This window comes from Mesorhizobium sp. P2_E9, assembly GCF_056403815.1.
This window is the reverse complement of sequence record NZ_JBFUET010000008.1, coordinates 1-57671: the sequence shown is the minus strand read 5'-3', so window position 1 is coordinate 57671 and position 57671 is coordinate 1. Positions and strand designations below refer to the sequence as shown.

Below are 57671 nucleotides of genomic sequence, written 5' to 3'. Positions count from 1 at the left end.
TTGGTGTAGAGCAGCTCCATGAACTTGGCGGCGTCCGGCCCGACCACTTCGATCTTGCCGAGCGTCGAGGCGTCGAACAGGCCGGCATTGGTGCGCACCGCGACACATTCGCGGTCGACAGCCCTATGCATGTCCTCGCCGGCCTTGGGGAAATACCAGGCGCGTTTCCATTGGCCGACATCCTCGAACACGGCGCCTTGCGCTTCGGCCCAGGGATGGATCGCGGTTCTGCGCGTCGGGTCGAACAGCGGCCCGCGCGCATGGCTGACGATCGCGCCGAAGGTGACCGGCGTGTAGGGCGCGCGGAATGTGGTCAGCCCGACTTCCGGGATCGGCTTGCCCAGCGTCTCCGCCGCGATCGCCAGGCCATGCATATTGGAGGTCTTGCCCTGGTCGGTCGCCATGCCGTTGGTGGTGAAGCGCTTGACGTGCTCGATCGAGCGCATGCCTTCATGCACCGCCTGGCGGATATCCTTGGCGGTGACGTCGTTCTGGAAATCGACGAAGGCTTTCACCGTCGTGTCCGGGCCGGCGCCAGGCGCCGCGCCCAGCATGCCGCGCGACCAGCTTTCCGAGGCGTCGACCTTCGGCTTCGTGTCCTTGCCCGCCTTAACGCTGGAATCCTTGGCGCCGGCATCCTTGGCAGCCTTGGCGCCAGCCGCATAGGCCTCGTCCACCGTCGCCGACAGCCCGTCGGTGCCATTGCAGGCGCCTACCGAGACACAGTCCTGCGCATAGGTGCCCGGCACGAAGCGCTTGGTCTCGTCGTTGAAGGCAACCTTGCCGCGCGACTGCGAGAACAGGTGCACCGACGGCGTCCAGCCCGCCGACATCAGGATCGCATCGACAGCAATAGTGCGCTCGCCACCGCCATTCTTCGGCTGCACGGTCATCGAGGATACCCGCAATTTGCCGCCGGCGCGGATCACCGCGCGGCCGAAATTGATCTCGATGCCGAGCGCCCGCGCCTCGTCGATCACCGGCCCGGTCGGGTTGTCGCGCAGATCGACGATCGCCGCGACATTGACGCCGGCCTTCTTCAGGTCGATCGCCGCCGCGTAGGCGGAATCATTGGCGGTGTAGACGCCGACATTTCTGCCGACCGCCACGCCATACTGGTTGAGGAAGGTGCGCGCCGCACCGGCCAGCATGATGCCCGGCCGGTCATTGTTGGCGAACACCATGTGGCGCTCAATGGCGCCCGAGGCCAGCACAACGCGCTTGGCACGCACCTGCCACAGCCGCTCGCGCGGCAAATCATGGCCGGGAGCCTTCAAATGATCGCTGACGCGCTCCACCAGGCCGACGAAATTCTGCGCGTAGTAGCCGAAGGCCGTCGTGCGCGAGAGCACGCGGACATTGCCCATCGCCCGCAGCCTGGCGATTGCCGCTTGCGCCCAGGCGAAACCGTCCTGGCCGTCGATTTTCGCACCGGTCTCGAAACGCAGGCTGCCGCCGAATTCGGCCTGCTCGTCAGCGAGGATGACGCGCACGCCGGTCTCGGCCGCCGCCAATGCCGCCGCGAGGCCGGCGGCACCGCCGCCCAGCACCAGCACGTCGCAATGCGCATAGCGCGAGGAATAGTGGTCGGGATCGGGCTTGTCGGGCGAAACGCCGAGGCCGGCGGCTTCACGGATCTTGGGCTCGTACAGGCTCTTCCAGGCCGCCTTCGGCCACATGAAGGTCTTGTAGTAGAAGCCGGCCGAAAACATCGGTGACGCCAGGTCGTTGACCGCACCGACGTCGAAGGACAGCGACGGCCAGCGGTTCTGCGAGTTGGCGGCGAGCCCGTCATAGAGCTCCTGTACGGTCGCGCGCACATTCGGCGTCTTGCGCGCATCGTCGCGCACGATCTGCACCAGCGCGTTGGGCTCTTCCGCGCCGGCGGACAGGAAGCCGCGCGGCCGGTGATACTTGAACGAGCGGCCGACCAGATGGACGCCATTGGCGAGCAGTGCGGACGCCAGCGTATCACCCTCGATGCCGGTATAGGACTGGCCGTCGAAGCTGAAGCGCGCGGTCTTGGCCTGGCTGAGGCGACCGGCTCTCGGGATGCGGAACGCGCCGCTCATTTGGCAACTCCCGGCAGCTTGGCGGGTTTGGGTTCGCCGGCCTTGTAGGTCATGACGAACTTGTCGGTGACGGTGTCGCGCACCGCGTTGAAAAAGCGCGCGCAGCCATGCATGTGCCGCCAGCGCTCATAGATGATTCCCTTGGGATTCGAGCGGATGAAGAAGAACTTTTCGAAGTCGTCGTCGCTCTCGCCCGCAATGTTGGCCGAACGCGCAATGTGCGCCTCGCCAGCGTTGCGGAATTCGAGCTCCGGGCGCTCTTCCTCGCAATAGGGGCAGCGGATGAGAAGCATCGTCTTCGTTCCTACAATTCGCCGTGGCCGACGTGGGCGCCGGCCGGTTGGTCGCAAAGCCTCTGGCCCATAGCCGCAAATGGCGCGACGAGCCGGATGCGCTCCTCCACGCTTGCAGCCGGGCGAAACAGGTCGCGATACGCCATATTGCCGATGGTGAGTTGCACCGGATCAGTTGTGACGATGACGCGACGTGGCTCGAATGTGTCGTCCTCGCTGAGATCGGAAGGCCTGTTCTCCACGAACATGACCACCTTCTGGCCACCGCTCCACACGCAGGCCAGTACGCCGTCATCAACAGAAAACGGCCAGTTGGCCTCGTTTCCGGCGCGGCTGATCGGCTGTGTGCGCACCTCTTCCGGCGACGGCAGATGGAACATGCCCTGTTCCCCCGCCAGCACCAGCGGCACCGCAACAGCGATCTCGGCCATCATCATCAGTGCGCCACCGCCGCCGCCGCCGCCTCGTCGATGAGGCGGCCGGTGCGGAAGCGTTCGATGGTGAAGGGCGCGTTGATCGGGTGCGGATCGTCCTTGGCGATGGTATGGGCAAAGACATGGCCCGAACCAGGCGTCGCCTTGAAGCCGCCCGTGCCCCAGCCGCAATTGACATAGAGGCCGGGCACCGGCGTCTTGGCCAGGATCGGCGAGCGGTCCGGCGTCACGTCGACGATGCCGCCCCATGAACGCAGCATCTTCATGCGCGTGAAGATCGGGAACATCTCACAGATGGCGTCCAGCGTGTGCTGAAGAATGTGCAAGCCGCCGGTCTGCGAATAGGAGACATACTGGTCGGTGCCGGCGCCGATCACCAATTCGCCCTTGTCGGACTGCGAGATATAGGCGTGCACCGTGTTCGACATCACCACGCAAGGCACGACCGGCTTGATCGGCTCCGACACCAGTGCCTGCAGCGGATAACTTTCCAGCGGCATGCGCACGCCGGCCATGTTCATGATGACCGAGGAATGGCCGGCGGCAACGACGCCGACCTTCTTGGCGCCGATGAAGCCGCGCGTCGTGTCGACACCCGTGACGGCGCCATTGGCAGCCCGCTTGACGCCGGTGACCTCGCAATTCTGGATGATGTGGACGCCGCGCGCCGAAGCGCCGCGTGCATAGCCCCAGGCCACCGCATCATGCCGCGCCGTGCCGCCACGGCGCTGCAGCGCGGCACCGACGACCGGATAGCGCGCATCTTTGGAGATGTTCAGCGGCGGGCAGAATTCCTTGGCCTGCTCCGGCGACAGCCATTCATTGTCGATGCCGTTCAGCCGGTTGGCGTGGACATGGCGCTTCAGCACCTGGATGTCGTGCACATTGTGGGCCAGCATCATGACGCCGCGCGCCGAATACATGACGTTGTAGTTGAGCTCCTGGGAAAGCCCATCCCACAGCTTCAGCGCATGATCATAGATGCCGGCGCTCTCGTCATAGAGATAGTTGGAACGGATGATGGTGGTGTTGCGGCCGGTGTTGCCGCCGCCCAGCCAGCCCTTTTCCAGCACCGCGACATTGGTGATGCCATGCACCGTGGCAAGATAATAGGCGGTGGCCAGGCCATGACCGCCGGCGCCGACGATGATGACGTCGTATTCCTTCTTGGGCTCAGGCGAGGACCATTGTTCCTCCCAGCCCTTGTGGCCGCGCATGGCCTCGCGGGCGATGGCGAATACCGAATATTTTTTCAACGTCCTGGCCTCGCAAATGGCGGCAGGGCGTTCACTCAGCCCCGGCGCGCGAGGTGTATCACTAGCGAAACCGCGCTTCCACCCTTGCGCTGTTTGCGACGGCGCTTGCCGTTTTGCGCCGCGACGAAAAAGACGCATGTGGGCTGGCTCTCATGCGGGCCTTCGGTCACATTGTCCGCCGCGAAACTCCAGAGGACGATTATGGGTAACGCCTGGTGGAATCTGACGTTGCGTTTCCTGCTGGAACTTGCCGCCCTGCTCGGCCTCGGCATAGCGGGCTGGAGCTTCTCCGAGGGATGGTGGCGCTGGGTCCTGGCTGTGGCCCTGCCGCTCATTGCGGCCGTGCTGTGGGGGACTTTCGCGGTGCTCAATGACCCAAGCCGTTCGGGCCGCGCACCGGTGCCTGTGCCCGGCACGGTGCGGCTGGCGCTCGAACTGGTCATCCTGTTCGGCGGCGCTGCCGGATTCTATGCCGCCGGCTACACCACCACGGGCATCATCGTCGCGCTGCTCATCGCCATCAGCTACGCATTTTCGCTCGACCGGCTCGGTTGGCTGCTGAAGCAATAGAGCGGGACGACGCGCCTGTGCAGGTATCGGGTGGCTCCGACCTGCTCCATCTGCGACCAAGCATCTCGATTGCCGGCGAGACCGGCGCGAAAAACAGGGATGCCAAAAATGTTCGCACTCGCCGACAAGATCGCCATCGTCACCGGCGCCAGTTCCGGCATCGGCCGCGCCACGGCAAAACTCTTCGCCGAGGAAGGTGCAAGGGTCGTCGTCTCCGCCCGCCGTCAGGCCGAACTCGACACGCTTGTCGAGGAAATCCTCGAAGCCGGCGGCACGGCCGTCGCCCTTGCCGGTGATGTCAGAGACGAAGCCTATGCGAAGGCGCTTGTCGATCTGGCTGTCGAACATTTCGGCGGCCTCGACATCGCCTTCAACAATGCCGGCGCCGTCGGCTTGATGGCGCCGCTGCCCAACATGATGCCTGCGACATGGCACGAGACGATGGACATCAACCTGACCAGCGCCTTTCTCGGTGCGAAGTACCAGATACCGGCGATGCTGGAACGCGGCAGCGGCTCGCTGATCTTCACGTCGAGCTTTGTCGGCTACACTGCCGGCATGCCGGGCATGGCCGCCTATGCCGCCGCCAAGGCCGGCCTGATCGGCCTGACGCAGGTGCTGGCCGCCGAATACGGGCCGAAAGGCCTGCGCGTCAACGCGTTGCTGCCCGGCGGGACCGATACGCCCGGCGCGACGACAACGACGCCCGAAGCCCGCGCTTTCGTCGAAGGCATCCATGCGCTGAAGCGGATGGCGCAGCCTGAGGAGATCGCCCGGTCGGCGCTTTATCTCGCCTCCGACGCCTCGAGTTTCACCACGGGAACCGCGCTGTTTGCCGATGGCGGCGTCTCGATCAACCGGACGTGAAGGTTTTTTGCGGCGAACAGGCCGGTTCGCCGCTTTGACGCAGGCAGGCGGTCTTGCTTTTTCCGCGTGATTTGGCGATTCCGTTTCTTGTCGAAACGGGCCCCGAAACCATGATGCTGATCCGAACCTATGTGGCCGCGAGCGCAATCGAGGGCGTCGGCATGTTCGCCGCCGAACCGATCCGGAAAGGCGCCTCGATCTGGCGCCTCGACCCGGATTTCGACCGGCTGATCCCGATGGACAAATACGAGGCGGCGCCGCAGCCTCTGAAGGAATTGCTCGACCGCTATGCCTATCCGAGCCCGGATCGGCCGGGTTTCATGGTCTATGAGGTCGACAATGGCCGCTTCATGAACCATTCGGCGACGCCGAACACCGATTTTTCGCAATATGGCGGCGCCACCGCGACCCGCGACATTGCCGCGGGCGAGGAGATCACCTGCGACTACGGCGAATTCTTCGAGGATTTCGAACGGTTGCATCTGGCCACGGCATAGCTGGCGCCCTATCTCGAGCCTACCGTGGCAATTTGGCTGTCGTCCTGCATTTCGACTGTGGACAGCGCAGCCTGATTCTGCTATCAGCCGCCACAATTCGTGGTGTCGACCGCCGCGGAGGCTAGTGGCTATGGCTGCTTGCCTGATGATATCAAACCCGAAAGACAGGATTGCCCGTGCAGGTACTCGTCCGCGACAATAACGTTGATCAGGCGCTTCGCGCGCTCAAGAAGAAGATGCAGCGCGAAGGCATTTTCCGCGAAATGAAGATGCGCGGCCACTACGAGAAGCCTTCCGAGAAGCGCGCCCGTGAAAAGGCTGAAGCCGTTCGCCGCGCCCGCAAGCTGGCCCGCAAGCGCGCCCAGCGCGAGGGTCTGTTGCCGATGACGCCGCGCCCGGTTGCTGCTGGCGCCGCCGGTGGTGCAGGTGGTGCGCCGCGTCCGCCGCGGTTCTAACGCCTATTTTTCGTCCTTTTCGAAGGATACTAGAGGTGGCGCGATGCGGAATCGCCGCCACCTTTTTGTTTTGATGTGACCCGGCCCGGAGGGGGGATCCGGACCCGAATGACGGCGCAAGTGAGGACAGGGCAGACATGAACGCAACGAGCGTGGAGCGCGGGACCGCATTGCGTGGTTTCGCCCTGACAGCGGCCCTGCTTTCCGGACTGGTGCTGGCGGGCTGCCAGACATCGGGCCCGACCGGCGAGTTCAACAACATCGACAAGGCGCAAGGGTCGAGCGAGAATATCTCCTCGCTGTCGGCGGTGATCCAGCGCAATCCCCAGGATCCCGAAGGCTACAATGTGCGCGGCTCGGCCTATGGCCGCGGCGGCCAGTACCAGGCGGCGCTCAAGGACTTCAACCAGGCCATCCAGCTCAATCCGAATTTCTACCAGGCCTATTCGAACCGGGCGCTCATCCAGCGCTTCCTTGGCAATCAGACGGCCGCGCTCGACGACTACAACAAGTCGATCCAGATCAACGGCAATTATGACGCCGCCTATATCGGCCGCGGCAATCTCTACCGCAAGGCGGGCCGCACCCAGGATGCCTTCAGCGACTTCCAGAAGGCGATCCAGCTCGACACGACCGACGCCCGCGCCTACCACAATCGCGGCCTGATCTATCAGAGCCAGGGCCAGCACAAATTCGCCATCGAGGATTTCTCGACCGCCATCTCGCTGGCGCCGGATGCCGCCGAGCCCTACAACGGCCGTGGCCTCTCCTATCTGGCGACGGGCGACGAGGACAATGCGTTCTCCGACTTCAACATGGCCATCAAGCTCGACGGCCAGAACGCCGAGGCCTGGGCCAACCAGGCGCTGATCTACGAGCGCCGCGGCGACAAGGCCAAGGCCGCGAAGTCCTATAAGGAAGCCGTCCGCCTCAACCCCAGCTACCAGCCGGCCAAGGACGGCTTGTCGCGCGTCGGTGGCAGCGCCAGCTGAGGTCGGCTTCGGCTTAACCGGCTAAGCAGTACGGGCTGTTTGCGTGTCCAAAAGGACACGCAGCGCTGGCTATCGTCGCCAATCCGGCAACCGCGCGTTAACCCCCGGAGCATTGCATTAACCCTTGCCTTGTTCACGCCAAGTTTTCGACGGAACGGTCTGGCCACTCTAGCCGTTATTTCCAAGCGATTTGCGAAAGGACCCTCCCATGATCAAGAAACTCGTCTGCGCCGCTGCCCTTGCCACGACCGTATTCGCTGCCGCCCCGGCCAGCGCCGGAAAGCTGCAGCTTGGCACGCTCGACTGCACCATCGATGGCGGCACCGCCTACATCGTCGCTTCCAACAAGGGCGTGTCCTGCGTCTTCCGTCCCTATCACCATGGACCGTCGGAGATTTACACCGGCGTCATCTCCAAGATCGGCGTCGATCTCGGCCAGACGCATCAGGGCCAGCTCGTCTGGGCGGTTTTTGCCGCGACCCGCGACCGCGATGCGGGTGACCTTGCCGGCAGCTATTACGGCGTCAACGCCGAGGCCAGCGTCGTCACCGGTGGCGGCGCCAATCTGCTGGTCGGCGGCTTCGACAGCGCCTTCATGCTGGAGCCGCTCAGCGTCCAGGCGCAGACCGGCGTCAATCTCGCCGTGGCCGTGACCTCGCTTGAGCTGATCCACTCGCTCAAGTGATTGCATGGAGCCAAGCGCTCCTCTCTACCCTGCGGCGCGGAACCGGATAGGATGGTTCCGCGCCGTTTTATTTTGAGGGGACCGCCATGCCGAAGACAGCCATCGCTGCTGCCGTGATCGCAACCGTGCTTACCGGCGCGCCACAGGCGCAAGCACAGGACCGCGGCATCGAACTCGGCACGCTTGAATGCGCCATATCGGGCGGTACCGGCTTCATCTTCGGCTCGAGCAAGGATCTGAGCTGCACCTTCACCCCGACCGACAAGAGCTTCGCGCCGGAAGCCTATTTCGGCGCCGTCAACAAATACGGCCTCGATATCGGCACGACAAAGCAGGCGGTGATGCGATGGCTGGTGCTGACGCCGCTGAAGAACATCTACGCGCCCGGCGCGCTGGCGGGCGACTATATCGGCGCCAGCGCCGAGGTGACGGCGGCCGTCGGTGCCGGCGCCAATCTTTTGGTCGGCGGCTCGTCACAATCCTTCACCCTCCAGCCGCTCAGCCTGCAGACGCAGACCGGCATCAATCTCGCCATCGGCGTCAGCCAGTTCCAACTGCGCAGCACCGAGAACTGATCTCTTGAAAAGACCGCTTGAACTCAACCGCGGTTGAGGTCCTACAAGCCCACCCCGACCGGACTGGCACCTTGATGGCACGCTATCCGGCGCTATTGCTGCGCATGGTCCTGCCGGAAACCCTTGCTGGCTTCTGGTGCCATGCGCCGGCATCGAGATATGCAGGACTGGGGTGGACATGACTGAAATCAGCACAAACAGGGTCGACTGGCGCGCATTGTGGGCGAGCGGCGATCTGGCGCGCTTCTGCTTCATCAGCCTCGGCATCCTGCTGCACGCCACCAATGAGACGATGGTGGCGACCGTCATGCCGGCCATGGTCGGTGAAATGGCCGGCGTGCAGCTCGTCGGCTGGTCGCTGGCGGTCTATGAGCTCGGCGCCATTGTCGCCGGTGCCGCGGCCGGACGGCTGGTGAGCTATGTGGCGCTGCGCACCAACATGGTGGTCGCCGCCCTGCTCTACGCCGCCGGGGCGCTGATCTGCGCCACCTCGCCTTCCATGCAATTGTTTCTGACCGGCCGCCTGATCGAGGGGCTGGGCGGCGGCGCGCTGGTGTCGCTGGCTTTCGTCTCGGTCGAGCGGCTGTTTTCGCGCGCCATCTGGCCGCAGCTTTTCGGCATCATGTCGGCGATCTGGGGCGTCGCGGCGTTCAGTGGCCCGTTGCTGGGCGCGATCATGACGGAATTGCTGTCATGGCGTTGGGCCTTCGGCGTCTTCACCCTCGGCGGCACCGCCATGGCGCTGGCCAGCTTCTTGGTGCTCAACACGCCGGAGGCGACGCGACCCGTGCTGAGCGCCGGCAAGGTGCCGCCCTTCCCGTTCGCCGCCCTTGCCTGCCTTGCCGTCGCCGTGGTGCTGATCGCCTCGGCCGGCGTCGACATAGCCGTGTTGCGCTCCTCGCTGCTGATCGTCCTTGGCCTCGCCGGCCTGGCGCTGTTCTTCACCATCGACGCGCTGAAGCCGCGCTCGCGGCTTTTCCCGTCGCGGCTGTTCTCGTGGCGCACGCCGGTCGGCGCCGGCATGACCATGGTCGCCGCCTTTTCCGTCGCCACCTGTTCCTTCGGCGTCTATGGACCGCTGCTTTTGACCAGCCTGCATGACATTCCGCTGCTGACCACCGGCTACATCATCGCCGCCGAATCGATCGCCTGGTCTGTTCTGTCGATCCTCGTCGCCAACGCGCCCCCGCAGCGCGAGCGGCTGATCATTGTCACCGGCGCGCTGATGATCGCGGCAGGCATCGCCGGCTTTGCCTACACGATACCGCTGGGCTCCATCCCGCTGATCCTGGTCTGCGCCCTGTTGCAGGGCGGCGGCTTCGGCATTGCCTGGCCGTTCCTGACCCGCGTCATCGTCGCCTCCGCCCCGGACGACGAACAGACCATCGCCTCGGCCGCGGTGCCCACCATGCAGCGCATCGGCTATGCCGTGGGTGCTGCCCTTGCCGGCATCGTCGCCAATGCCAGCGGCTTTTCGCAAGGGCTGAACCATGACGCGGCAGCCAATGTCGCGAGCTGGCTGTTCCTCGCCTTCGTGCCGCTCGGTATTCTCGGCTGCATCGCGGCGTTGCGGGCATCCGCGACGACCCGGCCATTGGAAGCCATTGGCTGACGCGAGTTCAGTCGAAGGGTTGTCTCACTCGACCACACGCAGTCGATAGCCGACGCCGGTCTCGGTGGTGATGTGGTGCGGCTGGTCGGGGGTCTTTTCGATCTTCTGTCTGAGCTGCCTGACGTAGACCCTGAGATATTGCACGTCGGTCGTGTCACCCCAGATCTGTTTCAGGATGAAATGGTGGGTCAGCACCTTGCCGGCATGCTGCACCAGGATGCGCAATATGTCGTATTCCTTCGGCGAAAGTTTTATCTCCTTGCCCTCGACCTTGACGATGCGCTTGACCAGGTCGACGCTGAGGTCGCCGCTCTGGAATACAGGCTTTTCGCCCTGCTGCTGGAACTTGTGCCGCAGCGCCACGCGGATGCGCGCCACCAGTTCGTTCATGCCGAACGGCTTAGTGACATAGTCGTCGGCACCGAGTTCCAGAGCCTGGACGATGCCGGCCTCGTCGGTGCGGCTGGAGAGAATGACGACGGGAATGTCGAGGCCGTCGTCGCGCCATTTACGCAGCAGCTCATGGCCGCTCATGCCGGGCAGGCCGAGGTCGAGCAGTACGAGGTCCGGCTTTTCCTGGTCCATCAATTCGATCGCCGCCTTGGCGTTCGGCGCCTCGCTGACCGCATAGCCCTGGCTGCCGAGGCCGACCCGAAGCAGTTTGCGGATCGGCGGCTCGTCATCGACAACCAATATCCTGACATTCGCGTTCGTCATGCCAAATCATCCACATCATTGTCGTCCATAGTGGCGGCGCTGAGATCGGGCGGGTTCGTCGGCTTCGGCATCTTGATGGTGAAGACCGCGCCCGAACGATCGGTTCGGTTTGCCGCCGTGATCGTGCCTCCCATCGCCTCGATAAAGCCGCGGCAGATAGACAGGCCGAGCCCGGTGCCGGCGCGAACCTGGTCGCGCTTGCGCACGCGGTAGAACGTGTCGAAAATCCGCTCCAGGTCGCCAGGCGGAATGCCCGGCCCCTCATCCATGATCTGCAGGATGACGGAGCCATTGTCGGTCCAACCCTGCACGCGGATCGTCGAATCGGCCGGCGCGTATTTCGCCGCATTGTCGAGGAGATTGAACAGCGCCTGCTCGAACAGGACGGGATCGACTTTCAACATCGGCAAATCCGGGGGGATATCCACCTCGCTCTTGTGCTCGCCGATGATTTTCCTCGCCCTCTGCAGGGCGGAGCCGACGATGTCGCCGACATAGTGGAAAGCGAAGTTCGGCTCCATTGCGCCGGACTCGATCTTGGTCATGTCGAGCAAATTGGCGATGAAGCGGTTCAGCCGCTCGGATTCGTCGAGCACGGTCGTCAGCAGTTCCGCCCGGTCCTCTTCGGGAAGTGCCGGCGCGAATTCCCGCAGCGTGCCGGCCGCGCCCATGATGGCGGCGAGCGGCGTCTTCAGATCATGCGAAATGGAGGTCAGCAGCGCCGAGCGCAACCGATCGGCCTCGGCCAGGAGCTTGGCCCGGTCGACATCGGCGACCAGCTGGATGCGCTCGATGGCGACCGCTGCCTGGTCGGCGAGCGCGTCGAGCAGGCGCTGCTGTTCCGGCGTCAGCAGCGGGCCCTGCTTGTCATTGTCCAGGCCGACGACACCGATTGCCGTGCGCCCCGTGCGCAAGGGAAGATAGAGGCGCTTGGCGCCAGGCAGCGTGTCGGCGCCGCGCCCGGCAGCGCGGTTGTGCTCCCAGGCCCAGCGGGCGGCCGCGATGTCGGCCTCGGCCAGCGTGTCGTCGGGCGGATAGCCGGCCTTGACGGTGATGGTGCCGTCCTCGGGCAGGAGCAGCACCACCCGCAGCTTCAGCATCGAGGCGATCTGGAAGGCGGTGGCCCACAGCACGTCGTCCAGCGTGCCGGCACCGGCGAGCTTCTTTGAAAAGAGGTAGATGTCTTCCGTGGCCCGCGCCCGCGAGCGGGCGGCGATTGCCTGGCGCTGCACGCGCACCGTCAGATTGCTGGCAATGACGGCGACGACCAGGAACACGCCGAGCGCGACAATGCTCTCCGGATCCCGGATCGTCAGCGTGTAGCGAGGCTCCAGGAAGAAATAGTTGAAGGCAAGGGCGCTGGCGAGACAGGCGTACAGAGCAGGCCAGAGACCGCCGGTCACCGCCGACGCCAGCACCCCGATGAGGAAGATGATCGCGAGGTTGCGAACGTCGAGAAACTGGTCGAGCAGGACGGCAAAGGCGAGCGAGCCGGCGACATAGGCCGTGGCCAGGAGATAGGGCCGGATCTGGAATGGCGTCTGCTCGTCCGCGGTCCTTACGTTCCTCGATGTCGCCTCGGTGTTGCGTTCGGTTCCCGAAATGACATGGACGCTGATGTCGCCAGCATTGCGAATGAGATCATAGGTCAGCGAGCCTTCGATCAATTCGCGCCAGCGCGAGCGGGTCGGCCGGCCGACCACGATATGGGTAAAATTGTTCGCCGTCGCATAGCGCACGATGTCTTGCGCCACATTCTGACCCGGAATGGTCGTCACCTCGGCACCAAGCTGTTGGGCGAGGCGCAAATTGTTTGCGAGCCGGTCCTTGTCCTCCTCGGGCATGCTGGCCGAGCGGGGACTGTCGACATGCAGTGCCGTCCACGGGGCACGGAGCCGGTCGGCCAGCCGGCGCGCATAGCGGATGCGGGCGGCTCCCCCCGGGCGCGCGTCGAGGCAGACGAGGACCCGTTCCCCCGCAGCCCAGGGGCCTTGAATAGCATGGGACTGCATGTGATTGAGCAACTGCTCGTCGACACGTTGCGCGGTGCGGCGCAGCGCCAGTTCCCTCAGCGCCGTCAGATTGCCGGGCGAAAAATAGTTCTCGATGGCGCGCTGCGCGGTGTTGGGGAAGTAGACCTTGCCTTCCTCCAGCCGCTTGATCAGGTCGTCGGGGGTAAGATCGATGATCTCGACATCGTCGGCCTGGTCGATGATGGAATCTGGAACCGTCTCACGGACCCTGACCTTGGTGATCTGGGCGACGACATCGTTCAGGCTTTCGACATGCTGGACGTTGAGCGTCGTGTAGACATCGATGCCTTGCGTCAGGATTTCCTGGACGTCGAGATAGCGCTTGGGGTGGCGGCTGCCGGGCGCGTTGGTGTGGGCGAGTTCATCGACGAGAACCAGCGCCGGGCGCCGGGCAAGGATGGCGTCGATATCCATCTCGTCGAGCATGCGGCCCTTGTAGTCGACCTTGCGGCGGGGAATGATTTCATAACCCTCGACCAGGGTCTGGGTTTCCTTGCGGCCATGCGTCTCGACGACGCCGATCACCACATCGATGCCGTCGGCCAGCCTGGCACGGCCCGACATCAGCATTTCGTAGGTCTTGCCGACACCTGGTGCCGCGCCAAGGAATATCCGCAGACGGCCGCGTCCCTCCCGCTCGGCATGCTCGAGCAGCGCGTCGGGGGAAGGCCTGTTTTCGTTGCTTCGGTCGTCCGGCATCAGGATCGATCATGGAGAGGTCCGGGGATGCTGTCGATCCCCGGCCCTCGCCATCAACTACTTAGCGGCGTCCAGCGCCAGGTTGAGCGCCAGAACATTGACCACCGGCTCTCCCATGAAGCCGAGTTCCCTGCTCTCGACCTGGCCGTCGACAAGCGCCTTGACCTTGGCTTCGTCGAGGCCCCTGGCCTTGGCCACGCGGGGGACTTGGAAATAGGCGGCCTCGGGGCTGATATGGGGATCGAGGCCGCTGCCCGATGACGTCACCATATCCATCGGCACAGGCTGGCTCGGATTCTCCGCCTTCAGCTTCTCGGCGTCGCCCTTGATGCGCTCGATCAGCTTGGGATTGGTCGGGCCGAGATTGGTTCCGCCGGAAGCGGTGGCGTCGTAGCCGTTGCTGCCGGCCGCCGAAATCCGGCCATGGAAATACTTGTCGCTGGCAAAGCCCTGGCCGATCAGTTCGGAGCCGATGACCTTGCCGTCCTTCTCGATCAGGCTGCCATTGGCCTGGCGCGGAAACAGCGCCTGGGCAATGCCGGTCATGCCGATCGGATAGATCAGGCCGGTCAGGACCGTGAAGAAGACGATCATGATGATCGCGGGTCTTATCTGGGTGAGCATGGATCTGTTCCTCAGAGCAATTCCAGGAAAAGTGTGAACGGTTTTCCGTCCGGAATTGCGTTAAAACAAAGAGTTAAGCGAGGCCGAGGGCGGTGACGATCATGTCGATCGCCTTGATGCCGACGAAGGGGACGATGATGCCGCCGAGGCCGTAGACCAGAAGGTTGCGGCTGAGCAGCGCGCCGGCGCCGATGGCACGATACTTGACGCCTTTCAGCGACAGCGGGATCAGCGCGATGATGATCAGCGCGTTGAAGATGATCGCCGACAAGATGGCGCTCTGCGGCGTCGCCAGATGCATGATGTTGAGCGCCTGCAGCGGGCCGGTGGTCTGCCCCGGCGCGACGTAGAAGACGGCGAACATGGCCGGGATGATGGCAAAGTACTTGGCCACGTCGTTGGCGATCGAGAATGTCGTCAGCGAGCCGCGCGTCATCAAGAGAGCCTTTCCGATCTCGACGATCTCGATGAGCTTGGTCGGATCGCTGTCGAGATCGATCATGTTGCCGGCTTCGCGCGCGGCAACCGTGCCGGTGTTCATGGCGACGCCGACATCGGCCTGGGCAAGGGCCGGCGCGTCGTTGGTGCCGTCGCCGCACATGGCGACCAGCTTGCCCTTGGCCTGTTCATCGCGGATCAGCTTCAGCTTGTCCTCGGGCGTCGCCTGGGCAAGGAAGTCGTCGACGCCGGCTTCCGCCGCGATCGCGGCCGCGGTCAACGGATTGTCGCCGGTGATCATCACCGTGCGGATGCCCATGCGGCGCAGTTCGGTGAAGCGTTCGCTGATGCCGCCCTTGACGATGTCCTTGAGATGGACGACGCCGAGCAGGCGCCCGTCACGCTCGACCGCCAGCGGCGTGCCGCCGGACTTCGCGACCTCGTCGGCGATCGCCTGGAGATCCTTGACGGACTCGCTGCTGGGACGCGTGCCGTGGGCGGCGACCGTCGACTGGTTGACATGGGCAAGCACGGAATCGACCGCGCCCTTGCGCACCGACGAGCCATCGACGTCGACACCGCTCATGCGGGTCTGCGCGGTGAAGGGAACGAAGGTTGCGTGCAGCGTTGCCATGTCACGGGCGCGGATGCCGTATTTCTCCTTGGCCAGGACGACGATCGAGCGGCCTTCCGGCGTTTCGTCGGCAAGCGAGGCGAGTTGCGCCGCGTCGGCCAGTTCCTGTTCGGTGACGCCCTTGACCGAACGGAATTCCGTCGCCTGGCGGTTGCCGAGTGTGATCGTGCCGGTCTTGTCGAGCAGCAGCGTGTCGACGTCGCCGGCCGCCTCGACGGCACGGCCGGACATGGCCAGCACATTGAAGCGCACCAGGCGGTCCATGCCGGCGATGCCGATCGCCGACAGCAGCGCGCCGATCGTGGTCGGGATCAGGGTGACGAACAGGGCGACGAGCACGGTCACCGAGATATAGCCACCCGAATAGGAGGCAAAGCTCGGGATGGTTGCGGTGGCCAGCACGAAGATCAGCGTCATGCCGACCAAAAGGATGTTGAGCGCGATCTCGTTCGGCGTCTTCTGGCGTTCGGCGCCTTCGACCAGCGAGATCATGCGGTCGAGAAAGGTGTGACCGGAGGCGGCCGTGATGCGCAGGCGGATCCAGTCGGACAGCACCTGCGTACCGCCGGTAACCGCCGAACGATCGCCACCGGATTCGCGGATGACGGGGGCCGACTCACCGGTGATCGCGGCTTCGTTGACCGAGGCGACGCCTTCGATCACCTCGCCGTCCGACGGGATGATGTCGCCGGCTTCGACCAGAACGATGTCACCGACCTTCAAGCTGGTGCCGGGCACCAGCTTGAACTTGGTCCTGTCCTCGCCGGCCAGAAGCTTGGCCTGGGTCTCGGTGCGCGCCTTGCGCAGCGAATCGGCCTGCGCCTTGCCGCGCCCCTCGGCGACCGCTTCGGCGAAATTGGCGAACAGCACGGTGAACCACAGCCAGATGATGATCTGCAGCGTGAACTTGAAATCGCCGCCGCCGGTGATGAGATCCCTGACAAACAGCACGGTGGTCAGCGCCGAGACGACGGCGACGACGAACATCACCGGGTTCTTGATCAGGGTGCGCGGGTTCAATTTCTTGAAGGCTCCGCCGATGGCGGGCCACAGGATGCTGGCATCCATGATGCTAGCGGATTTGGACTGGCTCATTTGTTGGCTCCAGTATCTGAAATGTTGGCAGGCACCGATCGATCGGATGCCGAAGGAAGATGCGGCGGCCCATAGACCAGCAGCCAGATGACGATCATGGCTGCCGCAATGCCGAGGAATGTGGACACGGTCGGGAAAGGAGGGGGGATTTGCTCCCCCTCCCTGTCGGTCCGACGTTCAACCTTGCGACGCATGTTTTTGAACCAGGACATGATTTTGACCCAAGACGGGGCGCTCTCAGAAGGTCTGACCATGGATCATGGCCAGGTGTTCGACGATCGGTCCGATCGCCAGCGCCGGGAAGAAGGTAAGGCCGACGACGATCAGGATGACGCCGACCAGCAGGCCGACGAACAGCGGACCGTCGGTCGGGAAGGTACCGGCGGAAGCCGGAACCGTCTTCTTCGTCGCCAGCGAGCCGGCGATGGCCAACGCCGGGATGATGACGAAGAAGCGACCCATCCACATGGTGATGCCGAGCGTGATGTTGTACCAGGGCGTGTTGCCGGAAAGGCCGCCAAAGGCCGAGCCGTTGTTCGCCGCCGCCGAGGTGTAGGCATAGAGAACTTCGGAGAAGCCGTGCGGACCGCCATTGGCCATCGAGGCCACGGCGCTTGGCAGCACGACCGCGATGGCTGTGAAGGTCAGCATCGCCAGAGGCAGGCAGAGGATGGCGAGCATCGCCATCTTGACCTCCTTGGCCTCGATCTTCTTGCCGAGATATTCGGGCGTGCGGCCGACCATCAGGCCGGCAACGAAGACGGCGACGACGATGAACATCAGGATGCCGTAGAAACCGGCGCCGACGCCGCCGACGATGACTTCGCCGAGCTGCATGTTGATCATCGGGATGAAGCCGCCGAGCGCGGTGAACGAGTCATGCATGGCGTTGACCGCGCCGCAGGAGGCGGCCGTGGTGATGACAGCGAACAGTGCCGACAGGGCGATGCCGAAGCGGGTCTCCTTGCCTTCCATGTTGCCGCCATCGATGCCCAGCGCGTGCACCAGCGGATTGCCAGCAGCTTCCGCCCAGTAGCAGATGGTGACGCCGGCGATGAACAGGACACCCATCGTGGCCAGGATCGCCCAGCCCTGGCGCTGGTTGCCGACCATGCGGCCGAAGACGTTGGTCAGCGCCGCACCGAGCGCGAAGATCGTGACCATCTGGATGAAGTTCGAGATCGCGTCGGGGTTTTCGAAAGGATGCGCCGCATTGGCGTTGAAGAAGCCGCCGCCATTGGTGCCAAGCATCTTGATGGCGACCTGCGAAGCGACGGGACCAAGGGCGATGGTCTGCTTGGCACCTTCGAGCGTGGTTGCGTCGACATAAGGGCCGAGCGTCTGCGGCATGCCAAGCCAGACATAGACAAGGGTGAGCACGATGCAGGCCGGCAGGAGGATGTAGAGCGTGCAGCGTGTGATATCGACCCAGAAATTGCCGATCGACTTGACCGAGGCGCGGGCGAAGCCGCGGATCAGCGCGACCGCGATGGCGATGCCGACCGCCGCTGACATGAAGTTCTGCACCGTCAGGCCGGCCATCTGCACGAGGTAGGACATCGTGCTTTCGCCGCCATAGTTCTGCCAGTTGGTGTTGGTCACGAAGCTGACGGCGGTGTTGAAGGAAAGGGTCTGCTCAACGGCAGGCATCCCGGCCGGATTGTAGGGCAGGACGCCCTGCAGCCGCTGCAGGAAATAAAGCACGAGGAAACTGGCCAGGCTGAAGAGCATGATGCCTGCCGCGTAAACCGTCCAGTGCTGCTCCTCGCGCTCGCTGGTTCCTGCAATGCGATAAAGGACCCGTTCGACGGGCCCGAGGATCGGCGAGAGAAATGTGCGGTCGCCGTTGAAAACGCGGTACATATAGCCGCCGAGCGGCTTCACCAGCAGAACGACGACCACGCAGTAGGCGAGGATCTGTATCCATCCGTTGAATGTCATGGCTGTAGCTTTCCGTGCCTTGCTGTTGCCGTCAGAAGCGTTCTGGGCGAACGAGGGCGTATGTCAGGTAGGCGAGCAGGAACAAGGTCACACCGCCGCCGAGGATATAGTCAAGAAGCATGTTGCGATCCTCCAGCTTAAAGAATGTCGCAGACTTTGATGTAGGCGATAGAGAGGGCGAAAAACAAAATCTCCAACCCGACGACGACGATATCCATCGTGCATGTTCCTTATCTTCGTTTTATTTGCGCTTTGCATTGCCTGCCTGCAGTCCGCAGGCCGAAATCCATATGGAACCACTCCGTCACGATAGATCATCGTGACGGAGCTGCGTGTTCCCTGGAGAATATGCACCCGATCGCCATAAAGGTTCGAGACGGCGCGGGATGGAAAGAAATAGGAATTTTATAAAGATTTTCGGGATGCAGGTCAGGCGGAACAAATCCCCCAATGCGAGATTGTCGACCCGAGGGACCACCTGAAGGAGATGACAATGGCAAAGCCGAAAATGCTCGACGACCTGTTTCACGACACGCTGAAGGACATCTATTTCGCCGAGAAGAAGATATTGGCGACGCTGCCGAAAATGGCGAAGGCCGCGCAAAGCGCCGAGCTGAAGGCCGCCTTCGAAAAGCACCGCACCGAAACCGAAGGCCATGTCGCGAGGCTGGAGAAAGTCTTCGGCGTCATCGGCAAGAAGCCTGTCGGCAAGACTTGTGCGGCCATCATGGGCATCACCGAGGAAGGTGCCGAGATCATGGAGGAGTACAAGGGCTCACCCGCGCTCGATGCCGGCCTGCTGGCCGCCGCGCAGGCGGTCGAACATTATGAGATCTCGCGCTATGGCACGCTCAGGACATGGGCCGGTGAACTTGGCCTGAACGAAGCCGTGACGCTTCTCGAAGCGACGCTGAAGGAAGAGAAGGCGACGGACCAGGCGCTGACCACGATCGCGGAGTCGGCGGTCAACGTCGCGGCTGAAGCGGCATAAACTCCCAAATGATCGTCGAGCCGCGTTCGGATGCTATCTAACGCGGCTCGCGCATCATACTCAGATACGTGGGATCGAACTCGGCGATTTCCTGCAGCCGGTGCCAGTCCAAAATGGTCACCGTGTGGTTTGCCCAGCTGACGACGCCGACCTTGCGCAGCGCGCCGATAACCCGGTTCATGTGCACCACCGAGAGGCCGAGCACGTCGGCCATCTCTGCTTGCGAGAGCGGCAGGTGAAAGCTCATGCCGTTGGTCCGCTGCACCACCTGCAACCGCACGAAAAGCTCACAGACCAGATGCGCCAGATGCGAGGTCTTGGAGCGCCGTCCCATGGCGACGATCCATTCGCGGTGAATGGCGCCGTCCACCAGCGTATCGAGCCACAACAGCCGTGTCAGATGCGGCGCCTGCTCGGTGATGGTGCGCAGCCGGCCATGATCGGCGAACATGACATGGCAGGGCGACAGAGCGACGATGCCGTGATCCATGGTCTTCAAGAGGAAGGCATGGAGATCGACGAAGTCGCCAGGCACCTGCAATGAGGTGAACTGCCGGCCGCCATTCTCCAGCACCTTGTAGCGCGCCGCCAACCCGTCGAGGATCAGCGTCGAATAGGTCGGCCGCGATCCCGATGCGACAATATCCTGGCCGATGGCGAAATGCCGCTCGAAGGTCATTGCGCCGGCCAGCAGAGCCTTCTCGGCGTCCGACAGCGCATCGTGCTGGCCGAGGTTCAGGTAAAGGGATTCAAGCACCGCAATCTCCGGCGAAAGGGCTTCAGGGGCCGACCCCCAAGTGTTTCTGTCGGAAGCAAGGCGGCTTTGCATGAACTAGGCCCTTGGCTGCTGATGGGCATTAACATTTGTTGGACCCGCTTGTTCCACGGCAAATGCCACCGTTGGTGGAACAACTGCCGGGCCCGCGAATTGTCGGTTGAATATCTCGCCATTTCATCAGCCTGAGGTCCAGCCCACCATGCCTCGATACTATCTTGACCTCTACAATGGCGACGGTCTGACGATCGATGATGACGGCCAGGTCTTCGAAACGCGCGAACGCATGCGGCGCGAAGCGATCCGCATCCTTCCCGACATCGTCCGCGACGAGATGATCGAAAGCGACCACACCGCGATCACCGTCAAGGTACGCGACGAGGACGGGCGCCAGATCTTCGAGGCGTCGCTCGTCGTCTCGTCAGGCTGGTGCGACTGACGGCCCTCCCCGGCATCGACGACAAAAGTTTCCCGACCATCATTTGTAATCGCCGCCCCCGCCACGACGCTGCACCATGCGGGGCCGGAAGAGGCGGCGTTCCGAACCGCCGCCCCCTGTGGAATGGAGGTAGCAGCACATGAACCGTGCAAAAGTCGACACCCAGCGTGACGAGCGCGCCAAACGTGAATCGCAGATCGTGATCGACGCCGAGCGGGCGGCCCGCGAGGCAAAGACCGCCAGATTGAGAGAGCTGCGCCTTGCCGCGCAGTCAGCACAGGCGCCTGATCCGGCGAGGCCCAAGCCGGCACGCCGGGGCGCGGCCTCGAAAGGTTGATTGCCCCAAAAGCGCCGGGCAAACATCATCGGTGGATAAACGCGAATCTTCCTGCAACAAAGTGAAAGCCCGGCCAAGCCGGGCTTTCTGCGGTGGTCAGAGCGGAATGGCCACCACGACGGGAGGTGGCCTCAAAACTCAGGCGGCGTAGCCGCCATAGCCGCGCGCGACGGCCCGCGCCACGATGACCGGCTCGATCTCTGGCCAGAGAATGCCGGTGGCTCTCGCGAAGTCGACGAGCGCATGGCGCGCGTCATCCCTGGTGATGCAACCTTCCAGCGCAAGGCCGCACGCCTCGACGGCATGGCGATGGAGCGGACCACGGCGCGAAGTCGTCCAGTTGGTCAGGAAATCGTGCATTTCGGCCAGCGAGGCAATCTCGCGCTTGAAACCAAGCCCGACGGTCAGCGCCACCGGCGAATGAAACAGCTTATCGTACATGAAACGGCTCCTGATTATCGCAGCGCCAGGAGAAATATCCGGGCTGGTCCACGGACGGGACGCCGTGAAACGCACGGAGAGGCAGGAGGTTCCAGATGGATGCTTTTATTCCCTTCGCGACGATGGCCCGTGGGACTACATCAGATGCCCGGTCCACCGGCCATGGCTGCTGCTGACACGGATCAGCAGCAGCCTATACCGGAGACCATCGCCGCCCAGTAGAGCGGCGTGCCATTTCGGCCATGGCTCAACAAGCATGAAGGCCTTTCACGGAGCATCGCCTCACAGCGCATGGCGCTGGCTACAGGCGGGGGCCAAGGCCCGCAGGACGCTTCATCTGTGCAGGAGAGCGACCGGCAAGGAAACGCTCGCTCACACAGCGCGCGCAGGCCGGTCCGGGGCCGCGCATATAGTGGAGCTCTGGCCGGTAGCGCGGTGCAATGAATTCACGAAAGGCTGATGCCAACCGAGTGACCATAGCCCGGCGTCCTGTGACCCATTCTCTGCAAGATGACGCTGCATGAGGCTGTTCAATTCCGATCCACAATCTCGTCGCCATCGTAGCTGGTTCCCTATGATCTTGTCATGGCGGACAGGATCGCAAAGTCCGCGACACTGAAGCCGCCGTCTCGGTTGGTGGAGCGCTTGAGCAAAAGACAGAATTGTTTTGAGCCGCAATCAGAAACCCCCACGAGGGCACTGACGGCAAAGGCGCTCCACCCAGGGCGATGGCCAAGAACACTGCCAGAAGCCCGAACAGAAGCTTACGCGACATCATTGTCCCAACCTCACACGCCGGTGTCGATATGAAACAGCGTCTTTGCGCCCGGCATTGCCTGAAGATGTGGCAGCAAGAACCGTGCCACGCTTGCCGCGCATGCTTCATGAAGAGATAGATGTGTGAGCTGTCTTTGAAGAAAACAGGTCAGGCCTTGGCTCTTGAACCGTCGCAACGGTTTCGGGCTATAGAGGCTGTGCCGAAACTGTTCCGAAAACGTCCGAAACGTCTAGTATGCCCACATGCAGGGCACTCGCATCGCTTTTGGTCCGTTCGTACTCGATCCCGACATCGGGACGCTCCTTAAAGAGCAGATCCCGATCGCTCTTGGGCATCGTGGGCTGACGCTGCTTGCGGCGCTTACGGCGCGGCCCGGTGAAATTCTGACCAAGGCCGAGCTGATGGACGCTGCCTGGCCGGGCACCGCCGTTGAGGAAGGCAACCTTACCGTCCAAATCGCGACACTAAGAAAGGCACTCGGTCCGGCTGAGAACGGCGGCGAGTGGATCGCCACAGTGCCTCGCGTCGGCTACCGCTTCACCGGGGCTGTCGAGCCGGTGCCGAGCGCATCCCCCAGACCGCCGACGTCACAGTCGGGCAAGCCGTCGATTGCAGTGCTGCCTTTTGCCAACCTGAGCGGCGATCAGGACCAGCAGTATCTCAGCGACGGCATAACCGAGGACATAATTACGGAGCTGGCCAGGTTCCGCTCCCTCCTCGTCATAGCGCGCAATTCATCTTTTCAGTTTCGCCATTCGGCATCGGACCTTGCCGAAGTCCATCGCAAACTCGGAGTTCGTTATCTCGTCGAAGGCAGCGTACGAAAGCTCGGTGATCGCATTCGAATCACCACACAGTTGATTGACGCCGCCACCGGCACCCACCTGTGGGCTCAACGGTACGACCGCGCCCTCGACGACATCTTCGCATTGCAAGACGAGGTCGCGGCTCTAATCGCCTCGATAGTCGAAGGCCAAGCAGAGGCCGATTCGGCTAGCCGGACCAGCCGCAAGCCGCCGGCCGACTGGGATGCATACGACTACTACCTGCAGGGGCGCGCGCACTTCTACCGGTATGAACTGGACAAGTCCGAGCCCTTATTCGTCCGGTGTGTCGAACTCGATCCGACGTTCGCTCAAGGCCACGCCTTCCTCGCACAGGCCCTCGTCGGCAGATTCTGGTACGACAACGATCAGCGGACGCTACAGAAGGCCTGGGACTCGGCACGAACGGCCCTCGCTCTCGATAGGAGCGATGGCGTCTGTCACCAGAGCATGGGGCTGGTACTTACGCATATGCGCCAGCACGGCGATGCGGGTGTGCATTTCGAGCGAGCGCGCTCGTTGAACCCGCTCGACGTGAACATAGCGGGGGATTACGCAAGCTGGCTCAATTACGGCGGACGGGCCGAGACGGCGCTGAACGTGCTCGAAACCGCGCTCCTGCGCGACCCGTTACCTCCGATATGGTTCTGGGAGGTGAAAGGCAGCTCCCTCTTCCTGCTTGGAAGGTACTCGGAAGCCGTCGGTTCGTATCAGAAGGCCGGCGACCAATTCTTCATTCATGCCTTCCTCGCAGCCGCGTACGCACATTTGGGCGAGATGCATAAGGCGCGCGCTGAAGTCGAGGAAGCACTGACGAGGAAACACGACTTGACTGTCCGGCTGATTTCAGGTCTCCCGTTCGCCGACCAGGTCGCCCTGGAGCTTTTCACGTCAGGCTTCAGCAAGGCCGGTTTTCCCGCGTGAGACTGTCCGCGACAATATGGAAGCCGAAGAAAACGGCTATACCGTCTAGAGTAGCCTGGGCCGCTTTGGACGACGATCAGAACGGCTCGATGCCAAAATCATCTTGTTGCCGATCCGCCGGCAAGCGCTCGTAATCCAACGGTGCCCGCAAGTCGACACGAGCCTGTGCGCGACCAACTTCTTCGCCAAATTTATAGGCGACAAACAGGGCACCAATCCGAACCAGCCAACGAAGCATGAGCGTCTCCTTCGACGAGAGAAACCCCGTGGCCCGAAGGTTTGTTCCGCGTGCTATATCTGTGGGGCTGAGGAGATCGGAGCAGGAGGCCGACATGAAGATCAGAACGACAACTCACAACCACCCAGGGGAAGCTGGCGTCATTCTGCTGGACCAGCCTATACAGCATCTGATCGTGGCCACCGATATTCGCGACGGTACGACAACGCTGTTCGGGACTGCCAGCCTGCAGGTCGCTTATTCCGGCCAGTACGACATCAGGGTCGAACTAACGCCAGCAGAATTGACGCAGGTTTATGTATTGCTGGTCAAGAACCTGCTTGAGGAAATTCAGGAACTTAAGAACACTCGGAATCCCTGACGAACGGAAACGAGCCACCTTTTCACAGGCCATGACGATTGCATCCCGGCGCGCCGGATATCCCGCGGCACACCGTTATATCGACGACTATGTTCAGACTAAAACGCAAATTTATCTAGCTATTTCAATGATAACTGGCGGAGAGAGCGACAGCCATACTGCTGTCTCATGCCGTCTCAATCAATGGAAATCATAAAGCAATATCAATGCCTTAATCTAAAATGACTGTCTCGTGCCGTTGCAATCCGCGTCATCCAATGCCACTATTTTTGGCGGGTAAGATGATGGGATTGAGAAATGCCGAAGATCGCGAAGGAACTTTCAGCACTAGCCGTCAAGAACTTGAAACACCCCGGATCGACCACAGCGCGCAACGCTGTGTTTGCTGTTGGCGGTGTTGCCGGGCTCATGCTCCAAATCACGCCGGGCAGCGGCCGGTCATGGCTATTGCGCACAACAAACGTCAATGGCCGGCGTTGCGAAATGGGTCTTGGCGGGCATGACGTATCATTGGGCGAAGCCCGCGAGCGGGCGAGGGCGACCAAAGACAAAATCCGCAACGGCATAAATCCGCTTCAAGAGAAGCGCGAGCGTCGCAAAGCCGCGATCGAGGCCGCAAAACGCCATCTTACATTCCGCGATGCCGTTGACAAATTCCTTACCGACACGCTGGCGGAATTCAGGAACGAAAAGCATCGGAAGCAATGGCAATCCACGCTGGACACGTATGCAATGCCCGTCATCGGCAATCTTGCCGTTTCCGAAGTCACCAAACATCACATGGTCGAAATCCTTAAGCCGATCTGGACGACCAAGACTGAGACGGCCACGCGTTTGCGGCAACGTTGCGAACGCGTGCTTGATTGGGCAAAGGCACACGGACACCGCGAGGGCGACAATCCGGCGCAGTGGAAGGGCAATCTCAATGCCATGTTGTCCAAGCCAAGCAAGGTTGCGACAGTCGATAATCAGCCCGCCGTTCAGTTGAAAGACGCGCCCACGTGGTTCGCAGCATTGCGCAAACGCGAAGGCACGGGTGCACGGGCATTGGAATTCGCGACGTTGACCGCTGCGCGGTCAGGCGAAGTGCGCGGCATGGAATGGCCTGAGATCGATTGGCACGCCAAATTGTGGACGGTGCCGGCATCGCGAATGAAAATGAGGCGGCCGCACGTTGTGGCGCTATCCGATGCGGCAATGACAATCCTAACTGCGATGAGAGAGGCCGCGGCCGCCGACACAGAATATGTGTTTCCAGCGATCCGGGGCGGCATGCTATCCGACATGACGTTGAGCGCTACCATGAGACGGATGCACGAAAGCGCGATCGAGGCGGGCCGCACGGGCTGGCTCGACAAGAACTCGAAGCGTCCAGCCGTGCCCCATGGGCTGCGGTCAACGTTTTCTGATTGGGCAGGGGAGTTGTCCGACTATCCCCGAGACATGCGGGAATTTGCGCTCGCCCACGCCATCAACAGCGACGTTGAGGCCGCATACCGGCGCGAAACCATGATTGAGAAGCGCCGCGCCATGATGAGCGATTGGGCTGCGTTTTTGCGGGGCGGGAACTGACCAAAGCTCTAAGACATGAGCCTCGGCAACGCTGGCCGAAGGCGATAAGCTTCGCGAGCAAAACGGAACGCTAAGCTTTTCAGCAATATCGATCGCTGATCGGGGCGAACCGGAATTATCAGCGGTGGCGCTGAGATGTTTCCGCTCAGTTCGATGGGCCGTGCGTGACGCCACCTCTAATTTCGCCTGGCTAAGCGCACGCCGGGCCCACCACCATTCTCTGGAATGAATTCGATGCCAGCGTTCTCCAGGGCACCTTGTACCGCCTGCAGCGTGTTGTCGAACAAAACCTCGCCGCGCTCCAATCGCGCGATAGTGTTGGGAGAGACCTTGGCGAGGGCAGCAAGCTCCCGAATGCCTAGATGAAGAGCTGCCCGCGCCATCCGACACTGGGCCGAAGTTATTGCCATCCGTAGTAACCCTGTTACTAATTTGTTGCATTTGCTGGCGATAGATAGTAACACTGATACTACCGTTGATGCCGACATGCATCTTGAGCGGTTGGACAGGTGCGGTCACACCTGTCCAACCTAACCACAACCCCAGCTTTCATGGAGCTCGGATCATGGATGATTCCGACAATAGCATGAGTTTGTCTTTCGTCACCCGGCGGCGCTTGCTGGGGGGCACGGCCACGGCCGCCGTGGCATGGCCCTTCCATGTAAAGTCACGGGCCGCCGAACTGACGGACGGCAGCAGCGCGGCTGATCCTGCTCTTCGTCTGTGTGGGAACTGGCAAAAGATCCACAACGAGACACTGGCGCTGTGCCGCGAACAGCAAAGGTTGGAGACACACCTCGCCAGGACGGTCGGCTTTCCCTGCGCCAAGGTACGGCTTGCCGATGGTACGGAATCAACGCTCCATTCCATGGAAGGCCTGAACGACGCGTACTCTCCCGAAATTGAAGTCGAATGGAACAGGGCGGTTGCCGACTTCGCGGCACACCAGGCGCGTTGGGATGCCGCCGATGCTGAGATCGGCTATTCGAAAGCAGACGAACTGATACGGCAATCCGAAATAGCCGAAAGCGAACTTCTGGATAATCTACCGCAGACAGCCGCTACCTCCATCGAGGGCATTTTAGCCAAGCTGCTCGTTATCTTGCATGACGGTGAGCATTGGGAACATCCCGCCGATTTCCCTTGGCCTCATATCCGTTCGGTGCTGGATGACCTCGGCCGCCACCATAAAATATCGATCCGGCGATGATCGCGATCGATCGGGCAATCGTTAGCCGACGGACCTTATAGGCGGTGAGGATGCAGCCTGCTTCGAAGGAAGCCGGATCGGAGGCAGCCCGTTACGGCCGCTTCGCTCCAAAGTTGCCCTGCTTGAGCAAGCCATCTTGATAGGCGCGGGGCCGACCATCGTTTCTGGTTTGCCGTTTTCGCTCGCCTCGGCGGCGCGCCTGACGGACACGGCAGTAACCCTGCCGCCGTGACAGCGGCGTCTCGGTGAAGGCCAGCTTTCCGCGAATTGTGCATCACCCTGATCACAACTTGTCGCCCTCGTCTTGCGGACGCCACGAAACGGGATTGGTGATCCAGCGACTGATGTCGGATTCATGCCAGCCTGCACCGTGGATACTGATCTGGATCTGGCGTGGGAAGGTGCCTTCGGCGATTTTGCGATAGATGGTGGACCGGGACAGACCTGTCCGGGACACGACGGTTTTCAGGCGGATGATACGGTCTGGTTCGCGCATGGACACACTGCCTCCTGCTGGTTGTTTTTGATTGCTCCTGATCAAGAGAGGACAGACACTTGCGGGCGCGCAAGCGGGTTTTCCGCGTCATCGTACCCCGGCATAGAGACGGCGGCAGATAGGACTGTCTAGAGTCCAATGCCCCGGCCCCGCCCGAGGTCGATGCCGTGGGTGAATGCGAGTTCCGCACCAAGGCGCCGACCAGAATCGACGCTGATGCCAAGGTCGTGCTTGCGGTTGGCGAGGATGGATTCAAGCTGCGGATCGCGCTCGAGGCTTTTGGCCATGTCACCCATCGCTGATCGCGTGGCCTTGTAGCCGGACATGTCACCCGCCTGATACTGGTGCTGGCTGGTGCGGTCGAGTTTGTGCCAACGCTCCACGAAATGGTCCGCGCGGCGGCCCGGATCTTTGTCCAGTCCGGTGCGGATTTCGGTTTCAAGCTGGAGGGCGCGGATGGCGCGGTTGATCCGTCCGCCGGCGGCCTCGGCGACAAGTTCCGGGCTCTTGACATAAGCCGCCTCGGCATCGCGCCAGCCATGGGGCCGCACCTCGTCAAAGGCTATTCGGGCGTCAGCCAGTTCCCGCAACCGCATCGGGCTGGCCTTGTTTCCTGCACCCTCATCGCTGAATATCGCGTCCATGGCGCGGGCATGACGCACGAGCGCATCGGTTCGGGCTTTCCGTAACGCCGCTTGGCCGTCCTCGGCGATCTCCCTGGCGGGCGCGGCGGGTTCGAGGCGCACTTCCTCTCTTTCCGGCCTGCGCATGGCGTCGAAGTCGGGCGCGCCATCTGCCGAAGGGCGCCGGCCGTCGAACATGTTGCGTAGCCTTTCAGGCACGACCTTGCGCACGATCTCTGCGACACGCTCGCGAAAGGTGATGCCGCGCCGCTCTGCATAGCTCTGCGCCGGGTCGATCTGCTCGTAGTCCGACGCCATGTCCTTGGCGCGGTCACGTGACAGCGTACGGACAAGCCGGTCCCGTGTCGCGAAGTCGTCGCCGCCGTAGTGCAGGTCCATCCCGTCTCGATGCCGCGACAGGGCAACGTAGCTGCCATGGGCGTCCATGCCCGGCGTCGCCAGCACAAGGGTGCGGTCCACGGTCATGCCCTGGGCCTTGTGGATGGTCGCGGCATAGCCATGATCGATCCGGTTGTAGTCCTTGAGGTCGAATCGAACTGACCGGCCATCGTCGGTGAGGACGGTCATGGACTGCGCGCTGACCTGCTCGATCGTCCCGAGCGTACCGTTCTTCACGCCAAGCCCGCGCTCGTTGCGCAGGAACATGACGCGGTCGCCGCTTGCGAAGGTTCTAACGCCGCGTTCGACATGGACCTGAACATCGTCGCCGAGATCGCCGGCAAAGCGCATGCGCTCGCGCGCGGCCTGGTTCAGCGCACGCACTTCATCGTTTGTGTGGGTGAGGATGATCCGGCTTGCGTCTGGCTCTGCCTGCCTGTCGCGATCCCAGCGCTCGACCAGATTGCTTCGCGCCTCATCGCGCGTCGTGGCCTGATGCACCATGCCTCTGTCGTCGTAGGCGCTAATCGCGGCAGTGATCCTGCCGGTTGCCAGGTCACGCGTTGCGTCGCGCTGCCAGTCTTCGATCTGCCGGCGCACCTGGCCGATCTCGACGCCGCGATGACGCTCATGGATCGAACGGAATGCGGCGCCGGCCTCGATCGCCTGCAACTGCTGCGGATCGCCGACCAGCACGACCTTTGCGCCGACGTCCGCCGCATGGGAGAGCACGCGCTCCAACTGACGCGTGCCGACCATGCCGGCTTCGTCGATCACCAGGACATCACGCGCGGTGAGAAGATCCCTGCCCTGTCCCCAGCCGTGTTCCAGGCTGGCGATGGTGCGCGAAGAGATGCCTGATCCGCTTTCGAGATTCTCGGCCGCAATGCCGGAGAGTACGGCGCCTTTAACCTCGTAGCCCGCGGCCGCCCATGCCTGGCGTGCAACGCCCAGCATGGCGCTCTTGCCCGTGCCGGCAAAACCGACAACGACACCAAGACCGCTGCCGTCGGTGACATACGCGAGCGCTTCGACCTGCTCGCCTGACAGGACAAGGCCGCGCTGCCCGGCATGTGCCAGAGCAGCCTCGCGATGCTGATCACTTACTGCATGAAATCCATCCCCGACCATGCGTTCGGCCGCGTGGTGCAGGCGCTGTTCGGTCTCGATCATCTGTCGGGTGGTGAACCGGCCTTCACCGCGCCCGTCCTTGCCGAGTTCGACCAGATCGGGTGCGTTGCTGATGGCTCGCGCAACCTCGTTAAACTGCTCGATACCGTCGCTGTGGCGATGCGCAAACTTCGCAATGTCTTTTCGGGTGAACGTCGATTGCTGATGGGTGATGGCATCGAGCGCCACGGATGGATCGGCAATGATGCGCGCGCCATTGTTGCGCGCGATCTCGCGATGCAGTTGGGCGCGATCTGCTTCAATGTCGCCAGCAGCAAGGCCGCTGCCCTCAATGCGTTGCGCTGGCGCACCAATCTGGGTTTGCGGCTCCAGCGCAATGCCCTGAGCTTCCAGACTGCGATGATCAATGCGCGCGTCGATATCGAGGTCGGCCAGGCGTTCATTGGCCAGCTCCGCCCATCGCTCGCGCCAGCGCTCGACCATCTCGGTCTGGTTCCAGTCGCGCACCTTTGGACCAAAACCGTTCTCGTCCACGGACCGCATGGTAAGCATGACGTGGGCGTGCGGTTTTGGACTGCCATCCTCCGCCCTGTCCCAGTGCACATTGAGATCGGCGACCATGCCCTTGCTGACAAACTCCGCCTGAACAAAGTCGCGCGCCAGTTCGATGCCTTGCCCTTGGCTTAGTTCGCGTGGAAGAGCAAACTCCACCTCACGGGCGAGCTGGGCATCCTTGCGTACCTCGAACGCCTCGACAGCGTTCCACAGCCTCTCGCGGTCGCGCCAGGCCTCCGGCGCATCCTCCGGCAACATCACCTCGGAATGGACGACACCGCGCTTGCTGGAAAAGTCGTGGCTGCGTTCGATGCGCTCGTCGCGCAGCCGCGACGCTGAACGGTAGGCAGCCGATGCGACAGCGCTTGAGCCTGCCTTGCGGCCAATGACCTTGACGTGAAGATGATAGATCGCCATCGCGACCAGATCATTTGCACGTCAAACCGCACGTCGGCACGACGTATAAGCGCGCCCTCCCTCGAAAAATTCTCGGGATGGACCAGCCCGTCCCGGGCTGTCTCGGCAACCCTGGAGCCTTCCGGAGGACGCTCGCCTATGATTCACAGATCGACAATCAACGGAGACAGCCATGCGCAAACCACGGGACTTCGACGCGGAACTGAAGGCGCTGGAAGAAAAAGCGCGAGAGCTCAAAACGCGAAAGGTGCAGCAGCTTGGCGAGCTGGTGATCGCCACCGGCGCCGATCAGCTCAGCACCGATGAACTGGCCGGCGCGCTGGTTGCAATCGCTGAAACGAGAGACACCTCAAAGCGTGAGGCATGGGCCAAGCGTGGGGTGACGTTTTTCGAGAGCGGGTCCCGGCGAGTTGCTCCGGCGCTTGGAAGCAAGCTGCGTGGCGCTTCGGCGCAACCGGGCGGCACACAATCGCCAGCAGGCGGCACAGGCTCGCAATGACATGCGCACCTGGCAGGTCGAGCGACGCAAGCGCACGCGACATCTGATCGAACTTGGCGGGCTCGTCGTCAAGGCAGGTATTGTTGATCTGACCAACGACGATCGCGCTACTATCTATGGCGCGATGCTCTGGATCGCCGCCAAACTGCAGAGCGATGAAGGCGAGCATGCGCGAAACCTATGGACTGCGAAGGGAAAGCAGGCGTTGTGAACAGCGGGCGGTGCAAAAAAAGCGGGAGATCGTGACCCGCCCGCAAGGATTTGCGGCGCTCTAATTCCGCTGTTGTCGATTTGCAGAGGGGCTTTATATGCTTGATATATTGCTCTTCTGGGGCGCGCCTGCGGCTTTCATCCTGCTTTTATGACGAGAGCGCCTTCGGAAATGGAATGGCTGATCCGACATGATTAAAAACTGTAGACTTTAACTCGCAGGATTGAGTGTTTTAAGTGAATAGCGATCTAACTTGTCTGCCGCATCACGAGAGAGAGGTTAGCGATGGTTGGAATCTATGTACCGGTATTGGCCAAGGGTTGCTACACACCCCTGAGCCCTGAAGACAGAAAACTGGGTGCTTTGCCAGCGACAAGTGTGGTTCTGACAGATATCGGTGTCGGTCCCGGCGACTTCCTTGCTATTCGCGCGGAAGGAGCTTTCAAGGCGGCCGACAATCTGGCTGCTGAATTGCGTATGGGTGCGGTGTTTTTTGGTGAGCAGGGCGAATATATCCCTCCTGCCAAGGGCGCCCTACACAACCCCTTCGTAAACGCGGCAATGGATCATCCACCATATAGCCCAACCGAAACTCCAGACGACTTTGCAGTTTCTTATAGCAGCACAATGGTAGACACTATTGTGCGGGTGCCCAAAAAGGCAGTACGCATCGCGTTTTCGGTCGGGGACTCGTCGTATTACAACAACTCGGAAGCGACAACTCTAGGGGTGCGCCTATGGCGACCCAACCATGCCAAACCCACGTTCGCTGTCGTTGTGACTGATGCTTCACCAAAACAGGAGCCTGACGAGCCCGAATTCGGAAGCGATGAGCTTTTTGGACTGGACAAGCTCCCGGAGGGTAAAGGGTTTAGTACGTCGCCATTTGCCGAAGCTGGCGGGGACGATGCATTTCCTCAATGGCGCGGGTGGTACTTGCTCTCTGGATGGCATCCCAAAAACAGTGAATTCAGAACAAAGGTGGATGGTCCTCACAGGACCCACAAAGGGTGGGATATAGCCTGTCCAGGAGGCACCAAACTAATAGCTCCAGTTGGCCCGGCCCTCTTCTCTTATCGATGGGTTGGTGATGACGGCGGAATGGCCGCATGCTTCAGCTTTATGTGGGAGGGAGAAGCGCGCTGCTTATTCTATGCTCATTGCTGGGACTCCCTGTGGCCGGTTAATACCATTATAAATCTAGGCGATCAGGCTGCCGTAAGCGGTTGCTCCGGAAATTCCCTCACGAAAGAGAATTGTGGCACATGGTTTACAGACGGTGGCCGTTCCGACCACGTCCATGTTGGTTTATCAAAGGCGCCGCTGCCGCAGAAAGGTAAACATATCGACCCTCGCAACCTGCTGAAGTGGGACATCAAGACTTCTGGCCGCTAGCACCGCCGCCTCTTTTTTATGGTCGACAGCGGATTGCAGCCCCCCAGTCGTTTAAGTGCGAGCCGCCTCGTATATTCCTCGTCAATAACCACTCCGACCGCTGTCCTTAGGCGGCGGAGGAAGGGTGTGAGCGTGAAGCAGCTTTCGTCGGCAGCACATGGCAGGACGATGGACAGGGAACTCGACCCGCGCTGACGATCCGCCCTGTGGGCAAGGGGATGGCCCCAAAGTCTTCGTTCCATTCGGTGGCCCGCACACAGAAGAAAGGCAGCCTAAGGAGCGTCAGCACTTGCGCCGGCCAAAGGGCCGGGACGCGGCACTGACTGCAGCGACAAGATCGGTTAAAAGGGCAGCCGCAGGAGTGTCAGCATAGCGCCGCCCAAGGCGGGACACGCGACCGACGGCCCCCGACGAGGAGTGCCATTTTCCGCTAGGGATCGTCACCTGCTGGAAACGTACTTTTGCGGTTCGGTGGCGGTAGCCGTAGAGCCCGTCCGGCGTAGCCAGAGCAGCATTTGGCCTCAAGTATGACGAAGCATGAACGATATAATGATATTACGGCTAAGAGGCCCGAGAGAGCTGTAGAACCTCATCTGGCAGTGGGAGAATATCCGTCTGCCTCTCGATCGATGCAGAGCCGTTTGAGTTCGTCGAAAGATCAAACCTGCGACCAGTTTCGTTGGGTACGCTGCGAAGCCTTCTGCACAGAAGGTCGGCCAGCGCCGGGTCTTCGACCGCGACTATCACCTGTCTACGCAACCGCCGAATTGAGGATAGCACCTCGACAAGATTGAGCGCGCGATAATCGTCGATGTGCTGAACAGGATCATCAAGAAGAAGGGTTTGAAGATTGGCCCACGGCCGGGAAAGATGGATCGCAAGGAGAAATGCCAAACCAGCCGCTCGTCTCTGGCCGCTGCTGAACAAGAATTGCGGGTTCTTTCCGTCTCCTACCGTGAAGTTAAGTGAAGCTCGGATTTTTCCTCCGAAATCAGTCTCAATATCGCGCCAACTGGCATGGGGACGAAGGCGCTGATACAATTCTTTTAAGAGCGGCATCACCGTATCGAACTGCTCGGTCAGCACTTGGTTCGCGACGGTTTTTGCAGCGTTGTCGATTTGCTTCGCCGCTTCGAGCGCTTTATCCGCACTCGTCATAAGTATGTTTTCTTTGTCGAGGTTTGAACGTAGTTGCTGAATACGCGTGTCCAAAGCGACTACTCGATCGTGGGCACCTGATGTTTCAAGAATAAACAATGCACGTTCGATCTCGGCGGTCTCTTCGCTTCGCTGCAGGAGCGTTTGAATTGCTCTATCCAACTCTGATGGCTCTGCATTGAGGCCGAGAGTTCGGCACTCTGCTATGATCCGCGCTAATTCTGAAGCTAGGGTCTTTCCGCGCGACTCAAGATTGGCGAGCACCTGTTGTGCGTTTGCTAAGGCAACTTCAACTTCTTTACTCTTGTTTTTGGCTTGCGAAACCCTCGCTGCTGACCGCGTTGCCACCTCTCCGCGAACGCTCAGACGGGTTCGAGCAGCATTGATGGCAGCAGAAAACTCACTGTCCGTACGAGCGGCATCGCAAAGGGGACAGTGCCCACCCACTAGCCCGATTTCTTCCCCATGATTTAAGATCGCCACCATATGCGTCGCAAAGGAATCAGCCTCCTTTTCGGCAGCGTCCGCCGCCTCCGCCGTAGCTAGTTGCTCTCTGGCCGAAATGCTTTCATTCGTCAAACTCGCGATCATCTCGTTCGCTTTGACAATATTAGCTTGGCTTGCTTCTGAATTGATGAACTCAAGTTCAGTTACTAATTGTTCAGCGCGACGAATCAAAGCCGTAAGGGCTTGAATGGACTGCCTACGTTCCGCTATATTCCGCCTCAACTGTTCCGCCGCACCTGGTCCAGTTCCAACGGAAGGTTCAAGTCTATTGATGATCGCTTCGGCTTCGGAAACGTCGGTCTGTCGTTCCGCAATACTGCGGGCTTCAGTCAATGCCGTGAGTGCGCGGCCTAGTTCAGCTTGGAGCTGCGTTATTCGGTTTGCTTGATCGGTCTGGGCTGCCTTCGTGGCGTCCACAAGTGACGATGTTCGATTTGAATAGTCCGGGCCAGCAAGGCCCCCTATCGCTGCACGAACGGCTTCGAACCGAGCTTGCTCAGGCAGGTCCATGCTCAACCCGGCCAACGTTTCGTCGCGGATGAGTGACGTTTGAATGAGGGTCCTAGGCCAATTGCTGGCGCGAGGACCAAAACAGAGGCGCTGCCCCAGGGTCTCAATGTCAGGCTCAAGCTGCCTGTCGCGGCCCCGAGTGACAACTAACTTCTCGCCATTTTCGTCCACGAAGCCGACGGTCACATATTGCTGAGTGATGCCGCCACTTCCCGCCCACCATATATGGCTTTCAAGGCCACCCTTTTTGGCGTTCGTAACTGGGAACTTGTCGATTGTGCCTGTCAGTGCGAAGTCGATCGCATCAAGCACCGTGCTTTTTCCTGCTCCGTTCCGTCCGGTAAGCACCACAAAACCGGCTGGGAAGGTAAAACGGGTGGCATCCTTGAAGCCACGGAATCCCGACAGCTCGACGAAATCGATCTTCACGACCGTTCTCCTAAACGACGCGCCACTTCCGCAACGGGAATAGAGGGGTCCAGCGCAATGCTCGCTGCGTTCGGAGATATGTCGGCGATCCTCTTTTTGAGGCGTTCCGTCACTTCGGTATCCAGCAGAACGGCTTGATATTGAATTGGAAGGATCGGCAAAAGTGCGCGAGTAACATCCTCGCGACTCGCGATCCCGCATGCCGCGATTTTTCGAGTGCGTTCAAGATCCTCTTCAATCCACCCAATCACCCGCTTTTGTTCGTCGGTGGGCGTCGCGTCGCATAAAAATACGCAGTAGACGTTCCAAGCTTTGTCTCCAGCGGATCGGAAGTTGGGCGCGAAGCGAACGAGAATTTCTTGTTCAGTGGTTTTCCACTTAGCCAAGAGTTCATCAGGGGTGGCGAACGTACAGCAGAAACCCATCAGGGCGCCGTCCTCGAAGCACACGACGGAAGACCGGCCTAAACTCGAAAGCCTAGTAGTGAAGTTGGCCTCTTTCAGCAGTACTTGGCATGTCGAGAGAAGATCAATCATAGTCCCAAGTCCACTTTAGCCTGGTCATGGGTCAGCCATTTAGCGTGCCCCCCTGGGGCGGGGCTTACAATGCTTGCGCCTATTCCTGTTGCAATTAGCCTAGAGGGAACGCCAAGGTCGATCGCGCCAGCACATAGAACGATGTCTGCCTGAGGCGTCGTCAGCGGTTCAACATGGGCTTGGCGGACATCGTTCAGACCTTTTCCCGCGCCATTCACTACCCGTATCGACCGGCCCTTCACATGAAGCCAGGCACCCGACTGAGTAGCGCCCGCCGCGCTAAGTTCGATATGTGAGTATGCGGCTGCCGCTGCATCGGTTGGCGGCGATTTCGCGGTGGCGGCCCGCGAGTATGGTTTTCCTTCCACGTCCTGTCGCAACCGGTACAAATCATCCGTCGTCAACGCATCGGGCGACAGTGCGCTCGTGATCCCTGCGGCGTTAGCCATTGGATTACCCAAGGCGAAGAATTTCCTAGCCCAGCTCTTTGAGTATGCGTTGCGCAACTCATCCAAGGCTTGATCGCCGGACGCCTGGACATGGGAAAAACTCGCACTCAGAGAGTTGAGCCTCTCCCATAGCAACGAGGCCTTTCTCATCAAGTCAGCGGATGGCTCGGGATTGATAACGGTAACCGACAGCGCATTCGCGATGGTTAGTGCATTTGCTAACACGTCATTTAGGTAGCCCCAATCCGTCCAGAATCCCACAACAACAAGGTGGCGCCCTGGAAGATTGAGGGTCATCCATTGTGAGCAACTGGCAATTCGAGCCTGGACGTCAGCTTCGGCTAGCTGGCCCTGCGTCCACAACGTATCCTCACGTCCGCGATCCATGCACCCGTGAAACTTTAAGAGCGGACTCGACACGGAACCGAACGTAACAGCTTCTTGTCCCGTGAGTGCACCTTGCATCGAGATTTTATGCTCACCCGCCCATCGCTCAATCATGCAATCGAAGTTCGCCGAGAGGGCACCATGGGCCGCACGGCTGACAAGCATGTCTGCTATTGCCGCATGGCCTCTATTTGGAACGCCCGTAAGCTCATTCCAAGGAACGAGCGGAATGAACAGCGGCTTGAAATCGCCGCGTGCGTGAAAATGCTCCGCCAGACGATCAATATCCCATCGCAAGTCAGCGGCAAGCGCTTCGTTGGGCACCCACTTATCGTAGCATATTTCGGCGACCTTTGCCGCGCTTGGGAGCTTGCTCGGGTCTGACATCGACAGGCCAGCGCCACACAAAAATACGAGCCTATCTGTCTCGATTGCGCCCAATAGCTTGGTTAATAGTGCCCCGTCCAGTATCATCCCCGATCGCTACACATCATCAGCACTTTCCTCGGCTTCGGCTTTTTCCGCTTCGACCTGCTCTTCGATGACCTTCGGCAGCTTGGCCAACGGCCGCCCAGCAAAATAGTCTTCAACCCGTGTCGTCAGAAATTCGGGGGTCATGGGGCTTTCTGCTAATTTGATCGTGAAAGCCCTGCCTGGATGAAGAACGTCCCATGGCGATCTGAACTGAGTTGCGCGGCGCTTGCCCGGATCTTTATTCCCGAAACCATCCAATGCCCGGTTCCACACCGGCTTGAAGGTGTCAATTAGCATATTTTCACCGAGCGGAATCCAGATGTCATCGACTACCAGATAACGAACGAGGAAGTCGGAGAGGTCGATATTCGTCGCCTGATCAATCGACGACGCATGCTGTGCGAGGCGCTCGGCTAATGCCTTTCCTTTTGAGGCGTCTGCGGTCACGCCGCCTTTGCGCCCACCTTTGGGAATGGCCTTTCCTACATATATGGGCTGCTTGAACTCCCCATTCTTGTTGCCGTCCGTCACCGGGACATAGGCAGGAAAGCTTCCCACATAATAGATCACATAAACCCCGGCACCCTTTACGTCCGTTAGCTCGGAAAACGGTACTGGAGGGCGGCCCAAAAGCTCGAACTCGATGCTTCGCGCCAAATTGATCTTATCTAGAGGGTTGTAGGGGCTTCCTGTCACGCTGCGGTCCTCGGCAAATGGCTGGCGACGCCTTCACCGACCACCCGCGCGAGAGCAACAGGAACGGCGTTTCCTAGCTGGCGCATTGTCTCCGACCACGACCCGTGAAACAGGAAGTTGTCTGGAAAAGTTTGTAGGCGCGCACTTTCCCGAACCGTGAAATATCTTACCGACCCGTTCGGGCGCACAAGCATATTTTCGCCGCCCGGAACGCCGTGCACTCCCGCTTTGAGTGTCTTGGCGGGCTCGTCCAACGCGCTCCCGGTGTGGCCCTTGTATGATCGAGCACCAGCTTGCAAGCGATGGTTCAAGAATTTCTCGCTACCCCGCACATCGAATTCGGGGTCAGGCAAACCAACCAGGGCATCGCGAGTAGTGCGCCACGGCTGTAATTGTCCTCGCTCTTCGGGGTCATAGCTCCTGCTACGGCCAGCGTTGACCGGGCGATCCCTCCAGGCGACCTTATGTCGGTCCCAATAATCGCCCTGCTCCTGATCCAACAATAAAGCTTCCTTGGAATGCGTCGGCAGCGGGAAGTGCCAGCTCACGCCCAGATCTTCTCTAAACCCCACGAAGAAAACACGCTCTCGCTTCTGTGGCACTCCATAATCGGCCGCATTCACGATCTGCGTCACGACGCGATAATTCAAACCTGCCCGGCTCCCGCTCGTATGGTGCTGCTCCATGCGTGCTAGGTGATCGCCCCATTCTTCGCCGCGGCGAGATTTGATCTCGGGGTGTTCCAACTGAAGCCGAATGTACTCAAAATAATTTCGGAAGGCGGCCCGCGTCAGGCCCTTCACGTTCTCGAACACGAAGGCTTGCGGCCTGCTCTCGCGAACGGCCCTAATTGCCTGAGGAAACATGTCGCGAGCGTCATCGTAGGCGCCGTGCTTCCCTCCAAGAGAAAACGGCTGGCAGGGGGGGCCACCAGATACAAGACGAACCTTCCCCTCGTATGGCTTGAAGTCCACCGCGCGAACGTCGCCCTGCGTAACTTTCCAATTCTTTACCGCGTGAATGCCGCGACCTTTGTTTTCTCGAATGGTATCGCAGCAATAAGAATCCCATTCGATCACATTTACCGGCCGAAATCCGGCCTCATGCAGACCAATTCCAAGACCACCAGCACCCGCGAAAAGTTCAATTGATTTCATCATGCAAGAATGACTCGATTTTAGACTTCAGGGAAGCGTGACCTTTAAGTTCGCATTCCCATATCACGAGGAATTTCCAGTTCAGGGCCCGAAGCTCGTCCTGATTCTTTCGATCCCTTTGCGCGTTGGCCTCAAGCTTGGGCATCCAAAACTCTTCGCGCGATTTGGGAAGTCTCGCAAGTTTGCAGGCCGAATCGTAGTGACGATGCCAGAAGCATCCATGCACGAAAATCAACTTTCGTCGCGAGGAGAAAACGAGATCCGGCCGTCCAGGCAGATGCTTTTGATGAAGGCGATAACGATACCCCATCTGGTGGACCATACGGCGCACCACCAGTTCCGGGCCGGTATCTTTCCCTTTGATCAGGGACATGCGTTCCGAACGCGCCGACGTAGTTAGTGTATCGGTCATGGGGTCACCGCAGCAGCCCTCGATCTGTAGGCTTGGTCTCTAATCGACATAGTCAAACAAAGCCGGTCTTCCGTTCCATGGATAGAACAAACGCCTTCCGTCCCAATAAGATACCCGCCCGTCGTGCATAGCTCGCTTCGCACGCCAAACGGTATCTGGTGCATGCATTTTCAGGCTCGTCTCGTCGAGAAGCGGAATCTCGGTGCCGCGCTGCCCATAGCCATCGTCGGTAACGACTTTTGATGGCAAGCGCATCAGGAGAGCTGCGTGTTTGGTTTCTTTGATGATAAGCGCGAATTCGTTCACGACCATGTTGTACCCACCACTGGCACCAACGATCCTCGGATCGACCTTATCTTTGAGGCTGCGGACAAGGGCTTGGACGCTGTTCGCGGAAACGAGGGAAGACTTGTCTTTGATTGTGATGGCAGCCGCCGCCGCACACCACTCCGCGACGTCGGTCGATGTCTTTAATTGCAGGGTTCCCGATGTTCGCTCTGCGAAGCGTTTTGCCACCGGCTCGTAGTTTGAAGTCGTAACGAAGATGCTTCGGTCCGCTTTCTCCACGGTAGCGACGCCGTGCAATGCGGCAACGGCTTCAAGCTTGATCTTCCGCCGTGGCGCATATCGTTTCGCTTGTACGAGCGTGAGCATGTCACCGATCGGGTCACGCTGCAGCAGTCTAATGTCTATGCCCCCGTCACCACGTCCCGGCCCAAGTTCCGCAGTAAAGCCATGATTCTGAAATATGCGAAATAAGAGAATTTCGAAATCGCGCCATGGCAAGCGGCTGAGGTCATGAGGCTTCTTCGCAAAGTGACTGTAAAGCTCTTCATATACGTCGGCGCAGTCTGACTGGATCAAGCTGCATATCCACTGCCAATTGAAATGGGACTGGAACGACTGAGAGAGCGCCTCATCCGATGCGTAGAATTCTATTGTTGTGCCATCGCGCTGCTCAAAGTCGAACCCTTGCTTGGTCACCAACTCCGCAAATTCTTCGTAGCTTCCGTCATCCTCGTAGAAGCCGTTAAAGATGCCGTGCAGCGGGCCTTCGAACCAAAACATCGAGACGACCGGCGGAGTTTGCGGTTCAGCATCGACATGCCGTGAGTATGTTGAGAAACCGCAATCGAACCAGAGATCCTTCGCGGTAGCCCATTTCTGTATGGCGCTCTCAAGTGCGGCGATACGGGCGTTTAATACATTGTCGGGAAAAAGAGAATCCGATGGCATGACCACAGAATACACGACCATGAGAGCTGATGTAACTCTGGCCTAGAAGCGCATCCAGCAGCGAGATGCTGGCGGCATCCAACCGGCGGACGGTTGGTCAGGGTAAGGGGCAGGAACGCCCCCTAGTCGTCTCCATGCGCGAAAGCCTGGTGCGAGGTTCCAAGGGCGTGACCTGCCACTGAGAATTTCCTCCATCTGAGATTAGAGTCCGGCCCTTGATCGAAGGACGGACTGATGAAGAGAAAGCGGTTCACGGAAGAGCAGATCATTGCGGTTCTGCGCGAGCACGAGGCGGGAGCGAAGGCGGGCGATTTGGCTCGCAAGCACGGGGTCTCGGAGGCGACGCTGTATAATTGGAAGGCGAAGTATGGCGGGATGGACGTGTCCGACGCCAAGCGGCTGAAGGCGCTGGAAGACGAGAACGCCAAGCTGAAGAAGCTGCTCGCCGATCAGATGCTGGAAGCCTCGGCGCTGCGCGAGCTTCTGTCAAAAAAATGGTAGGGCCCGCCGTTAAGCGCGAAGCCGTCGCGCATCTGCAGGCCGTCATGGGCTTGTCGGAGCGTCGGGCCTGTTCCTTCGTCGGCGCCGATCGCAAGATGATCCGCTACCAGTCCCGGCGTCCGCCCGAGACGGAGCTGCGTGGCAGGTTGCGCGACCTCGCCAACGAGCGCCGACGCTTTGGCTACAGGCGGCTGTTCATCCTGCTCAGGCGCGAGGGCGAGGCATCTGGGGTCAACCGCATCTATCGTCTCTACCGCGAGGAAGGCCTGACGGTGCGCAAGCGCCGGGCAAGGCGGCGAGCGGTCGGCACGCGGGCGCCAATCCTGGTCGAGGCAAAGCCGAACGCGCGCTGGTCGCTGGATTTCGTGCATGACCAGTTCGCCTGCGGCCGGAGGTTCCGCGTGCTCAACATCGTCGACGACGTGACGCGCGAATGCCTGGCCGCGATCCCGGACACCTCGATCTCCGGCCGTCGGGTTGCCCGTGAACTGACGGAACTGATCACCCACCGCGGCAAGCCGGGCATGATCGTCTCCGACCACGGCACCGAGTTTACCTCGAACGCCATCCTCGCCTGGTCGAAGGATTGCAGGATCGAATGGCACTACATCGCGCCGGGCAAGCCGATGCAGAACGGTTACGTCGAGAGTTTCAACGGCCGGATGCGCGACGAGCTGTTGAACGAGAGCCTGTTCTTCGGTCTCGACCACGCCCGAAGCGCCATCGCCGAATGGAGGGAGGACTTCAACACCGCCAGGCCACATTCCTCGCTCGGCTACCAGACCCCGGCAGCCTATGCCGAGGTCATCACCGCAACCGGCTCCGACGCTGTGCTGATGGAAGGCTCCGCGCCTCCGCCGGTTGCTCAACCCGCGCCACAAGGCGTAACAAAACGGTCGAGGCTCTAATCGCAGCTGGATGACAGTTCAGTGGCAGGTCAGGCGGCATACGCTCTTGGTCGCGATCCAACGGCGATGACGGTGGTCTGGGTGGGGCCTTGAAGAGGGGGAGGAACGCCCTTCCAGAGAGTAAGGGCCAACGCCTGCCGGATTTAAAGCTTCACCGGCCACTGCGCGAAGTCCGGCAATATGAATGGTCCAGTGCCACTCGGCCCCGTAGGGCTATCGGAACCGACCCCATGTGCAGGCACTTCGTCGTTAATATCGATGGTCATTCACAAGAGGTTCGCTCGCCTCACCAGACAGATATGTAGCGAAGGGAGCGTTTCGCCTCATATCCAGCGAGGATGGTTGGCGCCCTGGGCGTGTTCCTCGTCGGCCTGCCGGTTGGTGGCATTGTTGGTGCTGGCGTAGACGGACAACGGCTCCGACTTGCTGTCACGGCGCATGTCGATGATAGCAAAAGAACGTCTCCTCAATAGTGGGTCTTACGACGTAGCGGTCTCCCGCTACCAACATCACGTTAAGTATCTGAGATAGCGAGACAATATCAGTTATGCGGTAGCGCCTGTGGTCGAAATTGTTCAATGATTCCAACGCTGGCGTCATTGGATTTCACTCGCATGCAGCCTCTCAGCAATTCGACTGACGCCCAGCGATAGGCTCGTCGTTGGCTTCACGCGCGGACGTACTATACCCTTCACCACTTTGGCACCCGGTCAAACCGCTCTGGTCGGCAAAGCCGGCCTCGGCGATTGCATGCGAAGTTCGGCGGCCCAATAGCTCCCGGTAGCCTATGTAGAGACAGAGACGAGGTTAGATGAATCGGCAACCGCGACGTCTCGACCTTTGTCGATCAAAAGCCGTGGCGGTTCAGTTGCAGTCGTCGCGGTCAGTAATCCATCCTGGCAACAGAGCGGATCTGGCTGCGGCTCTTCGGCATGCGTTCATCGAAACTATCGAGCGATTGTAGCGCCTGGAACGCTTTCCCGAGCGCGGCGATGGCCTCGGCACGTTCTCGCAAGGTCTGTCGCTCGCCTGGTTTGAGATCTTTGTAGGATGACGGTTCGTAGTCGGTTGCGATCTCTCCGTATCCAAGCGAGCCCGGTTCGGGTGCTTCAGCGTAGGCGTCCGCAAATTGCCGCAGCATCTCGTCAAGCGCGCGGACTTCGACCAGATAGCGGCGCCACTTGTGTTCGTTGAGTTCGAAATCGCTGTTGATCAGGTCGCCGGCACGTTCGCCGAAGCCGGTAAGCCGGTCGATGCGTTCCGGCGGCATGTCCAGATTGAGGCCGCCTTCCTCAGGCTTGAGGTTGACCGTCGCGATCCGTTCGCGATAGCCGGCGAGGATGGACTGGAGCGAATCCTGCCAATCCTTGGCGCTGTCAAAGAGGGCGAACACGAAGGCGATCAATCCGGAAAATCCTCGGGTTGGAAGGAGTTGTCCCTGTCCCGCTTTTGTCGGGAGGAATACCCGGGTTTCTTCGGTGTTTTCCGGCTTCTCCCGCCGATGGTCATATTCCCCGAGTGAGATGCCGAAGGTCGGACGCGACGGCAGGAAGCGGTCGAAGAAATGCACCGGAAAATTCGACGACAGTCCACCATCGGAGAACAGGCAACGCACCAATCTGTCCTGTTCGGGAACGCCGACCAGCGTATAGTCGATTCTGTAGAGCGGCACCGCAGAGATCAGCGCCGGGAAGCTGAGGCTCATTCGTGCGAGAACCACGAGCGGAAGATTATCGATCTTGAACGGATAGAGGTCGCTTGATCCCTCCTTTGGCGTCGTCAGCATCGCGTCGACGACGCGAGCCGGAAAAAGCGACCGGAACTCCCGCTCGGAAAAGTGGTGAAGGTTATTCTCCATCGGCAGCACGTAGGGGCGGTGCGATGTGATGTCGGTGGTCACCGTCTGCACCTTGATCTCGCGGGATTGAAGATCCTTGACCCCAAGCGGTGCGCCGGTGGCCGAACGCCCGGCGACGAGATCGATCGTGTCGGCGAGCCACTCGGTCAGGGCGGGATGGCCGGCCGGCATGTAGGGTTGGGTCATTCCGTTGCAGAGGCCGTAATTGGCCTCCGGGAGCCTGTGAGCGACATCGCGGGCGGCGACAAAAGCGGCCGTGGCGGCCGGCAGGAGAACGAGCAGGAACACGAACAGCAAGAGAACGAGCAGCGCCGCTAGCACGGAATGCCAGGTGAACGGGATCATGATGGCGACAATGATCGCAGGGACGGCACCCAAAAGCGCTGGCACCGGGTAGCCCTTAAAAAGCGCGAAGACCGTGCCCGCGATGCTTTTCGACATCGCCGCCAGCATCAGATTGAAGACCGGACGAAGCTCTTGGCGAGGTTGGAATTTCTCCAGGAGCGTCGCCGACAACTGCTTTGGAAGCGCCTCGATCTTTTCAAATCCGCCGTTCGCGCGTCCGTATTCGGCCGCAGCCGTAACGACGGCGGCAATGGCACCGGCCGACGTGCCCCCGATACTACGGAAGCGGTACTTGTGCGAGAGTTTCACGACGGCCTTCGGATAAACCACCCCGCTGGTGATCCCGCCTTTCAAGACGAGGTCGCAGCTCCTTTCAGGCGCGCTCATGTCCCATCTCCCTCAGTTGGTTTTAAGCGTCTTCGACCAAGCCTTCACGAGGCTCGAATAGGGCTGGTCCGGCTCCGCCATCGCGCGGATCTCGTCCAGGATCTGGTTGACCAGGAGATCGAGCCGCGCGCCCATCGTCTTGTTCTTCTTATCGCGGCTGGCAAGCAGCGCCTCCGAAATCTTGCCGATCTCGTCGATCAACCGGCTCAGGAAATCGAGTTTGCGCAGGATCCGCGTTCGTTCCTGGACCAATCCGAGGCGGTTCAGGCCATAGACATGGATCGATGTCAGGCCACGCCGGGAGGGGACGTTATCCTTGAATGCCGGAAGAACGAGGCCGAGGGGGTCACCGCGGTCGATGTGGAACACCAGGTGCTCTTCCGGATCGTCCACACAGGGGTTGACCAGGTCGGGTTGCTCGTCGATGCCGGGAAAGTCCGCCGTCGCCCTGTCCGCGCCGGCGATCGGAAACAGATCCTGCTTGCCAAGCGATGCCTTGACCCCTTGCATCTCGGGTGCCGACAGCAGTTGCGCGAGGCTTACCGGGAATTTAGGCAAATCCTGCCAACGCCGGCGATTGCAATCGATGCAGCTCGGCAGCAGGTTGTCCCATACCATGGCGAGCCACCAGTAGCCGGGATGATTGGCAACGCCGGCGATGCGTCCCTTCGGCCGGTAATGTTCGACATCGACCGGTGCTTGGTTGGCATATCGGCTTTCGCAATAGGCGCATTTGCCGAAGAACAGCTTCTCGAGCGCGTATTTGACCGCTTCGTCGGAATAGGCGCTAAAATCGAACGTCTTTTCCTTTTTCTTCTTCTCCCTTGCTTTCGTGGCTGGAGCCAGCGCGCCGGCGGTCGCTCCCGCAGCTTCAGCCTTTGCCTCGAAGAAGATCTTCGCCTTCGCCAATTCCTTGCCGCCGCGGCTCTTGTCGCCGACAAGGACAGCCGGCGCCGAAACCAGGGTCCGATCGACGCGCCGCATCAGATGCCCTCCAGGACGGCCAGGATACGACGCTTCGTTTCATCGCGCAGGTCCTCGCGTGGCCTACCGGCTAGGTTGCGTCGCTTGACGAGATAGTCGGCAACGGCCTCCTGCACTAGGCGGGCAGCCTCGCTCATCCCGACCGGAAGAGCATCCACCACCTGCCTGCGGAGCGCGTCCATAGCAGCCCTGACGATCTGGTCCGGCGCACCCCCGTCCTTCTTTGCGAGATAGTCGCCTAGCTTTGCGAGGCTTGCCTCGATCTCGGGGTCGTCGGTGGAAAACAGGCTGAACAGGTCCGAGGTGAGGAGTTGCTCGACGGTCAGCGCAGACACCTTCGGCAACTGGGTTAGGCGATCGACGATGAGGGGGATCTGGCCGCTGGGGAGCTGCCTGGCGACCTTGCTCAACACCACCACTTCCCCGTCGCGCATTCCTCTGAGGCACAACGGATCATGGGTCGTGACGATGAAGGTTATTGACGGCAATGCGGTGCGCAGGCCCTTCATGATGTGAATCTTCCAGCGCGGGTGGAGATGGGCCTCGACCTCGTCGATCAGCACGATCCCCTCCACCGAGGTCAGCTTCGTGAAGCTCGGATTGATGTTGCGATCCATGAGCCATCGCATGATGTCGCAGGACAAAGCCAGAATGGTACGGAAGCCCGACGAGACGTTCGAGAGCGGGGTTCTGCTCTTCTTGCCGGACGCATCGATCTGCATCTCAACGAAGCATCTCCGCTTGGCCTCGTCGCGATAGATGACGTCTATCTCTTCGGCCGCCCCGAAGATCACGCCCAGGGCCTGGACGACGGCCCGGTACTCGGTCGGCTGCAGGCCGAGAAGCCATTCCTCCGGATTGCTAAGAAGGCTGTCGGTATGGAACAGACTGAGCACCGGTCGCGACGGTTTCCAGGCATGCAAGTCGCGCACGTAGTGACGGTAGGCGCCGTAGCCGAAGACCAAGGGCAATCCCTTCTCGCCGATTTGAGAATAGCCCTTGGCACCGACCGTGAGTGTCGAGACCTGTCCATTGTCGAACTGAAGCCGAACCTTGGCCGATCGCTTTTGCGGCAGGTCCTCCGCACCCATGAAGCTCGGGTTGAGCCTCAGGCCACCCGGTTCCTCCACCAGGTCTGGGCGCGCGTCGGCGCCGATGAGGGCAAGCGCGATCGCCTCCAGGATGGAGCTCTTGCCAGCAGCGTTTTCGCCAAGGATCAACAGTGCCTGCGCCATGCGTTCGTTCGAGTCTGGTGCAGCAGGCAGCTTGATCGACAGCGTCTCGATCGCCTTGAAGTTCGTCAGCCGGATTTCTTTGAGGCGCGGGCGGGCTCCCGCGACGTCGGCTTCCTCGACAATATTGGCAGACGCGGTGATCGCCGCGATTTCTACGTCGCTGGCATCGATCTGGCGCCTGACGATTCGCCAGAGGCCGACGAATTCGTTGGTGTCGTTCGGCCCATCGCCTTCGAGTTTTGCATAGTCCTCGAGAGCCTGTTTTCGCCTGGCTCTCAATCGCGTCCGGTTGAGCCGAAAATGCTTGATCGTTTCCTGGCCCTTCCGACTTGCAGCTTCCAGCGCTCCGTCTTCGCGCGGGACGAGATGGCGGGCAATGTCATCGGCACAGGGATCGACGAGGAGGGGTGTCTCGTCGAGGTCTAAGTCAGGCCACGTCCCGTCGCCTTTTTTGACGAACCTTGCATATTCCTCCGGCGTCGGAATATGCGCCCTCTGTCCTTCGACCGGAAAGAAGGTGGTTCGTTTCGGCTTGCAGTCCCCGCAGATCGGATACAGATTGATCCAGGCATCCGACAGCCAGCCATAATAGAGATGGGAGTCGCGTGCCCGCCCGTCCTCCTCGCTGCCGACCGTTGGCTCGGCGTCGTTCATTGGCCTGAAGCGGTGCAGGGACATGCTCTTCGAAGCTTGTTCGCAGAACGCGCACTTTCCCAAGAACATGTGCGAAAGATCGCGCATGATCTCCCGTGGCTCAAGCTGCATGATCGGAACGCGGGTCTGTTCGCGTTTCATCGGATCCAACTGAAGATAATGGAGAAAGGATTGACGTCTCTCCATAGCAAGCGAGCCCCCCAAGGCCGCTGGCGGAATTGGTGCCCGCGCGACGTATCGCATGATCTACTCCAAGTGGTTCGGTGTCGGCACGTCAGGCTTCATTTTAGGCTAAAAGACGTTTCCTCGGCGGGCAGCGTTTCTACCCTTTAGAGCCAGGCCGATCATGTGAATATCACGAGACACTTGCAACCATATCGCTTAGTTCGAACAATAACTTGTCGCCTGCTGCGGCTCATAGCTGTGACTTGCCGCATCTAGTTGGGAGAGCAGCGGAGCTGCGATGTTACCTTCGGCTCAACGCCCCGCCTGTCGAAGCTCGATGACGACCGATAAGTTGCAATCTCAATCATCTATCTAGGCCTAATCGGCATCACGATCACGCCGCAAGCTCACGTGTCGTGTCTGCGGTATCATGCCTGCTTTCAGTGCACGTCTGACGTCGACGGGGTGACCGAAATGCGGTGCATCGCCTCCCGGCAGCATCGGAGCCAGAAGCCGACTGGCCGCTCCGGGGTCCGATTTTCGATAATGGACGTCCTGATAAGCTGAAAAGGGCAAGCGCCCGCCGCTCAAACGAGGAGTAGCTGCTCATAACGGTGAAACTCGACAGTGGTTGACCGTACCTTTTCGCACAGATCAGCCGTCCTCAAGGATAGTACTATCGAATGGGCAAAGGACATGCGCGATAAGCCTACTTCCCTTTCTTGGGCTTTGGAGTCGGCAAGGGCGTTGGAAAAATGTGGAGGGGGTCGCCGTCTGGGTTCGCTGTTGCTACGACGTCCTTGAAGATCTTTTCCAACTCTGAGTTGACCCGGATAGCCAATTTCGATGCCGACACCTGGCTGATGAATCTCTTTTTGAATTTCTCGTCTGCTGCCAACTTAGTCATCGCTTCAATGAATTCCGCAGCGTCGAACGATGCCATGTGATCCTCCTGTTGGCTTACTGTAGAAAACCTTAGTGGTCCGTCACGATTGTCGAGAGACGACGGAAGTCATCCTTGAAATTATCATCCTTTGCACGATCAAGATTTCGATTCCCTGTTTCTATCAACGGCTTAGCCCCAGGCAGGGCGAGACGTCCGAGCGCGTCCGTTACAATGGTCGACGGTGTGCTCGAGAGGCTCAGGTCAATGATAATAGTGTGGACATCCAGCCTGTAATTCTTGCTGGTCAGTCCTAAGCTTGCAAGCTTCCATCCCGTGCCTTCCGCATTGAAGCTGGTCGATGGAGATAGATCACCCTTGGTCCTTGTGGTGAAGGTTATCGTGTCGGTCATATGCGCGGTCTTCCAGTCGTCCTTGTCGCCGCCCAAATTTCCGGTTTGATTCTGAACGAGGAAGTCGTCGATCAAATTGTGCATCCGAAGCGCTCCAGTGCTTGGAAACAAGCGGTTGGTTGCACTGGTGTAACTCTTGTCTGGCAACTTCGACGCAGGCGTCACTCTGTTGAAATTCTTGCACAGTCCTTCCGGCGTCTTGATCCCCAAGGACTCAAAGGTGTCGAAAACGCGGAATTGCCGTTTGCCCTGTCGTGTACGCGTGCTGCCTATATCGATGCCAATCGTGTCGGTCCGGCTGGTGAATTCACCGAGAACGGAAGCTGACAACCCAGAATCGTTCTGGAGAGTGCCGTCCAAAGCAAAGTCATAGCTTATCAGAATATTACGATAGAATTTAAAAGCATCCCGTTCTTGCTTGGGCTCGATTTGATCGAGATTAAGCGCGTGAAAATTCTCCCGATTACTCAGCAGCCACGCCGCCATCTCAGAGCCGTCCATCCCGTCATATTGCACTTGCTTGCCATATGCTTTGAAACGATCAACAAGCCAGAGATCCTGAACCGCATATCGCGCGTCACAGCGGACTTGTGTCGCAATATCCCGGCTGCTGTAGCCCATAACGTCATCGGGCAACGGATAGGCCGCGCATCCACCAAGAATAGGCATGGCCAACCAAGCCCATCGAACTTTGCCCATATTTCCCCTGCCTCCCCAATCGGTCGTCTTACTGCGACCCTTAAAAAAATAATTTGATCCTCTTTTTCGAGAAAGTAAAATTGATTTTCTGCCCGTGCACCGATGGGTGCTACCGCTGCATTCTCCCGGCGAACTCGAAACCATAATCAGAGCGAAATTCTTACGGCCAATTATGGAGAAGAAGATCGTAAGCGATATTTAGCGAAAAGCCTCATGTTGACGACCGATGTCTAGGGCTGAGACTGAAGCGCAGATTAATGTCACGCTATACGCGTCTGATCCTGCCAAAGTCGATTTGCGCAACGGTTTTGGCGCCTGGGACTGAAGTAAGTCGAATGGAGTGGACCGCCGAAGGACGCGGAATCGTTCGATATTATGGTCAAATCAAAATTGTTGAGTGAATTTCAATTTCGAGACTCCGTAGTGTTTGACTAATAGTTTGGACTTGACCTAGCGGGAAAGCGAGGCTTGAATATGGTACTTTCTGGCATCAGGGACGAATTCGACCCTGCTTGGGGCCCTGCTTTGCATACTGCGGCATGCCGCGCCGACCCACTTCGGCTTTTAAAGATCCTTTCTGAGAGGTCTGGTGATGCCCCAAACGCTCAAGATTTACGATGTCGATCGCAAGACGATCGAGGCGACGCCCGGCGCCCGGGTTCTCGCCACTTACCCAGCTTTCGTCGTGGCGCAGGTCGATGACACGGCCGTCGACGCCGTCCGCCAAGGGCGGCTGACCGAGGACATCAGCGACCAATACGTCATCAATGGCGCCGATGGGGCTATCGACACGAACATCCCGCGCATCGCAGCGACGGGCGAGGCCAAGGCCCATCCCCGATATCGCGGCGCGCCGCCCCTGCCGCCGGGGCCGCATCACTATCTGGTTCAGTTCGTCGGCCCAATAAAAAAGGCCTGGCTTTCCGCTGTTCGCGGCGCCGGGGGTGAGATCGTCGCGCCGTGGTCGGGTTTCACCGTGGTCGTTCGTTTGGACCTCAAGTCCGTTTCCAAGGTGGCTGCTCTGCCTTCGGTGCGATGGATGGGCCACCTGCCCTATTCGGCGCGACTGTCGCCGCAGGCGACTGGCCGCAAAGAAGAAAAAACCGACCCGCTGACCCCGCGTTCGCAGTATCTGCCGGGTGCCTATGTGCTACAGTACTTCCGCAGAGACCTGGCGGAAAAGGCGCTACCCAAGGTTCGTCGTCTCGGCTTCGAGATTCTCGATTTCCCCCCGAAATCTCTCGTGATGATTGTGCGCGCCAAGGCTTCTGGCAAGGGCAAGGACAGCCGCCTTGAGGTGCGGTTGCGTGACTTGTCGCGCGTCCACGGCGTGCGGAACATCGCGCCGCAACCGATCCGACGCACGACCAATGACCAGGCTGCGGTGATCATGGGGTCGGCGGCCAGTCTGGCCGCGGCAAATGCCAACGGCCTTGGTCTCGCGGGCGCGGGCGAGATCATCGCGGTGTGCGACACCGGTCTCGACAACGGCGACCCCAAGACAATCCACCCGGATTTCAAAGGCCGCGTGGTCGCCATCAAGAGTTATCCCATGGGGGCTTCCTACGCTCCCTACGTCAAGAATCCCGGCAGCGATGATGGTCCAGCAGACCTTGATAGCGGACACGGTACGCATACTTCGGGCTCGGTACTTGGCGATGGCACCGGTAGCACAAACCTTCCCGGCTTGGTCGGCCCGGTCCGCGGACTTTCCTACAAGGCCAAATTGGTCTTCCAGGCTGTCGAACAGGAAATGAAGTGGAAGGATCCCAGCTTCAATGAAAAGCCCGGCCGCTACCTGCTGTCCGGTCTACCTGCGGACCTTAAGACACTCTTCGCCTGGGCCTATCAGCAGGGCGCGCGCGTTCACTCCAACTCCTGGGGCGGGGGCGATCCCGGCGCCTATGACGATCAATGCCAGCAGCTCGATCAGTTCGTTTGGGATCATCCCGATTTCTGCATCCTGTTCGCAGCCGGTAACGACGGCTCCGACCGAAACGGCGACGGCGTTGTCGATCTCGGAAGCGTCACCTCGCCGGGTACGGCCAAGAACTGCATCACTGTCGGAGCGAGCGAGAACAACCGTCCCGGTTCGCCGGGGACTTACGGAAAATATTGGCCTGACGACTATCCGAGCCCACCACTTCACAACGACCCGCTTGCGGACAATCCGAATCAGATGGTGGCTTTCTCGAGCCGGGGGCCAACAACTGACAAGCGGATTAAACCAGACGTCGTCGCGCCGGGCACTTACATTCTGTCGACACGCTCGCGCGTGGTGGCCTCCAACCAGTGGGGCTACGGTCGCTTCGGTTCGTCGACCCTTTACATGCTCGACAGCGGCACCAGCATGGCCACGCCATTGACGGCCGGCGCGGTGGGCGTCATCCGCGAATACCTGCGCAAGAAAGCCAACATCACCAGCCCGTCAGCCGCGCTTCTCAAAGCGACCCTGATCGCGGGTGCGGTCAGCCTAAACGGCGCTCAACGCCCCAATAACGACGAGGGACACGGGCGGGTGAACCTCGACGCGGTGCTCGCGCCTCGCCCGCCGCTGAGAAACCTTTTTTACGAGGGAGCCGGCCTCACGACCGGCAACCAATTGGAACGTATCCTGACCCTGGGTCCAGCCTCGGGTCCGCTTCGCGTGGTCCTTGCCTATTCCGATTTCCCGGGACCTCGCCTCGTCAACAACCTCAACGTGATCGTGACAGGACCCGATGGTGTAAACCACCTGGGCAATGCAGCCGCAGGAGCCACCCAGTTCGACGCTGCCAATAACGTTGAGGTCATCGACATCGGCGTGGCGTCCGCTGGCGACTGGCGCGTCCGGGTCGTGGCTTCGAACGTACCCAACGGTCCGCAACCCTTCGCGCTAGTCGTGATCGGGTCGGCGGTCTGGGCTGCTTGACCCGCCGGCGGTGGCATTCGTCGACTAAAGGGCGGATGTCCACTTCGTTCACGGGCGCTTAAGGGCTGATAAAATCAGGGCTGTTCCGCAAGGTAGGTGATGATGTCGACGGACGTGTATCGCTATGAGTTAACAGAAAAAGCCGGCGCCAATACCATTTGGATTCTGGTCGATGATCAGCCTGGTCCAACGACTGAGGAGGAAGGGGAGCCGACGTTACCTGAAGGACGGTCTCCTTGAATTTGGCGGCGGTCCCGGGAAGCACGACCAGAGGCGGCACGCGGTGACAGGAGGCTCCGGCTTTTGCAGTCAACGCAACCTCCATCGCGCTTATGTAAAATAAATATTGGAAAGGACCTTTACTTTAGCGCTTGCTTCTGAAGTATAATATGGAGCTATAAACCACGGTCTTTGCTCAACAGAGCGGCTGTGTAAAACATTCCGTCCGGCATTTGAGACGAACGAGGTCGGCATCGGCCTAGGTTCTATGGTGGCGCGCGTCTTTCTTGTGAGAGGGCAAGATGGTGCAGATCGTCAAGGCTACTGCAATCGTCAATAACGAAGTCGCCTTCCTGGCGTGGCGAACCGACCCTGATCCGATTCCGGACTGCCTTGGCTTCCACATTGTTCGCCAAATCCTGAAGGATGACAGCGACGACATTGTCGAAGAGCGGCCTCTTGCTGCATATGTTGCCTTCGACGGCCAATCCAATCCCGACTGGCAGGCGCAGAACACCACTGTCTGGCCGGTGCAGAAATTCAACTGGCGCGATCTCACGTTGCGACGCCGCCGTGATCAGGCAGGGCTGCGGCAGGAAAATGAGCGGCTGCGCTACAGTATCCGCCCGGTGGGACGCTTTCGGGCAGGACTGGACGAAGTCGTACCGGTGCCGAGCAGCCACAAGGACGCCAAGACCGGGCAGATCGTCGAGCATCACTACGAGGGTAAGCCCGTCCGGCTGGGCTATCTAGGGCCGGCAGCACTCACCAACATCGTTGTGGCTACGCGGCGCGTCGGTCCCTTCATCTCGACGTTCACCAACGGCATCCTGTCGACGCAGTTCCTGATCCGAGTCCTCGAGGAGGATGACGGCAAAATCGGACCCGGCGAGCTGGAAGTCCGTCTCCGTGACCCCGCCGACAAGCTACGACGCTACCTCGCAGGCGACGTGCCGACCACGATGACCGAGTTCCTGAGCCGGCCGGGCGGGCACTTCCATGCAGCGCTATACGAACTCGAGGACCGGCAACTTGTCGCCTTGCTAGAGACCGCGGCGCCGCGGATGCAGCTGATCCTTTCCGATGCTGGCAAGCGCGACGGCAAGGATGAAGCCACCGGCAAAGCGACCCACACCTACGACACCCGAAACGCCGATGCCCGTGCGGCCTTGCGGGCCATTGCCAGCAAGCCAGCCGCCAAGTTCATCATGCAGGACCGGCTCTTCAACGGCAGCGGTCATATCGGCCACAACAAGTTCGTGGTCTGGTCCGATGACCAAGGACCGAAGGCGGTGCTAACCGGATCAACGAACTGGACCTGGAGCGGCATCTGCGGCCAGAGCAACAACTGCATCGTCATCGAAGATGCCGGTGTCGCAGACGCCTATCTGAAGTACTGGCAGCGTCTCTTCGACAACCCTTTGCCCCAGCCCGCCAGGCCCTCCGACCCGAACCCCGGTGCGGACCAGGGAGACACTCTCAAGGAAAGCAATCTCAACCCTGTCACGGGCAATCTGGTCAACGGCGCAAGCTTCGAATGCTGGTATTCGCCCAATGTGCCAAAGAAGCAGCAACCGCCCTCGGCGAAGGCCAAGATCCAGCCCCCGCCCCCACCGGATCTGAGCCGACTGTTCTCTCTCATGCGCAAGGCGCGGAAGATCATCTTGTTCGCCGTGTTTCTTCCCTCGAAGGCCGGCGTGCATTCGATCATCTCGCAAGCCATCGACCTCGGCCTTGCCGACGCCAAGCTGGAGGTTGTTGGGGCGGTGTCCGATCCGTTGGCCTGGGGCTACCAGCCATCCGGCAAAGACGCGAACGGCAACCCTCTGGTGCCGGCATCTCCCTACATCATCCAGCAGGGCGGCGTGAACGTGGTCCGCGCCACAGCGCTGACCGACAAGGACATCGGCCGTCAGCTCGGGAACTTCGTGAATGATGAGATCCTAAGCGCCGGCAAGGCGATCATTCACGACAAGATCTTGGTGATCGACCCCCTGGACCCGGAAAACTGCCTTGTCGCGTTCGGCAGCCACAATCTGGGTTACAAGGCATCGTATTCGAACGACGAGAACCTGACTATCATTCAGCGCGACCCGGCGCTTGCTAAGGCTTACGCAACCCACGTGCTGGATGTGTTCGATCATTACCGCTTCCGGGCAGCCGAAGCCGAGGAATCAGCAGCCCTGAAGCGCAAAGGCCTTCCGGTGTCTGCAGACCCGGCAGAAGGGTTCCTGAAGACGAATGCCAGCTGGCAGGACAAGGCCGACAGGCGCATATCGGCGTATTTCGCGGAATAGGTTTTCGCGGCGATCCAACGTCCGCGAAGGCCAGCAGGATCATTCAGGAAGCAAGGGTTACCAAGGTTTGCCGCCATGGCCGACAGGCTGATTATGATTATCCGACACGCCGAAAAACCGGTTCCGGAACAGCCGGAACTCGGTGTCGATGAACTTGGCCAGGCCGACGACAAGTCGTTGACCGTGCGCGGCTGGCAACGTGCCGGCGCTCTTGCCCACCTGTTTTTCGATCCTCCGTCCCCGCTGCAGGTGCCGGTCACGATCGTTGCCTCGGCGCCGATCAAGAAAGACGGCAGCGGCATGCGAAGCCTGCGGCCAACACAAACCGTCGCGCCTCTGGCGCGCCGGCTGCAACTCGAACCCGACACCACCTTTTCCAAGGGTCAAGAGGAACAGGCGGGACCTCAGATCCTGCAGCAGCCCTTCCCCGTGCTCGTGTGCTGGCAACACGAGGCGATTCCGCGCCTGGCAGCTGCAATCGTCGCATCGGCCGCGATCGCCCCAGCAATGTGGGACGACGCGGACTACGACAGCATCTGGCTGCTGACTCTTTCCGAAGCCGACCGACGCTGGGCTTTCCAGAGCGAAAACCAGCGCCTCTTGGCGGGAGATAGGCCATGACATCGAATCCCGTGCCGACGGCCAAACCCGAGACCAAAACCTTTGGCGACTATGCGAAGTTCGTCCGCGACTGGATTGGGTTCCCAGCCGCGGTGATCACGGCGATCACCGCACTGTTCGTGCCGGCCAAAAACAATGCCCTCGCCCTCCTGCGCTTAGACGCGCCAACACTGTCCTTGGACTATCAATATGTCGATTACCTCAACCTTGGCCTGGACGACACTGCCATTGCGCTACAAGCCAACGAGGTCTTCGTCAGCGTCCCGGTGTACCACTACACCCTGACCAATGCAGGACCGACAGCGGCGACCGTCAGGCCGCAGATGACCTGTTCGACGGATAAGCTGAATGGCCACTTTAATCTGATCGATATAGCAACGACCAAGCGGCAGTTAAGTGATTTCAAGTTGTTACCTGCTGAATCAGTTTTCGTGAACATCGTGTTGTCTGAATCCGGAACTACCAAAGATGGGTACCCACCCGCCGAGAAGCCTTTCACCTGTGAGATGGCGTATGCCGACAAATATGGGTTTAAGAAGCTGGTTATGCCGTTTGACGACGGGCAGCCGAAGAAGGAAATGCCGAAGAAGGCCTTGAGCATTAACCCGCTCCTGTTGGGAGGTGTTGATGATCGAAGAATCGGGCTGAGGGAGCTTTATTGCCCCGACATGGTGCGTGGCCTCGATCTGGGCAGCGGCCCCATCGACTGCCTGTCCGACAAGCAGATTCTTGCAATCGAACCCATCTACCTATGGGAAGGCGCGCTGCAGCGGGTGTTGCGGCAGGCCAGCGATTTTCGGCAGGCGACGGCCGGAACGGCACCCCGGACCCCGGGCCTCATTCTGACGGGATTCGACAATCCGGATTGGGCGACCAAGACCGAGGAGATGTTGGGCACGCTGCATTCGTTCACGCCCGCACTATCTGTCTGGTTGTGTCCAGATAAGCCGCCCGGCCAAGACCAGAAGCCGCCGGCGAAGGTCGTCCTTGATGTCATTTGCAAGGAACACACCTTCCCAGCCCCGCCCTGACTTGCAGCCTGCGGTGCCACAGCGCTAACGGCTAACGTGGCGCTTGCAATTTAAGTGTACAGGCCCAACCGGCGTCCCCGCGCAAATCGGAGCGTCCTTAAGAACTGTGGCGATCAATCGTTCTCATCGCGCCGAAACAACTTGCGGCGCAAATGCTGCTCTTGGCGCAGGCAATCTGAGCTGCCGTGGAGCCTGCGGACCCTATCGGTGTGGCGCCTATTTTACTGCGCGGCCGCAAGCTATAGCGCGATTGGAATGTCTTCTGTGGATGGCTCCCGCATTGCAAGGGGTGATTTGACGTTTTTGACGATTGGGTCAGGTGCAGTCTTCTGTCCGGCCTGTTGATGCAGTCGTTCATGTTGACCGCTGGCCTTGATGGTATCCGCGAGTCAGGTCCCACTCTGCTTTGCGGGCAATGACGCCCACGACATTCGCACGGGTTATCCCAGCTCCCGGTATGACCGGTTCGCCATCACATCTCATCGCCCTTGCAACTGGTGAACT

Annotated in this window: 52 protein-coding genes and 1 pseudogene (1 of these 53 running past the window's edge); 24 read left to right on the top strand and 29 right to left on the bottom strand. The window is 60.4% G+C overall.

Going from position 1 to position 57671, the window contains the following annotated elements; all coding sequences use genetic code 11:
• The 4 genes in view from AC1D05_RS15290 to AC1D05_RS15275 are tightly spaced (at most 11 nt apart) and all read right to left on the bottom strand, a layout consistent with a single transcriptional unit that may run on beyond the window.
• On the bottom strand, positions 1-2072 hold the 5' portion of the coding sequence (locus AC1D05_RS15290) for a sarcosine oxidase subunit alpha (protein WP_477441723.1). It extends 937 nt beyond the left edge of the window; 2072 of the gene's 3009 nt are visible here — the first part of the coding sequence; its start codon is at positions 2070-2072; its stop codon lies off the left edge, out of view.
• A complete protein-coding gene (locus AC1D05_RS15285) occupies positions 2069-2365 on the bottom strand; it encodes a sarcosine oxidase subunit delta (RefSeq protein ID WP_095199452.1) in 297 nt (98 codons plus the stop codon). Before AC1D05_RS15285 ends, AC1D05_RS15290 begins: the two co-directional genes overlap by 4 nt.
• Before the next feature lie 11 nt (positions 2366-2376).
• Positions 2377-2799: a hypothetical protein gene (locus AC1D05_RS15280; protein ID WP_477442071.1), complete on the bottom strand. Its 423-nt coding sequence runs from the start codon at positions 2797-2799 to the stop codon at positions 2377-2379.
• Positions 2800-2801: 2 nt separating this feature from the next.
• Positions 2802-4055, bottom strand: a complete 1254-nt coding sequence (locus AC1D05_RS15275) for a sarcosine oxidase subunit beta (RefSeq protein WP_477441721.1) — start codon at positions 4053-4055, stop codon at positions 2802-2804.
• Between the two features lie 201 nt (positions 4056-4256).
• Here AC1D05_RS15275 and AC1D05_RS15270 point away from each other — a divergent pair, with 201 nt between their 5' ends.
• The 8 genes from AC1D05_RS15270 to AC1D05_RS15235 all read left to right on the top strand — a co-directional run bounded on the left by AC1D05_RS15270 (position 4257) and on the right by AC1D05_RS15235 (position 10308).
• Positions 4257-4625: a YrdB family protein gene (locus AC1D05_RS15270; protein WP_477441719.1), complete on the top strand. Its 369-nt coding sequence runs from the start codon at positions 4257-4259 to the stop codon at positions 4623-4625.
• A gap of 108 nt (positions 4626-4733) precedes the next feature.
• Positions 4734-5492: an SDR family oxidoreductase gene (locus AC1D05_RS15265; RefSeq protein WP_477441717.1), complete on the top strand. Its 759-nt coding sequence runs from the start codon at positions 4734-4736 to the stop codon at positions 5490-5492.
• Positions 5493-5602: 110 nt separating this feature from the next.
• Entirely contained in the window at positions 5603-5989 is a 387-nt protein-coding gene (locus tag AC1D05_RS15260; protein ID WP_064981678.1) for an SET domain-containing protein, read from the top strand.
• 176 nt (positions 5990-6165) lie between these two features.
• Entirely contained in the window at positions 6166-6444 is a 279-nt protein-coding gene (gene rpsU / locus AC1D05_RS15255; protein ID WP_023810129.1) for a 30S ribosomal protein S21, read from the top strand.
• 137 nt (positions 6445-6581) lie between these two features.
• Positions 6582-7436: a tetratricopeptide repeat protein gene (locus AC1D05_RS15250; protein WP_477441715.1), complete on the top strand. Its 855-nt coding sequence runs from the start codon at positions 6582-6584 to the stop codon at positions 7434-7436.
• A 208-nt stretch (positions 7437-7644) separates the two neighbouring features.
• On the top strand, positions 7645-8121 hold the full coding sequence (locus AC1D05_RS15245; protein ID WP_183463020.1) for a DUF992 domain-containing protein: 477 nt from the start codon (positions 7645-7647) through the stop codon (positions 8119-8121).
• 86 nt (positions 8122-8207) lie between these two features.
• Positions 8208-8696, top strand: a complete 489-nt coding sequence (locus AC1D05_RS15240; RefSeq protein ID WP_477441713.1) for a DUF992 domain-containing protein — start codon at positions 8208-8210, stop codon at positions 8694-8696.
• 178 nt (positions 8697-8874) lie between these two features.
• Positions 8875-10308: an MFS transporter gene (locus tag AC1D05_RS15235; RefSeq protein WP_477441711.1), complete on the top strand. Its 1434-nt coding sequence runs from the start codon at positions 8875-8877 to the stop codon at positions 10306-10308.
• A 24-nt stretch (positions 10309-10332) separates the two neighbouring features.
• On the opposite strand, the gene AC1D05_RS15230 is transcribed toward AC1D05_RS15235, so the two are convergent.
• The 7 genes from AC1D05_RS15230 to kdpF all read right to left on the bottom strand — a co-directional run bounded on the left by AC1D05_RS15230 (position 10333) and on the right by kdpF (position 18610).
• Positions 10333-11025 carry a response regulator transcription factor gene (locus AC1D05_RS15230; RefSeq protein WP_475457551.1) on the bottom strand — a complete coding sequence of 231 codons (693 nt, stop codon included), beginning with the start codon at positions 11023-11025 and terminating at the stop codon, positions 10333-10335.
• Complete coding sequence (locus tag AC1D05_RS15225) at positions 11022-13757, bottom strand: DUF4118 domain-containing protein (RefSeq protein ID WP_477441709.1); 2736 nt, start codon at positions 13755-13757, stop codon at positions 11022-11024. The genes AC1D05_RS15230 and AC1D05_RS15225 overlap by 4 nt, the downstream gene beginning before the upstream one ends.
• Before the next feature lie 57 nt (positions 13758-13814).
• Positions 13815-14381 (bottom strand): potassium-transporting ATPase subunit KdpC, encoded by a 567-nt coding sequence (gene kdpC / locus AC1D05_RS15220; protein WP_477441707.1) that lies wholly within the window; start codon positions 14379-14381, stop codon positions 13815-13817.
• Positions 14382-14454: 73 nt separating this feature from the next.
• Positions 14455-16548, bottom strand: a complete 2094-nt coding sequence (gene kdpB / locus AC1D05_RS15215; protein ID WP_477441705.1) for a potassium-transporting ATPase subunit KdpB — start codon at positions 16546-16548, stop codon at positions 14455-14457.
• Entirely contained in the window at positions 16545-16760 is a 216-nt protein-coding gene (locus tag AC1D05_RS15210) for a hypothetical protein (RefSeq protein WP_477441703.1), read from the bottom strand. Before AC1D05_RS15210 ends, kdpB begins: the two co-directional genes overlap by 4 nt.
• Before the next feature lie 25 nt (positions 16761-16785).
• Positions 16786-18489: a potassium-transporting ATPase subunit KdpA gene (kdpA, locus tag AC1D05_RS15205; protein WP_477441701.1), complete on the bottom strand. Its 1704-nt coding sequence runs from the start codon at positions 18487-18489 to the stop codon at positions 16786-16788.
• Between the two features lie 31 nt (positions 18490-18520).
• Positions 18521-18610 (bottom strand): K(+)-transporting ATPase subunit F, encoded by a 90-nt coding sequence (kdpF, locus tag AC1D05_RS15200; protein ID WP_032918612.1) that lies wholly within the window; start codon positions 18608-18610, stop codon positions 18521-18523.
• A gap of 372 nt (positions 18611-18982) precedes the next feature.
• Here kdpF and AC1D05_RS15195 point away from each other — a divergent pair, with 372 nt between their 5' ends.
• Positions 18983-19480: a YciE/YciF ferroxidase family protein gene (locus tag AC1D05_RS15195; RefSeq protein ID WP_477441699.1), complete on the top strand. Its 498-nt coding sequence runs from the start codon at positions 18983-18985 to the stop codon at positions 19478-19480.
• A gap of 37 nt (positions 19481-19517) precedes the next feature.
• Here AC1D05_RS15195 and AC1D05_RS15190 read toward each other — a convergent pair whose 3' ends face one another.
• Positions 19518-20237, bottom strand: coding sequence for a Crp/Fnr family transcriptional regulator (locus AC1D05_RS15190; protein ID WP_258591351.1), 720 nt, complete (start codon positions 20235-20237; stop codon positions 19518-19520).
• 220 nt (positions 20238-20457) lie between these two features.
• On the opposite strand from AC1D05_RS15190, the gene AC1D05_RS15185 reads away from it, so the two are divergent.
• Together AC1D05_RS15185 and AC1D05_RS15180 are read left to right on the top strand one after the other, a co-directional pair.
• Complete coding sequence (locus tag AC1D05_RS15185) at positions 20458-20694, top strand: DUF6894 family protein (protein ID WP_477441697.1); 237 nt, start codon at positions 20458-20460, stop codon at positions 20692-20694.
• Positions 20695-20833: 139 nt separating this feature from the next.
• The gene (locus tag AC1D05_RS15180; protein ID WP_477441695.1) at positions 20834-21031 is read left to right on the top strand and encodes a hypothetical protein; all 198 of its coding nucleotides are present in this window, start codon (positions 20834-20836) and stop codon (positions 21029-21031) included.
• A gap of 138 nt (positions 21032-21169) precedes the next feature.
• On the opposite strand, the gene AC1D05_RS15175 is transcribed toward AC1D05_RS15180, so the two are convergent.
• Complete coding sequence (locus AC1D05_RS15175; protein WP_477441693.1) at positions 21170-21472, bottom strand: DUF982 domain-containing protein; 303 nt, start codon at positions 21470-21472, stop codon at positions 21170-21172.
• Positions 21473-22492: 1020 nt separating this feature from the next.
• Between AC1D05_RS15175 and AC1D05_RS15170 the strand changes: the two genes are divergently transcribed.
• On the top strand, positions 22493-23998 hold the full coding sequence (locus tag AC1D05_RS15170) for a winged helix-turn-helix domain-containing tetratricopeptide repeat protein (RefSeq protein WP_477441692.1): 1506 nt from the start codon (positions 22493-22495) through the stop codon (positions 23996-23998).
• Positions 23999-24074: 76 nt separating this feature from the next.
• Here the strand turns inward: AC1D05_RS15170 and AC1D05_RS15165 are convergent, their stop codons facing one another.
• Positions 24075-24236 (bottom strand): hypothetical protein, encoded by a 162-nt coding sequence (locus AC1D05_RS15165; RefSeq protein ID WP_477441690.1) that lies wholly within the window; start codon positions 24234-24236, stop codon positions 24075-24077.
• A gap of 94 nt (positions 24237-24330) precedes the next feature.
• On the opposite strand from AC1D05_RS15165, the gene AC1D05_RS15160 reads away from it, so the two are divergent.
• The gene (locus AC1D05_RS15160) at positions 24331-24597 is read left to right on the top strand and encodes a hypothetical protein (protein WP_477441688.1); all 267 of its coding nucleotides are present in this window, start codon (positions 24331-24333) and stop codon (positions 24595-24597) included.
• A gap of 297 nt (positions 24598-24894) precedes the next feature.
• Entirely contained in the window at positions 24895-26169 is a 1275-nt protein-coding gene (locus AC1D05_RS15155) for a tyrosine-type recombinase/integrase (protein WP_477441686.1), read from the top strand.
• Positions 26170-26345: 176 nt separating this feature from the next.
• Here the strand turns inward: AC1D05_RS15155 and AC1D05_RS15150 are convergent, their stop codons facing one another.
• Positions 26346-26552, bottom strand: coding sequence for a helix-turn-helix domain-containing protein (locus AC1D05_RS15150; protein WP_023825501.1), 207 nt, complete (start codon positions 26550-26552; stop codon positions 26346-26348).
• Positions 26553-26734: 182 nt separating this feature from the next.
• Here AC1D05_RS15150 and AC1D05_RS15145 point away from each other — a divergent pair, with 182 nt between their 5' ends.
• Positions 26735-27379, top strand: a complete 645-nt coding sequence (locus AC1D05_RS15145) for a hypothetical protein (protein ID WP_477441684.1) — start codon at positions 26735-26737, stop codon at positions 27377-27379.
• 283 nt (positions 27380-27662) lie between these two features.
• On the opposite strand, the gene AC1D05_RS15140 is transcribed toward AC1D05_RS15145, so the two are convergent.
• Together AC1D05_RS15140 and traA are read right to left on the bottom strand one after the other, a co-directional pair.
• Positions 27663-27875 carry a helix-turn-helix transcriptional regulator gene (locus AC1D05_RS15140; protein WP_352660648.1) on the bottom strand — a complete coding sequence of 71 codons (213 nt, stop codon included), beginning with the start codon at positions 27873-27875 and terminating at the stop codon, positions 27663-27665.
• A 128-nt stretch (positions 27876-28003) separates the two neighbouring features.
• A complete protein-coding gene (gene traA, locus AC1D05_RS15135; RefSeq protein WP_477441682.1) occupies positions 28004-31000 on the bottom strand; it encodes a Ti-type conjugative transfer relaxase TraA in 2997 nt (998 codons plus the stop codon).
• A gap of 172 nt (positions 31001-31172) precedes the next feature.
• Between traA and AC1D05_RS15130 the strand changes: the two genes are divergently transcribed.
• The 3 genes from AC1D05_RS15130 (at position 31173) to AC1D05_RS15120 (ending at position 33105) form a co-directional block, all read left to right on the top strand.
• A complete protein-coding gene (locus AC1D05_RS15130) occupies positions 31173-31499 on the top strand; it encodes a conjugal transfer protein TraD (RefSeq protein ID WP_477441680.1) in 327 nt (108 codons plus the stop codon).
• Position 31500: 1 nt separating this feature from the next.
• Positions 31501-31710: a conjugal transfer protein TraD gene (locus tag AC1D05_RS15125; RefSeq protein WP_477441678.1), complete on the top strand. Its 210-nt coding sequence runs from the start codon at positions 31501-31503 to the stop codon at positions 31708-31710.
• A 285-nt stretch (positions 31711-31995) separates the two neighbouring features.
• Positions 31996-33105 carry a hypothetical protein gene (locus AC1D05_RS15120; RefSeq protein WP_477441676.1) on the top strand — a complete coding sequence of 370 codons (1110 nt, stop codon included), beginning with the start codon at positions 31996-31998 and terminating at the stop codon, positions 33103-33105.
• A gap of 561 nt (positions 33106-33666) precedes the next feature.
• Here the strand turns inward: AC1D05_RS15120 and AC1D05_RS15115 are convergent.
• Genes AC1D05_RS15115 through AC1D05_RS15085 form a run of 7 tightly spaced genes read right to left on the bottom strand, consistent with a single transcriptional unit; the run spans position 33667 to position 41077 of the window.
• Positions 33667-35709 carry an AAA family ATPase gene (locus AC1D05_RS15115; protein ID WP_477441674.1) on the bottom strand — a complete coding sequence of 681 codons (2043 nt, stop codon included), beginning with the start codon at positions 35707-35709 and terminating at the stop codon, positions 33667-33669.
• Positions 35706-36245, bottom strand: a complete 540-nt coding sequence (locus tag AC1D05_RS15110; protein WP_477441672.1) for a hypothetical protein — start codon at positions 36243-36245, stop codon at positions 35706-35708. The genes AC1D05_RS15115 and AC1D05_RS15110 overlap by 4 nt, the downstream gene beginning before the upstream one ends.
• Positions 36242-37555, bottom strand: a complete 1314-nt coding sequence (locus tag AC1D05_RS15105; RefSeq protein WP_477441670.1) for an SIR2 family protein — start codon at positions 37553-37555, stop codon at positions 36242-36244. The genes AC1D05_RS15110 and AC1D05_RS15105 overlap by 4 nt, the downstream gene beginning before the upstream one ends.
• A 9-nt stretch (positions 37556-37564) precedes the next feature.
• A complete protein-coding gene (locus AC1D05_RS15100) occupies positions 37565-38251 on the bottom strand; it encodes an Eco29kI family restriction endonuclease (protein WP_477441669.1) in 687 nt (228 codons plus the stop codon).
• Positions 38248-39411 carry a DNA cytosine methyltransferase gene (locus tag AC1D05_RS15095; RefSeq protein WP_477441667.1) on the bottom strand — a complete coding sequence of 388 codons (1164 nt, stop codon included), beginning with the start codon at positions 39409-39411 and terminating at the stop codon, positions 38248-38250. The genes AC1D05_RS15100 and AC1D05_RS15095 overlap by 4 nt, the downstream gene beginning before the upstream one ends.
• Positions 39395-39820: a very short patch repair endonuclease gene (locus AC1D05_RS15090; RefSeq protein ID WP_477441665.1), complete on the bottom strand. Its 426-nt coding sequence runs from the start codon at positions 39818-39820 to the stop codon at positions 39395-39397. The genes AC1D05_RS15095 and AC1D05_RS15090 overlap by 17 nt, the downstream gene beginning before the upstream one ends.
• Before the next feature lie 39 nt (positions 39821-39859).
• The gene (locus AC1D05_RS15085) at positions 39860-41077 is read right to left on the bottom strand and encodes a restriction endonuclease (RefSeq protein ID WP_477441663.1); all 1218 of its coding nucleotides are present in this window, start codon (positions 41075-41077) and stop codon (positions 39860-39862) included.
• Between the two features lie 213 nt (positions 41078-41290).
• Between AC1D05_RS15085 and AC1D05_RS15080 the strand changes: the two are divergent.
• Together AC1D05_RS15080 and AC1D05_RS15075 are read left to right on the top strand one after the other, a co-directional pair.
• Positions 41291-41443: pseudogene (locus AC1D05_RS15080) on the top strand (transposase); the annotation flags it as partial.
• A complete protein-coding gene (locus tag AC1D05_RS15075; protein ID WP_477441661.1) occupies positions 41410-42465 on the top strand; it encodes an IS3 family transposase in 1056 nt (351 codons plus the stop codon). The pseudogene AC1D05_RS15080 and the gene AC1D05_RS15075, both read left to right, overlap by 34 nt.
• A gap of 883 nt (positions 42466-43348) precedes the next feature.
• On the opposite strand, the gene AC1D05_RS15070 is transcribed toward AC1D05_RS15075, so the two are convergent.
• The 5 genes from AC1D05_RS15070 to AC1D05_RS15050 form a co-directional block, all read right to left on the bottom strand.
• Complete coding sequence (locus AC1D05_RS15070; protein ID WP_477441659.1) at positions 43349-45055, bottom strand: patatin-like phospholipase domain-containing protein; 1707 nt, start codon at positions 45053-45055, stop codon at positions 43349-43351.
• Positions 45056-45067: 12 nt separating this feature from the next.
• Entirely contained in the window at positions 45068-46039 is a 972-nt protein-coding gene (locus AC1D05_RS15065) for an HNH endonuclease family protein (RefSeq protein ID WP_477441658.1), read from the bottom strand.
• Complete coding sequence (locus AC1D05_RS15060) at positions 46039-48171, bottom strand: AAA family ATPase (RefSeq protein ID WP_477441656.1); 2133 nt, start codon at positions 48169-48171, stop codon at positions 46039-46041. The genes AC1D05_RS15065 and AC1D05_RS15060 overlap by 1 nt, the downstream gene beginning before the upstream one ends.
• Before the next feature lie 631 nt (positions 48172-48802).
• Positions 48803-49036 carry a hypothetical protein gene (locus AC1D05_RS15055; protein ID WP_477441654.1) on the bottom strand — a complete coding sequence of 78 codons (234 nt, stop codon included), beginning with the start codon at positions 49034-49036 and terminating at the stop codon, positions 48803-48805.
• Between the two features lie 32 nt (positions 49037-49068).
• Positions 49069-50088, bottom strand: a complete 1020-nt coding sequence (locus AC1D05_RS15050) for a hypothetical protein (RefSeq protein WP_477441652.1) — start codon at positions 50086-50088, stop codon at positions 49069-49071.
• A 592-nt stretch (positions 50089-50680) separates the two neighbouring features.
• On the opposite strand from AC1D05_RS15050, the gene AC1D05_RS15045 reads away from it, so the two are divergent.
• From AC1D05_RS15045 to AC1D05_RS15030, 4 genes are all read left to right on the top strand, one after another.
• Positions 50681-52999: a S8 family serine peptidase gene (locus tag AC1D05_RS15045; RefSeq protein WP_477441650.1), complete on the top strand. Its 2319-nt coding sequence runs from the start codon at positions 50681-50683 to the stop codon at positions 52997-52999.
• Between the two features lie 521 nt (positions 53000-53520).
• Positions 53521-55515 (top strand): phospholipase D-like domain-containing protein, encoded by a 1995-nt coding sequence (locus tag AC1D05_RS15040; protein WP_477441648.1) that lies wholly within the window; start codon positions 53521-53523, stop codon positions 55513-55515.
• 75 nt (positions 55516-55590) lie between these two features.
• On the top strand, positions 55591-56136 hold the full coding sequence (locus AC1D05_RS15035; RefSeq protein WP_477441646.1) for a hypothetical protein: 546 nt from the start codon (positions 55591-55593) through the stop codon (positions 56134-56136).
• Positions 56133-57167 (top strand): hypothetical protein, encoded by a 1035-nt coding sequence (locus AC1D05_RS15030; protein ID WP_477441644.1) that lies wholly within the window; start codon positions 56133-56135, stop codon positions 57165-57167. The genes AC1D05_RS15035 and AC1D05_RS15030 overlap by 4 nt, the downstream gene beginning before the upstream one ends.
• The last annotated feature ends 504 nt before the right edge of the window (positions 57168-57671 follow it).

Bases quoted from the DNA above. Each gene is read 5' to 3' on its own strand.
- AC1D05_RS15285 (WP_095199452.1), bottom strand. From the start codon at position 2,365: ATGCTTCTCATCCGCTGCCCCTATTGCGAGGAAGAGCGCCCGGAGCTC.
- AC1D05_RS15280 (WP_477442071.1), bottom strand. From the start codon at position 2,799: ATGATGGCCGAGATCGCTGTTGCGGTGCCGCTGGTGCTGGCGGGGGAA.
- AC1D05_RS15270 (WP_477441719.1), top strand. From the start codon at position 4,257: ATGGGTAACGCCTGGTGGAATCTGACGTTGCGTTTCCTGCTGGAACTT.
- AC1D05_RS15265 (WP_477441717.1), top strand. From the start codon at position 4,734: ATGTTCGCACTCGCCGACAAGATCGCCATCGTCACCGGCGCCAGTTCC.
- AC1D05_RS15260 (WP_064981678.1), top strand. From the start codon at position 5,603: ATGATGCTGATCCGAACCTATGTGGCCGCGAGCGCAATCGAGGGCGTC.
- AC1D05_RS15250 (WP_477441715.1), top strand. From the start codon at position 6,582: ATGAACGCAACGAGCGTGGAGCGCGGGACCGCATTGCGTGGTTTCGCC.
- AC1D05_RS15245 (WP_183463020.1), top strand. From the start codon at position 7,645: ATGATCAAGAAACTCGTCTGCGCCGCTGCCCTTGCCACGACCGTATTC.
- AC1D05_RS15240 (WP_477441713.1), top strand. From the start codon at position 8,208: ATGCCGAAGACAGCCATCGCTGCTGCCGTGATCGCAACCGTGCTTACC.
- AC1D05_RS15235 (WP_477441711.1), top strand. From the start codon at position 8,875: ATGACTGAAATCAGCACAAACAGGGTCGACTGGCGCGCATTGTGGGCG.
- AC1D05_RS15230 (WP_475457551.1), bottom strand. From the start codon at position 11,025: ATGACGAACGCGAATGTCAGGATATTGGTTGTCGATGACGAGCCGCCG.
- AC1D05_RS15225 (WP_477441709.1), bottom strand. From the start codon at position 13,757: ATGCCGGACGACCGAAGCAACGAAAACAGGCCTTCCCCCGACGCGCTG.
- kdpC (WP_477441707.1), bottom strand. From the start codon at position 14,381: ATGCTCACCCAGATAAGACCCGCGATCATCATGATCGTCTTCTTCACG.
- kdpB (WP_477441705.1), bottom strand. From the start codon at position 16,548: ATGAGCCAGTCCAAATCCGCTAGCATCATGGATGCCAGCATCCTGTGG.
- AC1D05_RS15210 (WP_477441703.1), bottom strand. From the start codon at position 16,760: ATGTCCTGGTTCAAAAACATGCGTCGCAAGGTTGAACGTCGGACCGAC.
- kdpA (WP_477441701.1), bottom strand. From the start codon at position 18,489: ATGACATTCAACGGATGGATACAGATCCTCGCCTACTGCGTGGTCGTC.
- kdpF (WP_032918612.1), bottom strand. From the start codon at position 18,610: ATGCTTCTTGACTATATCCTCGGCGGCGGTGTGACCTTGTTCCTGCTC.
- AC1D05_RS15195 (WP_477441699.1), top strand. From the start codon at position 18,983: ATGGCAAAGCCGAAAATGCTCGACGACCTGTTTCACGACACGCTGAAG.
- AC1D05_RS15185 (WP_477441697.1), top strand. From the start codon at position 20,458: ATGCCTCGATACTATCTTGACCTCTACAATGGCGACGGTCTGACGATC.
- AC1D05_RS15180 (WP_477441695.1), top strand. From the start codon at position 20,834: ATGAACCGTGCAAAAGTCGACACCCAGCGTGACGAGCGCGCCAAACGT.
- AC1D05_RS15175 (WP_477441693.1), bottom strand. From the start codon at position 21,472: ATGTACGATAAGCTGTTTCATTCGCCGGTGGCGCTGACCGTCGGGCTT.
- AC1D05_RS15170 (WP_477441692.1), top strand. From the start codon at position 22,493: ATGCAGGGCACTCGCATCGCTTTTGGTCCGTTCGTACTCGATCCCGAC.
- AC1D05_RS15165 (WP_477441690.1), bottom strand. From the start codon at position 24,236: ATGCTTCGTTGGCTGGTTCGGATTGGTGCCCTGTTTGTCGCCTATAAA.
- AC1D05_RS15160 (WP_477441688.1), top strand. From the start codon at position 24,331: ATGAAGATCAGAACGACAACTCACAACCACCCAGGGGAAGCTGGCGTC.
- AC1D05_RS15155 (WP_477441686.1), top strand. From the start codon at position 24,895: ATGCCGAAGATCGCGAAGGAACTTTCAGCACTAGCCGTCAAGAACTTG.
- AC1D05_RS15150 (WP_023825501.1), bottom strand. From the start codon at position 26,552: ATGGCGCGGGCAGCTCTTCATCTAGGCATTCGGGAGCTTGCTGCCCTC.
- AC1D05_RS15145 (WP_477441684.1), top strand. From the start codon at position 26,735: ATGGATGATTCCGACAATAGCATGAGTTTGTCTTTCGTCACCCGGCGG.
- AC1D05_RS15140 (WP_352660648.1), bottom strand. From the start codon at position 27,875: ATGCGCGAACCAGACCGTATCATCCGCCTGAAAACCGTCGTGTCCCGG.
- traA (WP_477441682.1), bottom strand. From the start codon at position 31,000: ATGGCGATCTATCATCTTCACGTCAAGGTCATTGGCCGCAAGGCAGGC.
- AC1D05_RS15130 (WP_477441680.1), top strand. From the start codon at position 31,173: ATGCGCAAACCACGGGACTTCGACGCGGAACTGAAGGCGCTGGAAGAA.
- AC1D05_RS15125 (WP_477441678.1), top strand. From the start codon at position 31,501: ATGCGCACCTGGCAGGTCGAGCGACGCAAGCGCACGCGACATCTGATC.
- AC1D05_RS15120 (WP_477441676.1), top strand. From the start codon at position 31,996: ATGGTTGGAATCTATGTACCGGTATTGGCCAAGGGTTGCTACACACCC.
- AC1D05_RS15110 (WP_477441672.1), bottom strand. From the start codon at position 36,245: ATGATTGATCTTCTCTCGACATGCCAAGTACTGCTGAAAGAGGCCAAC.
- AC1D05_RS15105 (WP_477441670.1), bottom strand. From the start codon at position 37,555: ATGATACTGGACGGGGCACTATTAACCAAGCTATTGGGCGCAATCGAG.
- AC1D05_RS15095 (WP_477441667.1), bottom strand. From the start codon at position 39,411: ATGATGAAATCAATTGAACTTTTCGCGGGTGCTGGTGGTCTTGGAATT.
- AC1D05_RS15090 (WP_477441665.1), bottom strand. From the start codon at position 39,820: ATGACCGATACACTAACTACGTCGGCGCGTTCGGAACGCATGTCCCTG.
- AC1D05_RS15085 (WP_477441663.1), bottom strand. From the start codon at position 41,077: ATGGTCGTGTATTCTGTGGTCATGCCATCGGATTCTCTTTTTCCCGAC.
- AC1D05_RS15070 (WP_477441659.1), bottom strand. From the start codon at position 45,055: ATGAGCGCGCCTGAAAGGAGCTGCGACCTCGTCTTGAAAGGCGGGATC.
- AC1D05_RS15065 (WP_477441658.1), bottom strand. From the start codon at position 46,039: ATGCGGCGCGTCGATCGGACCCTGGTTTCGGCGCCGGCTGTCCTTGTC.
- AC1D05_RS15060 (WP_477441656.1), bottom strand. From the start codon at position 48,171: ATGCGATACGTCGCGCGGGCACCAATTCCGCCAGCGGCCTTGGGGGGC.
- AC1D05_RS15055 (WP_477441654.1), bottom strand. From the start codon at position 49,036: ATGGCATCGTTCGACGCTGCGGAATTCATTGAAGCGATGACTAAGTTG.
- AC1D05_RS15050 (WP_477441652.1), bottom strand. From the start codon at position 50,088: ATGGGCAAAGTTCGATGGGCTTGGTTGGCCATGCCTATTCTTGGTGGA.
- AC1D05_RS15045 (WP_477441650.1), top strand. From the start codon at position 50,681: ATGCCCCAAACGCTCAAGATTTACGATGTCGATCGCAAGACGATCGAG.
- AC1D05_RS15040 (WP_477441648.1), top strand. From the start codon at position 53,521: ATGGTGCAGATCGTCAAGGCTACTGCAATCGTCAATAACGAAGTCGCC.
- AC1D05_RS15035 (WP_477441646.1), top strand. From the start codon at position 55,591: ATGGCCGACAGGCTGATTATGATTATCCGACACGCCGAAAAACCGGTT.
- AC1D05_RS15030 (WP_477441644.1), top strand. From the start codon at position 56,133: ATGACATCGAATCCCGTGCCGACGGCCAAACCCGAGACCAAAACCTTT.